Origin of the sequence: Lyngbya sp. PCC 8106 (assembly GCF_000169095.1) — a bacterium.
Classification (GTDB): Bacteria; Cyanobacteriota; Cyanobacteriia; order Cyanobacteriales; family Microcoleaceae; genus Capilliphycus.
On the sequence record NZ_AAVU01000001.1, the window covers coordinates 115,343 to 173,013 of the forward strand.

Annotated in this window: 45 protein-coding genes, 1 tRNA gene and 1 pseudogene (2 of these 47 running past the window's edge); 21 read left to right on the plus strand and 26 right to left on the minus strand. The window is 42.1% G+C overall.

Translation table 11 applies throughout. The features are described from left to right. A protein-coding gene (locus tag L8106_RS00480; protein ID WP_009782178.1) for a glycoside hydrolase family 13 protein crosses the window boundary here: on the minus strand, window positions 1-90 show its beginning. The gene continues 1,365 nt to the left of window position 1, outside the view; 90 of the gene's 1,455 nt are visible here — the first part of the coding sequence; its start codon is at window positions 88-90; the stop codon falls past the left edge of the window. Window positions 91-147: 57 nt separating this feature from the next. Beyond that, window positions 148-1,335 (minus strand): sigma-70 family RNA polymerase sigma factor, encoded by a 1,188-nt coding sequence (locus tag L8106_RS00485; protein ID WP_009782179.1) that lies wholly within the window; start codon window positions 1,333-1,335, stop codon window positions 148-150. A gap of 250 nt (window positions 1,336-1,585) precedes the next feature. On the opposite strand from L8106_RS00485, the gene L8106_RS31865 reads away from it, so the two are divergent. Continuing rightward, window positions 1,586-1,735 (plus strand): hypothetical protein, encoded by a 150-nt coding sequence (locus L8106_RS31865; RefSeq protein ID WP_009782180.1) that lies wholly within the window; start codon window positions 1,586-1,588, stop codon window positions 1,733-1,735. Window positions 1,736-1,836: 101 nt separating this feature from the next. Here the strand turns inward: L8106_RS31865 and L8106_RS00490 are convergent, their stop codons facing one another. Together L8106_RS00490 and L8106_RS00495 are read right to left on the minus strand one after the other, a co-directional pair. Continuing rightward, on the minus strand, window positions 1,837-2,430 hold the full coding sequence (locus L8106_RS00490) for a hypothetical protein (RefSeq protein ID WP_009782181.1): 594 nt from the start codon (window positions 2,428-2,430) through the stop codon (window positions 1,837-1,839). Between the two features lie 290 nt (window positions 2,431-2,720). Continuing rightward, entirely contained in the window at window positions 2,721-4,406 is a 1,686-nt protein-coding gene (locus L8106_RS00495; protein ID WP_009782182.1) for a CHAT domain-containing protein, read from the minus strand. Window positions 4,407-4,464: 58 nt separating this feature from the next. Between L8106_RS00495 and L8106_RS00500 the strand changes: the two genes are divergently transcribed. The 3 genes from L8106_RS00500 (at window position 4,465) to purC (ending at window position 7,974) form a co-directional block, all read left to right on the plus strand. After that, window positions 4,465-4,878: an NUDIX domain-containing protein gene (locus L8106_RS00500; RefSeq protein ID WP_009782183.1), complete on the plus strand. Its 414-nt coding sequence runs from the start codon at window positions 4,465-4,467 to the stop codon at window positions 4,876-4,878. 184 nt (window positions 4,879-5,062) lie between these two features. Next, a complete protein-coding gene (gene glgX / locus L8106_RS00505) occupies window positions 5,063-7,120 on the plus strand; it encodes a glycogen debranching protein GlgX (RefSeq protein ID WP_009782184.1) in 2,058 nt (685 codons plus the stop codon). 119 nt (window positions 7,121-7,239) lie between these two features. Continuing rightward, window positions 7,240-7,974, plus strand: a complete 735-nt coding sequence (gene purC, locus L8106_RS00510) for a phosphoribosylaminoimidazolesuccinocarboxamide synthase (RefSeq protein WP_009782185.1) — start codon at window positions 7,240-7,242, stop codon at window positions 7,972-7,974. A gap of 325 nt (window positions 7,975-8,299) precedes the next feature. Here the strand turns inward: purC and L8106_RS00515 are convergent, their stop codons facing one another. From L8106_RS00515 to L8106_RS31870, 4 genes are all read right to left on the minus strand, one after another. After that, window positions 8,300-9,529 carry a DNA adenine methylase gene (locus tag L8106_RS00515; protein WP_039895167.1) on the minus strand — a complete coding sequence of 410 codons (1,230 nt, stop codon included), beginning with the start codon at window positions 9,527-9,529 and terminating at the stop codon, window positions 8,300-8,302. Window positions 9,530-9,533: 4 nt separating this feature from the next. Further along, the gene (locus tag L8106_RS00520) at window positions 9,534-10,256 is read right to left on the minus strand and encodes a hypothetical protein (protein ID WP_232228407.1); all 723 of its coding nucleotides are present in this window, start codon (window positions 10,254-10,256) and stop codon (window positions 9,534-9,536) included. Between the two features lie 163 nt (window positions 10,257-10,419). Then, on the minus strand, window positions 10,420-12,903 hold the full coding sequence (locus L8106_RS00525; protein ID WP_009782188.1) for a BsuBI/PstI family type II restriction endonuclease: 2,484 nt from the start codon (window positions 12,901-12,903) through the stop codon (window positions 10,420-10,422). 40 nt (window positions 12,904-12,943) lie between these two features. Then, the gene (locus L8106_RS31870; protein WP_156803546.1) at window positions 12,944-13,096 is read right to left on the minus strand and encodes a hypothetical protein; all 153 of its coding nucleotides are present in this window, start codon (window positions 13,094-13,096) and stop codon (window positions 12,944-12,946) included. 405 nt (window positions 13,097-13,501) lie between these two features. Between L8106_RS31870 and L8106_RS31195 the strand changes: the two genes are divergently transcribed. Continuing rightward, window positions 13,502-16,735 carry a cell surface protein gene (locus L8106_RS31195; protein WP_009782189.1) on the plus strand — a complete coding sequence of 1,078 codons (3,234 nt, stop codon included), beginning with the start codon at window positions 13,502-13,504 and terminating at the stop codon, window positions 16,733-16,735. 44 nt (window positions 16,736-16,779) lie between these two features. On the opposite strand, the gene L8106_RS29190 is transcribed toward L8106_RS31195, so the two are convergent. Together L8106_RS29190 and L8106_RS00540 are read right to left on the minus strand one after the other, a co-directional pair. After that, on the minus strand, window positions 16,780-17,988 hold the full coding sequence (locus L8106_RS29190; protein WP_156803547.1) for a hypothetical protein: 1,209 nt from the start codon (window positions 17,986-17,988) through the stop codon (window positions 16,780-16,782). 178 nt (window positions 17,989-18,166) lie between these two features. Further along, complete coding sequence (locus L8106_RS00540; protein WP_009782191.1) at window positions 18,167-19,696, minus strand: YifB family Mg chelatase-like AAA ATPase; 1,530 nt, start codon at window positions 19,694-19,696, stop codon at window positions 18,167-18,169. Between the two features lie 124 nt (window positions 19,697-19,820). Between L8106_RS00540 and L8106_RS00545 the strand changes: the two genes are divergently transcribed. After that, entirely contained in the window at window positions 19,821-20,168 is a 348-nt protein-coding gene (locus L8106_RS00545) for a histidine triad nucleotide-binding protein (RefSeq protein ID WP_009782192.1), read from the plus strand. Window positions 20,169-20,611: 443 nt separating this feature from the next. Further along, window positions 20,612-21,694: a photosystem II q(b) protein gene (gene psbA / locus L8106_RS00550; RefSeq protein ID WP_009782193.1), complete on the plus strand. Its 1,083-nt coding sequence runs from the start codon at window positions 20,612-20,614 to the stop codon at window positions 21,692-21,694. Between the two features lie 129 nt (window positions 21,695-21,823). Here the strand turns inward: psbA and L8106_RS29195 are convergent, their stop codons facing one another. Then, on the minus strand, window positions 21,824-25,213 hold the full coding sequence (locus tag L8106_RS29195; RefSeq protein ID WP_009782194.1) for a G8 domain-containing protein: 3,390 nt from the start codon (window positions 25,211-25,213) through the stop codon (window positions 21,824-21,826). Window positions 25,214-26,623: 1,410 nt separating this feature from the next. Between L8106_RS29195 and L8106_RS00560 the strand changes: the two genes are divergently transcribed. Next, complete coding sequence (locus tag L8106_RS00560; RefSeq protein WP_050779050.1) at window positions 26,624-28,360, plus strand: glycosyl hydrolase family 28-related protein; 1,737 nt, start codon at window positions 26,624-26,626, stop codon at window positions 28,358-28,360. A 78-nt stretch (window positions 28,361-28,438) separates the two neighbouring features. Here L8106_RS00560 and fba read toward each other — a convergent pair whose 3' ends face one another. Then, window positions 28,439-29,518 (minus strand): class II fructose-bisphosphate aldolase, encoded by a 1,080-nt coding sequence (gene fba, locus L8106_RS00565; protein WP_009782197.1) that lies wholly within the window; start codon window positions 29,516-29,518, stop codon window positions 28,439-28,441. Between the two features lie 307 nt (window positions 29,519-29,825). On the opposite strand from fba, the gene L8106_RS29200 reads away from it, so the two are divergent. From L8106_RS29200 to L8106_RS00605, 8 genes are all read left to right on the plus strand, one after another. Next, a complete protein-coding gene (locus L8106_RS29200) occupies window positions 29,826-31,388 on the plus strand; it encodes a HEAT repeat domain-containing protein (protein ID WP_009782198.1) in 1,563 nt (520 codons plus the stop codon). A 127-nt stretch (window positions 31,389-31,515) separates the two neighbouring features. Next, window positions 31,516-31,589: transfer RNA gene (locus tag L8106_RS00575), tRNA-Asp, on the plus strand. 366 nt (window positions 31,590-31,955) lie between these two features. After that, entirely contained in the window at window positions 31,956-33,398 is a 1,443-nt protein-coding gene (gene gltX / locus L8106_RS00580; protein WP_009782199.1) for a glutamate--tRNA ligase, read from the plus strand. 20 nt (window positions 33,399-33,418) lie between these two features. Continuing rightward, window positions 33,419-34,285 (plus strand): CAAD domain-containing protein, encoded by an 867-nt coding sequence (locus tag L8106_RS31205; protein WP_009782200.1) that lies wholly within the window; start codon window positions 33,419-33,421, stop codon window positions 34,283-34,285. A 364-nt stretch (window positions 34,286-34,649) separates the two neighbouring features. Further along, complete coding sequence (locus tag L8106_RS00590; protein WP_009782201.1) at window positions 34,650-35,153, plus strand: hypothetical protein; 504 nt, start codon at window positions 34,650-34,652, stop codon at window positions 35,151-35,153. A gap of 394 nt (window positions 35,154-35,547) precedes the next feature. Further along, window positions 35,548-37,674 (plus strand): choice-of-anchor K domain-containing protein, encoded by a 2,127-nt coding sequence (locus L8106_RS32715; protein WP_009782202.1) that lies wholly within the window; start codon window positions 35,548-35,550, stop codon window positions 37,672-37,674. 34 nt (window positions 37,675-37,708) lie between these two features. Further along, a complete protein-coding gene (locus L8106_RS00600) occupies window positions 37,709-38,575 on the plus strand; it encodes a hypothetical protein (RefSeq protein ID WP_009782203.1) in 867 nt (288 codons plus the stop codon). A gap of 72 nt (window positions 38,576-38,647) precedes the next feature. Next, window positions 38,648-39,673 (plus strand): choice-of-anchor K domain-containing protein, encoded by a 1,026-nt coding sequence (locus L8106_RS00605; RefSeq protein WP_009782204.1) that lies wholly within the window; start codon window positions 38,648-38,650, stop codon window positions 39,671-39,673. A 314-nt stretch (window positions 39,674-39,987) separates the two neighbouring features. Here L8106_RS00605 and L8106_RS00610 read toward each other — a convergent pair whose 3' ends face one another. From L8106_RS00610 to L8106_RS00650, 8 genes are all read right to left on the minus strand, one after another. Then, window positions 39,988-41,259, minus strand: coding sequence for an aspartate aminotransferase family protein (locus L8106_RS00610; protein ID WP_039895171.1), 1,272 nt, complete (start codon window positions 41,257-41,259; stop codon window positions 39,988-39,990). 624 nt (window positions 41,260-41,883) lie between these two features. Then, window positions 41,884-42,411, minus strand: coding sequence for a photosystem II cytochrome PsbV2 (gene psbV2 / locus L8106_RS00620; protein ID WP_009782207.1), 528 nt, complete (start codon window positions 42,409-42,411; stop codon window positions 41,884-41,886). A gap of 164 nt (window positions 42,412-42,575) precedes the next feature. After that, window positions 42,576-43,067, minus strand: a complete 492-nt coding sequence (gene psbV, locus L8106_RS00625; protein WP_009782208.1) for a photosystem II cytochrome c-550 — start codon at window positions 43,065-43,067, stop codon at window positions 42,576-42,578. Window positions 43,068-43,329: 262 nt separating this feature from the next. Then, window positions 43,330-43,527: a hypothetical protein gene (locus tag L8106_RS00630; protein WP_009782210.1), complete on the minus strand. Its 198-nt coding sequence runs from the start codon at window positions 43,525-43,527 to the stop codon at window positions 43,330-43,332. 228 nt (window positions 43,528-43,755) lie between these two features. Continuing rightward, a complete protein-coding gene (gene accD / locus L8106_RS00635; protein WP_009782211.1) occupies window positions 43,756-44,706 on the minus strand; it encodes an acetyl-CoA carboxylase, carboxyltransferase subunit beta in 951 nt (316 codons plus the stop codon). Between the two features lie 134 nt (window positions 44,707-44,840). Further along, entirely contained in the window at window positions 44,841-45,062 is a 222-nt protein-coding gene (locus L8106_RS00640) for a DUF2007 domain-containing protein (protein ID WP_009782212.1), read from the minus strand. Window positions 45,063-45,259: 197 nt separating this feature from the next. Beyond that, entirely contained in the window at window positions 45,260-46,081 is an 822-nt protein-coding gene (locus L8106_RS00645) for an A24 family peptidase (protein WP_009782214.1), read from the minus strand. A gap of 16 nt (window positions 46,082-46,097) precedes the next feature. Further along, window positions 46,098-46,355 (minus strand): hypothetical protein, encoded by a 258-nt coding sequence (locus L8106_RS00650; RefSeq protein ID WP_009782215.1) that lies wholly within the window; start codon window positions 46,353-46,355, stop codon window positions 46,098-46,100. A gap of 173 nt (window positions 46,356-46,528) precedes the next feature. Between L8106_RS00650 and L8106_RS00655 the strand changes: the two genes are divergently transcribed. Then, the gene (locus tag L8106_RS00655) at window positions 46,529-47,107 is read left to right on the plus strand and encodes a DUF3611 family protein (protein ID WP_009782216.1); all 579 of its coding nucleotides are present in this window, start codon (window positions 46,529-46,531) and stop codon (window positions 47,105-47,107) included. Window positions 47,108-47,572: 465 nt separating this feature from the next. Then, window positions 47,573-48,853, plus strand: coding sequence for a RodZ family helix-turn-helix domain-containing protein (locus tag L8106_RS29210; RefSeq protein WP_009782218.1), 1,281 nt, complete (start codon window positions 47,573-47,575; stop codon window positions 48,851-48,853). Window positions 48,854-49,185: 332 nt separating this feature from the next. Here the strand turns inward: L8106_RS29210 and L8106_RS00665 are convergent, their stop codons facing one another. Continuing rightward, window positions 49,186-50,847 (minus strand): methyltransferase domain-containing protein, encoded by a 1,662-nt coding sequence (locus L8106_RS00665; protein WP_009782219.1) that lies wholly within the window; start codon window positions 50,845-50,847, stop codon window positions 49,186-49,188. A gap of 16 nt (window positions 50,848-50,863) precedes the next feature. On the opposite strand from L8106_RS00665, the gene L8106_RS00670 reads away from it, so the two are divergent. Beyond that, window positions 50,864-51,223, plus strand: a complete 360-nt coding sequence (locus L8106_RS00670) for a hypothetical protein (RefSeq protein ID WP_156803548.1) — start codon at window positions 50,864-50,866, stop codon at window positions 51,221-51,223. A gap of 634 nt (window positions 51,224-51,857) precedes the next feature. On the opposite strand, the gene L8106_RS00680 is transcribed toward L8106_RS00670, so the two are convergent. From L8106_RS00680 to tnpA, 3 genes are all read right to left on the minus strand, one after another. Beyond that, window positions 51,858-52,553, minus strand: a complete 696-nt coding sequence (locus L8106_RS00680) for a DUF533 domain-containing protein (RefSeq protein ID WP_009782221.1) — start codon at window positions 52,551-52,553, stop codon at window positions 51,858-51,860. A gap of 142 nt (window positions 52,554-52,695) precedes the next feature. After that, the gene (locus tag L8106_RS00685; RefSeq protein WP_009782222.1) at window positions 52,696-53,997 is read right to left on the minus strand and encodes a pitrilysin family protein; all 1,302 of its coding nucleotides are present in this window, start codon (window positions 53,995-53,997) and stop codon (window positions 52,696-52,698) included. 300 nt (window positions 53,998-54,297) lie between these two features. Continuing rightward, a complete protein-coding gene (tnpA, locus tag L8106_RS00690) occupies window positions 54,298-54,729 on the minus strand; it encodes an IS200/IS605 family transposase (protein ID WP_083798356.1) in 432 nt (143 codons plus the stop codon). Between the two features lie 29 nt (window positions 54,730-54,758). Between tnpA and L8106_RS00695 the strand changes: the two genes are divergently transcribed. Then, on the plus strand, window positions 54,759-56,018 hold the full coding sequence (locus L8106_RS00695; protein WP_039895177.1) for an RNA-guided endonuclease TnpB family protein: 1,260 nt from the start codon (window positions 54,759-54,761) through the stop codon (window positions 56,016-56,018). 19 nt (window positions 56,019-56,037) lie between these two features. On the opposite strand, the pseudogene L8106_RS30170 reads toward L8106_RS00695, so the two are convergent. Next, window positions 56,038-56,223 (minus strand): annotated as a pseudogene (locus tag L8106_RS30170) (RNA-guided endonuclease TnpB family protein); the annotation flags it as partial. A 153-nt stretch (window positions 56,224-56,376) separates the two neighbouring features. After that, complete coding sequence (locus tag L8106_RS00700; RefSeq protein ID WP_009782226.1) at window positions 56,377-57,102, minus strand: Uma2 family endonuclease; 726 nt, start codon at window positions 57,100-57,102, stop codon at window positions 56,377-56,379. 129 nt (window positions 57,103-57,231) lie between these two features. Here L8106_RS00700 and crtD point away from each other — a divergent pair, with 129 nt between their 5' ends. Further along, a protein-coding gene (gene crtD, locus L8106_RS00705) for a C-3',4' desaturase CrtD (protein WP_009782227.1) crosses the window boundary here: on the plus strand, window positions 57,232-57,671 show its start. 1,108 nt of this gene lie beyond the right edge of the window; only the first 440 of its 1,548 coding nucleotides appear in the window; the start codon lies at window positions 57,232-57,234; its stop codon lies off the right edge, out of view.

Consider the following 57,671-nt stretch of genomic DNA (forward strand, 5'->3'; position numbering starts at 1 on the left):
ATAGTGAGATTTTTCACTTTTGGCAAAGCGATCGGGGAAAATTTGGTAGAATACAGCGTGTTTTACCCAGTCTGGAGTTTGAATATCCATCGAATACCCCTGAAAGTTGTCAGTGTCATGTCCGTTTTTATAGTATCGAGTTAGGGGTTATTTCCACGAATAACTGTACAACCATTCTTCTAACAGGGTACTAATTTGGGCGATCGCTTCTGAGGTTAACTCCCCGTCTAAAGCGTTTTGTGTCCACTGGGCGAGGGCTTTAAGTAGAGTTTCTCTAGCTTTGGTCAGACGGCGAGAAACCGTATATTGCTTCATATCGAGTTGTTGGGCGATATCTTGCTGAGTTAGCCCTTGTTCGTAGTACAGTCGCAAAATCTCTAAAACATCGGGCTTGAGGCGTTCGAGGGCTGTCGTTAAAGTGTGCTTGAGTTGAACTTGTTGAGTTTGGCGATCTTGGTTTTCTTCTTCGGCGATCAATTCTGCTAACATCGGTTCATTCGGATCGGCTAAATCTTCAACGATTTCTCGTGTATCACTGTCTGATTTAGCAATATTAAGCGATCCTACCGTCGGATAAAGGTAAAGTCGCGCCCATTTTGCACATTGAGTTAGGGAACGTTCTAGCGTAGCGGGAGAAGCGGGTGTCGTTTTGGGGGAAAGTTGGGTTTCGCGTTCAATGTTGTAGAATTTAGCGATCGCTTCCCAGGTGTCGGGATCTGGTTTATTGAGTTGGCGAGTTCCAGTGGCTTGAGTCGGAACATAGAGCGTTTTAAAGCCAGTCCAAGCCAGGATATACTGTTCGAGTTGTTCTTCGTCATTAATTCCGGCGTTTTGTAGAGATTCTCGGAGTCGCTTTTGACTCAGTTTTCGCAATAACGCCCAGTCGCTACAAATATCAGTTTCTCGGCGTTGACGGAGAAGATCGCGAATGATGGACTTGAAAGCAACGCTAGCATAATCTTTGAGCGTTGAACCCCGATCCGGATTGAACCCTTTGAGAATGCGTTCAGCTTGAGTCAGAGCAATTTGAAACAAATCTGCAATACTCAGATGTAGGCCTGCAAAACCCGCATTCACCGTTTTGTGAGCGCTCCAGTAGCAGGCTTCTTGTAGGTAAGCCAGTAGATGTCCTTGAGCCTCAGAGGATGAAGTTTGCCACTTTTTATGCCAAAAATGCACCCAAAACTTTTCTGAGACGGGTGGTTTCGGTTGAGTTTTTAGACACCGATCCATACTCCGACGCAGTTTGGAATCGCTCATCCAACGGTCAAAATAATCCTCTGTGAATGTCACAAAGGTGGAAAAAGTCTCAATCAAGCCTTGACGAGGACGCATGAATCAATCCATTGGGGGTGAAAAAGGTACAACTGGATTTTTTATCAAGCCAGGAGCCAGATGCACGTGCTGATTAACAGTCTCAATGATCGCGAAGTCCGGGTTAACCTCTGACTTGATCACCATTGTTTCTGCTCTTTACTTATCCTAGCGGTCAACCTCAAAAAAATCTGATTATTAATCTGTATCAGGCTGAACCGGGTTAACTCATGTCTCTAGCTTCAACTCTTGGAGTCAGGTGTCAGGAATTATGGAAACAGATATTTCGACGGAAGAACGGATCAATCTATCGGGTCAAGGGCCAAATCAATCCATTGTTCTATATTTCTATGTGTTTCCCGACGGGAAGTTTTTCTCGAAGGCGTTTCAACATCCCCGAAACTTGAGCGACGGTGAATAAACAAGCGGTGAGTTCGTATCAACAATTATTGAGGAATTTCGGAATGCTTGCTCGGCTTCAAAGATTCTTCTGTTCGCAAATAGAATATTAGAGGGAAGTGCTTAGGACTCTTGAGGATGTTGTTCTAATTCTGACAACGCATAACGGGCGATCGCTAAACCCATTCTCGCTTGTTCGATTTCGGAAAGTTCTTTCCAGGGTTTTGTCGGGGTGCTATTGAGGGTAGAATCTCCGGGTTCGGTTTCTGCTCCCCGCATCGCATAAGCAAAAGGACGGGCTAAAACTTGTAGGTCTTCTTCTTGCCAATGGGGTAATATTTCTTGAGTACACTGTACCAGTTGTTCGGCCAGAGTCGAACGAGCGTCTTGAAGCTGTTGGTTGAGGTGAATTGCTCGTTTGGCGAGTCGTTGTAGGAGATCTTGAGGAACACAGTCAGCAAATTTCAGGGCGAGAGATTTTTGGAGAGTATTGACAGACCATAAATCTTCAACTTGAGTCAGTAGGCTTTGAAGTCGGTGATGTACATCTTCGTCGGTTAAACAATCACAGAGGGCCAGTTGTTCGTCGAGTTCTCTGAGTTCGGTTTCTGAGTCTAGCGCTGAGGTGTTCCAAATATAGGGCTGTTCTTGGTTTAACAGTACATCTAATAAATCTAACTCAGCTTGAATTTTGGGGGAGGCCGATGAGTTGTTCATGAGTCCGTGTCCTTGATGTTTAAGTAAAAGTCTCTAGGTTTTAAGGAATAGATGGGGTTGAAACCGTCTGAATCTCGACTGATTCACTGTCTCAAATTCCCCCGCGTTAGTCAATAGAATATTGAGAGTGTAGCCAGGAAATTGAGCAGATTTTCTCGGTTGATGAAATCGGATTCCATCTATTGATTTAGCGAGTCTCAGATAGGAATAAGTAGCTTTTACGCTCTGACTTCCCTAGCTACAATAGCATTTTCATCCATTCCGTAACTTGACTTGAGTTAGAGTCAAAGTTAAGAGGGATCGATCATAAATTCTAGGGCTTGACCTTGGGAACTGCCAAATTTTAACTGGGTTCCAGATTGTAAGGCAACTTCTTGATGATGAACCCGTTGCCATCCTGTTTCTGCGGAAACGAGAGTGCCGTATCGGGAAAAGTCTCGCAGAAAAAAAGTAGGTTGGGGGTTATCATCGCTACCATTGCGACAAAAGATTTCCGCGTGTTTACTCGATACCCATTGTTCAGAAATGACGATATCATTATCTTCTCCCCGTCCAACTCGCACGCTTCCGGCCTCGATCGGCCATAGTTGAGGGGATAATCCCGAAGAAGGGTCTAAACCACTTGGTAGACGCAGCCACGCCCTCGGCGCAATATATCCCAACCAAGTTTGAGAATTAGCCGGGAGTTCTGTTCTGATTTCCTCCACAGGCTGCATTAATTCCCCGCTAAATTCCGGGTGCATATACAACACCGGAAGTGTCCAAGCGGGTTGATTAAATTTATAAAGGGTTAATAGATGTTGTCTGGCGATCGCTACGGCTTGATCGATGGGTTTCCGGGCGACGAGAGCTTGAGCAAAGGCTTGAATAAAACTCAGGGCTTCTTGATCGGTGATCGAGTCTCGCATTCCTAAGACAGCCGGCACCCCATGATGAATTAGCACTTTCGCTAAACTACTACTGGGAATAGCTTGGAAGACGGCACTTTCGGGGTTGGGGGTGAGATCAATTGCCGGATGAGCGCCCCAACAGGCGTTAAACACCGCCATCACCACTCCACACCGCACGAGGACTTGGGCGAGTTCAGTCCCGTTGAGGGTGACATCCGGTTGCAAAAATAACAGCCCACCATCGGCAGCAGGAATACAATGACCCCCATAAAATAAAACGTTATATTCTCCGGTTTCCAGTTGAGTGATCAGTTCGGAGACACTGGGTTGAATCAGGGTTGTGACGCGACAGGGAGCATTGATCTCCGGGTCAACGTTGACCGACGAACTACTGTTAGTGAAGACTTGGCTTAAGTGTTGGGCTTCTTGTTCAAGTTGGAGTTGTTGAATTTGTCGGGATGTTTGTTGCGGTTGTGAACTCGAGTTGCTCTTGTTTTCAGCCTCCGGTTGTCCTAACACCAGTAAAATATTTAACAACTGAGCGCTTGGAAATTGTGGTAAAGGATTAACATCACTGGTTGTTCGGCTAAACAAGAGTTGTTGACTCAAGGAAATAGCCGGTTGACCCGCTTGGGGCTGCATGATTTCCCAAGGTAAAGGGATGAGATCGGGTTCTCGCACGTCCAACCGGACTCGCAAGGGTTGATCTTGACCAATGGCAATCCCTTGACTGCGATGCAAACTGCTTTGTATTGTGCCTTGGAATAGCCACTGCCACAGATTAATGCCTAAATGCTGCATCAGACGACTGCTATAACTAAGCTGTCGGCTTGAGTCTGTCAGTGATACCGAGGGAATCATTGCTTGAGGGGAAGAAAGAGGCTTGATCTGCGCTAAACTTTGGGGGGAAAACATTTCCAACCAACTTTGCCAGGCTTGGTCAAGGCTCTCAGGCCAGAAACAGTCGTGGTGAACGTAGCCACTGGGATAGGGCGACTGCACGACCCAGGTGGCAAAATGGTTGGCTTCACTTGTGCTTAAGCGAGAAATTGCCAGACTAAGGCAGGGACTGTCAGAACGCGACATTCAGTTTAAACCAATGTTCAGTTGAGAGGAAAGAGTGAATTTCTTTAGTTAGTTTAACATGAAAAAGCCGATTGGTTGTGTAATCATTCTACTCAACGATCATCATCAAGTTCTACTGGTTTTGCGAGATCAAAAGTGTTCAATTCCCGAACCCAATGCCTGGAATTTGTTAGGAGGATTTATGGAGGAGGATGAATCTCCCCGAGAGGCAATTGTTCGAGAAATGTTAGAAGAAATTGAAGTTGATGTGGGAGAAGTCTCTTTCTTTAGAAAATATGAGTGGGATGATTGTGATGAGTACATCTTTTGGAAAAACCTGAATTTAGATCTCAATCAAGTTAAACTGAATGAGGGACAACGTTTAGCTTACTTTAGCCGCTCTCAAATCCAACAAACTCAACTAGCATTCGAGTGTAATAAAATTATAGAAGATTTTTTTAACGAAAGGTTAACCTCATCTCATTCAATCTAAAATTGGGTTGAGTTGCAGAAGAATCCTTCGTGAAACATCAGGGCAAATTGTAACCATTATCAGGAGTTCCGTGGGTCTATATAAAATTGCGTATTACTAATTTGTATTGCTAATTCTAGCATCGCATTATTGACAGGCCAAAGTTAACAACTCTCGATCTATTATTAATCAAGGAGTCTACTACATGAGTATGAATGTTCTAGCGGGTATGAGTTATCCTTTGGGTGCAACAGTTTACCCCAATGGAGTTAATTTTTGTATTTTTTCTAAGACCTGTGAATCTTTAGAATTACTTTTATTTGATACTCCAGATGCGGCTCAACCCTCAAAGGTCATTCCGCTCGATCCTGATGTTAATAGAACATTTTATTATTGGCACATTTTTATTCCGGGGATGAAAGCGGGACAAATTTATGGATATCGAGCCGATGGCTTACATCTTCCTGAAGCTGGGTATCGTTTTGACCCCGATAAAATATTACTTGACCCCTACACAAAAGCGGTTGTTAATGATGAAAATTATAGTCGAGGCGCGGCATCAAAACCCGGAAATAATTGTGCTGAAGCCTTTAAAAGCGTCGTCGTTGATCCAAAAACTTACGACTGGGAAGGAGATTTACCTCTGAGAATTCCCTACTCAGAAACGATTATTTATGAACTTCATGTTGGGGGGTTTACTCGCCATCCGAGTTCGGGTCTTCCTCCCAATAAACGAGGAACTTATGCCGGTTTAGTAGAAAAAATTCCCTATCTTAAAGATTTAGGAATTACTGCGGTTGAACTGATGCCAATTCATCAATTTGATGAACAGGATGCTGTTCTTCCCTTAAAAAACTATTGGGGGTATAGTACCGTTGCTTTTTTTGCTCCCCATCGGGCTTATAGTTCCCGTCGTGATCCACTCGGGCCAGTCGAAGAATTCAAAGATATGGTCAAAGCATTTCATAAAGCCGGATTAGAAGTGATTCTTGATGTTGTATTTAACCATACTGCTGAAGGAAATCATAACGGCCCGACTCTATCTTTTCGAGGGTTAGATAATGCCTTATATTATATTTTAGAGGAAAACGACGAGCAGTATTATAGTAACTATAGTGGTTGCGGAAATACCGTTAAAGCTAACTATGAAATCGCAGGTCAGTTAATTGTAGACTCCTTACGGTATTGGGTTTCAGAAATGCACGTCGATGGCTTTCGATTTGATTTAGCCTCGATTTTCTCTCGGGATAAAAATGGTTATCCGATAGATGATGCACCGATTTTATGGATTATTAAATCTGACCCCGTTTTAGCCGGAACGAAACTGATTGCAGAAGCTTGGGATGCAGGAGGATTATACGAAGTCGGCTCTTTTGCGGGCGATCGCTTTACCGAATGGAATGGAAAATATCGGGATGATATTCGCAGTTTTGTCAAAAGTGATCCGGGCAAAGTTCAACAGCTTGCTGCTCGAATTATGGGAAGTCCAGATATTTATCCAAAAACAGATCGTGAACCCCATTGTAGTATTAATTTTATTACCTGCCATGATGGATTTACGATTAATGATTTAGTGTCTTACAATGACAAACATAATGATGCTAACGGAGAAAAAAATCGGGATGGATGTAACTATAATGTGAGTTGGAATTGTGGAGAAGAAGGATTAACAGATAATCCAGCAATAGAAGCTTTACGCCTCCAGCAAATCAAGAATTGTATGACAATTCTATTTGTTTCTCAAGGCACACCGATGATCTTAATGGGTGATGAAGTTCGACGCACACAGTTTGGAAATAATAACGCCTATTGTCAAGATAATGAACTGAGTTGGTTTGATTGGAGTGATATTGGCAAACAAGCCGATATACTACGTTTTATGAAAGGAATTATTCGTTTTACCCAAGAACGACATATGTTCCGGATCAACACTATTTTGCAAGCAGAAGGTCAACATTTACCCTATATTACTTGGCATGGACTCCATTTAGATCAACCCAACTGGGAAGATGATTCTCGTTATTTAGCCTTTAGTTTACGTCATCCCGATACCGGAGAATATCTTCATATCATGTTGAGTTCTCATTGGGAACCCTTAGTTTTTGAGTTACCTCCCTTGTTATCTGGACAATATTGGCACAGAATTGTTGATACAGGACTAACAGCCCCCCATGATCTTTATGATGTGAAAGTAGCTCCGCCTGTTAAAGCGCTTCGTTATCGAGTTAATCCTCGATCATCGGTTGTTTTAATGGCAAAATAAGGTAGGATTTGTCTGTTATTCTTTAATGGACAAACTCCCACTACAATAGACGATCCAAAAGAACGTCTCTCTGTTTATAATTGCAAGTGTAAACACGTCTCTAGAATTCATTCATTTCTATGTCTGCTCCTCAAAAACTCTACGAAGGGAAAGCGAAGATTGTCTATACCACCGATGATCCCGAAATATTACTCGCCCATTTTAAAGATGACGCGACGGCTTTTAATGCTCAAAAAAGAGGGACAATTCAAGGTAAAGGTGAAATCAATAATACGATCTCAACTCACCTCTTTCAACGCTTAGAAGCTGAAGGGGTTCCCACTCATTTTATTGATACTCCGACTGCTAATGAAATGAGAGTAAAACGAGTTAAAATTGTTCCGATAGAAGTGATTATTCGCAATATTGCAGCCGGAAGTTTATGCAAACAAACTGGAATTGAAGTCGGCACAATCTTAGAACCAACTTTAGTCGAGTATTGCTACAAAAATGATCAATTAGGTGATCCTTTATTAACAATTGATCGCTTATTATTATTAAAGTTAGCCACACCCGAACAACTCGACGAAATTAAAACATTATCGCTGAAAATTAATCAAGTTTTGTCCGAGTTTTTTGAGCAATGTAGGATTACGTTAGTAGACTTTAAACTCGAATTTGGTTACACTTCAGATGGTAAATTGGTACTCGCCGATGAAATTAGCCCCGATACCTGTCGTTTGTGGAATAAAGGCGAAACTGACCCCAATTTAAGGGTCATGGATAAAGATAGATTTCGCCACGATTTAGGAAATGTAGAGTCGGCTTATCAACAAGTTCTAGAACGAGTATTAGCCCAAACAAAAACCAGTTAAAAATTATAATTTGACTGGCTCGGTTAGAAAACAAGGTAATTCTTCTTTGTAAACGCTACGCGATCGCACTCTAGAATAACTAAATTTCTTAAAAGTTTTGACAGAGGCGATCGCAAGATTCATCAAGAACTAAATACTAAGCTAAACTGTATTTTTCACCAATCTAGTTTATCATGGGAGTTGCTTCTGGGTTTAAGTTTAAATTTAGATTAATTTTTAGCCTGCCAACATATCAAGTAAATTTGTTACATTTTGGTATTTATCAACTGAATGAACTTACAGATAATATTATACAATTAATTTGTCTTTAACTCATAACAAAATATTAAGCTTCTTCCCAAGTTGCCGAGACACAATACTCGTATAATTCCTTTTTACAATTTCGTTTTCTAATAATTTCAAAGCTAATTTTTTTATAGCCTAGCATTTTCATGGACTCGGCAAGTAGACTAGCCGTATCAACTCTATTACCAAAGAAGGTTGAATTGCCGACGATGTAATCAATTTTAGCGCCATCTTTTAAAAGATGTCGAAGCGATCTTAAATGTAGGTGCATATCATAAAAGTATTTTAACACATAAATTGATAATATATGGGCATTTTTTCCCTCAGATTTACTAATGTTTTCTACCGCATTATAAACCGCTTCTGGTAGTAAATTAACTTCATCTATCTGCCAAGATTTTAGTCTACTGGTTGCAATTCCCCAAGTTCCACCAATTGCCATCCAATCGATTTCACCCGCTTCTTTTGCTTCATTCAGAAATTTAGTCCAGTACATATAGGGACGGAGTTCACGAATATAACTAATTCGATTAGGATAAGGTGGTGAAGTAATTACCCGATCTACTTTGACTTCATTTAGATTAATGATACAACGAGCATCTGCTTTAATTATCTTGGTGCTACCTCGAATCGGTTTTGAAGTCGATTTCAAGATAAAATCAAGGATGTCAATAAAAAGTTGTTCAATTTTATCAACCTCAAAATGGGTTACTTTATTATTAAATGACATGGAAACGTGATTAAATGCTGCCGAGGAAGTTTCAATAATTAGCCGACAAAATGCAATCCAAACAATTCCAAAATCTGCACTTTCTTTAGGTTCGCCAAATTGTTTAATCAAACTATATCTTAGTGCTGAAAGTATTGTTAATGTCTGGCTAGACCACCAGCGTTCAATATTAAAAATATTCGGTATCCAGTGTTCTTCTCCTAGAGAGGATTGAAATTCTACAAGAGCATTATTAACAGCATGACGAATCTTTATGATTTGCTCTTGGGAATAATTTTTACATTTAATATTTCCCAACCAAACTAGAAAGGGATTGATGTCAAAACTATAAGCTTGATATGCGTTTTCAGCCGCCACCAGTGCAGTTGTCGCTGTTCCGGAAAAAGGATCAAGAATAATTAAGTTTTCCTCCGCACCGATTAATAGTTTTTCAACCAGTTTCACGCTATAAGCGGGAGTCAGGCGCAGCCATCCATGTCGCCCATAACTACGGTTATATTTGAAAGTATAATCTGCTCGTTGGCTGGGAGTAGGTGACATCAATTTACTTTGCACTCAATAATATTTCTAGTGTAGTCAACATTTCTTTCTTTATTAATTCAGAGTTTCTCTGAAAGAAGTCTACCAAATCATAATCTAAAACCTCTTTACAAAAAACGAAAAGAGAGGTCGTACTACTACCGGAGACATTCCCCATAATTACTCCGCCCCGGCTATTTCGATAACGCAATACTAAATCTGCATCAATTTGAGAAGAGAATATTGCAAAAACAGGTAAATACCCATTAGCCCAAGCAACAGCAACATTATCTATATCCGCATTTTGTCTCTTGCTATCTTTGCTTTTGTATCCCTGGCGAACCTCAAAGACTGCTCCATTTGCTGGAACAGGAACATTTAGAAAACGACTATAATCGACTATCCATTGAGTAACTTTTGCTTTAATATCTGAATTTTGAATGACTGCAAGTTCTAATCGACCATCTAATGTTAACACTTTATCTTTATTTGCTTTGGTTTTGGTTGTATAAGACCAGGTAGAATATTTTACATCTTCATAACCTGTAGAGTCTATTAATATTTGCCTAAATAAGTTTTCACATCCTCTACCAATCTGACGATAAATTGAAGTCATACCACCCGCAGCTTTGTGAGCCGCATACATTAAATCGGAGTCAAGACCAATCCATGAGTAAAAGGGATCGGCTCCATAAAGTGATAGAAACTGGGTTAGATTTAATCCTTGCTGTTTATTCCCTTGACCCAATTTGGGTTGATATCGTTTACAGATATTCAGAGGATTAAGAAATTTATTGAGATATAGCTTGTCGTCCGCCACAGTTGCTCATTTATTATTTTAGCTTACTTATTATAATAGATTTTGAAACACAGAAAAATTTAAAATTTGTAAATGTTGATTCTGTAGAACTTTAAGAACAGGTTTCTAGATCTTCATAGGGGCCAAGAAATCTCTCACCATTGAAATGAATCATGTGATCGGGTTGATCGGCTATCCAGACTTCTGTTTCCCAAGAAATCTCCGCCAGATAACGAGTCATTTCTTTACGACTCGGAAAGGCTGTTACAAATACTAATCCTTTATTACTTGACTGAAATAACTGTTTTAATTCGTTGCGTCGTTTTAAATTAACTGGACCTTGACTGGTGACAGCCTCAATCAACACCAACCAATCTTGACGGGTATAATGAACCACAAGATCAGGCATTTTACCCCGACGATTTAGCTCAATTCCTAATTCTTGGAGTTTTTGAAGTTCATTGATAATAAACTTGTCACTAGCATCACCAACATAAAGAATAATACCTCCTGGAGTAAATCGAGGACAGAAACTTTCCAAAATATCTTTAATCAAGTTGTTTTGTCCACCGGATGAAAGCTGAATAGAACGACCATCCGGTAAAGTCACAGGAATCTGAGGTAAATTCCGGCTTTTATCTTGTAATAAATTAGCCACTGAAACGGTATAGTTTTGACGAGCTTCTTCCCACTGTTGAGAGCTATAAGCTTGCAAAAGTAGCAGAGCTTGTTGCTGCAATTGATAACACCATTTTGGGCTATTAATCGGTCGATCTGGTTGATCGGGATTTTCAACAACTAACCCCATTTGAATAAACTGGTGAATCGTTTGTCGTCTAACTGTCTCACGGGTATTCGGAGCATATTGTTTACCGTAATATTCCTGAAACCAATTCATCATTTCAGTTATTCGACGTCTTGGAGCAGTTGCTTGATTCCAAGGAGTTTGAGGTTTAATATCTGCGAGCGCAAGTAAACATAATGCTGAACGTTCATTTTGCTGTTCTTTTGGTGCTGCAATTTCTTTAAGAATCGCTAAAGCTTCTTCAATTCTTTTACTGGCTTGAATTGCGTTGACAGCTTCATTCATAATGGGTAAGTTTTCGTGAATAAGTGTGTCAAGTTTATCCTGATTGAAAATTAAATCACCAACTTTACACCCAAGTTTGATCAGATCATCTTTACAAGGATATCTAATTCTGCGTAAATCTGTAGCATTGACTTGTGTATGTCCACTAAATTGACGAAAGTAGCGATCAAATAAGCTAGAATTTAGGAATGCTGCTAAACCTCGTGCTAGATTTGCATTCATCCCTTTCCCTTTGGCATGATAATAGTTTAGATGATTCTCAATTCCAAAAACGGGTGCATTTATAGGAGTACATACCGCAGCAACAACACGACGCTTCTCTTCCTTGCTAGAAAAACGTTTTGTTAAAACATACCAACCCGATTGAGTTAACCACTTTGAAGTTTCATTATTGTGTAAAATTGCAATTGATTTTCGGGGTTTAACGGGTGGAAAAGAGACTTTTCCTAATTTGATAGATTCGGGATAAATTAATGGAACATTTTGCTGATTTAAGGAACTTCTCAATTCGGATTTTAGCCGAAAGTCTACAACTGGGCCTGTTGAGATTTCTAACCCTAAATCTTCTAATGTGCAAGGTAACTTCTCCATTTGGATTTTCAAGGAATCCTCTAGAGAGTTCGTTACAATATGGATAAAATTATCGGAATTATTTGTATCGACAACTTGATTATAAGGTACAGATCTAATTTCTAAATACTCATCAAATTCATTGACAGTCTGACCACTAATTTGAATAATATCAACACTATTTTTTTTGTTAATACCATGAAATATAATATTTTCTTGTAAAACACTATCGTCAGCAAAAGCCTGTTTACGACTTTCAAAAATATGAATTTTGTTTAACTTTATTTTTTCTAAAAGTGCTTTGCGGAAGGGACGAAAATAAGTACCATTGCAGAAGCTTCGAGGTGTAATTGCTGTGATCTCTCCATTTTCCAAAAGCTGTAACATAGCAAGCCAGATAAAAGCACTGTATAAATTGACAGTTTCAATCCCTAATTTTGTAAGTAACTTTTTTTCAACAGATTGATTATTAATTTTTTTATAAGGTGGATTTGCAATAATATGAGTAAATTGGCGATGAGATTCAGCAAACAGAGGTAAGTTAATTTCGAGATTGGCTTCTAAAAAACTTTTATTATACAAATAGTAATCCGCTTTTATTCCATTTTGATTTAATGCAATACAGCAGTTTTCAAGAGATTCCTTTAAAGGATATAAAAATTGATCTTCGACTTCATAGGCTGTAATCAAGCAACTTTCTATCTTGTGTTTATTAGATAATAGTCTCTCTACAAAAGCAGCAGTTAATGTTCCTATTCCTGCACCTGGATCTAAAAGTTTAATATGACCAGATAGATTATTAAATTGCTGTGCAATAAAATGAGCAATGGGAGCAGGAGTAAAAAATTGACCAAATTTGCTACGCTGATTTGAGTTGATCTGTGAAGACAAGCGAATTCTAGCAAGATCTGTGGCTTCTGTCAGAAATATTGTCATCTTGACTGGGCGGAAATTTTTATTACTTTAAAGCTCTATTTTATAGATAAGATTTACGGTTAGGAAGATGAAAACCTGTAGAGGAGTCGAACAGTACGCCGAGTTGAGTTTGACGCTTCCAAAACCAAAACAGTCCCAAAATGCCAGAGTTCTGGTTTACTGTATCACTTCCGGTTAGCGATCGCGAACTCAACAAAGCGAACTCAACAAACTGTTCGTGAGTAACAGCCAGACTGAGGATAGATGGGATATGAATAGCAATAGGAGGAGATGAGTCAACTCATGTCCTGGCAGCGTCCTCAAACCGTCAGGAGTCGGATAGATTTCACCTCGATCACCCAAAAAGCCTGAAAACAGCGAGAGTTTTGGCTAATTTCCGGGTAACACTCATTCGCTGAACCGACTGTTCTATCAAGGGTTAGAGCGAATTGTTTGTGAATTCCCAATTTTAGGGTACCCACATAATGGTAAAATTTCACAGTTTGTCAGATGTCGGGCGTCAACAGAGTGGAGATTCGTCAATATCCCTGCTCTTGGCCAATGACTGATGACTGATGAGTGATTTTTCGGTGTGTGGATGTCCAAAAGTGTGAACAACATGGGCTTATCTCCTCTTTTCGTTGCAGTTTTTGGGCTGACTGCAACTATGGGACTATCTAATTCTGCAAGTGGTCAAACGTCTCCAGCTTGTTTTGTCAATTCTCAAGACCCACTAAATACATCATATGATTTACATTTAGATTGGCTGTTACCGCAGTCTACAACTCAGGCTAACTTTTCTCCAGTTTTAGATTTAGGTGAAACTGAAGGGGAAATAACTTTTTGTGAGAATAGGTTTTTTAGTTCTATCAATCCTACGCTACAAACTTCTCTAGAGATTGCTTTAAACAAAGCCGAGGTGACTCAACCTAAATCTCTCTTTGTTAGCCAAGAGGTTTCTGAAAATATTGTCTTTAATAAAATTAAGCAAAGTTCTCTGTTTCTTTTTCCGGTTTCTTTTAATGAGTCTAATCTATTAGAGATAAAACAGTTTTCTTTAGATCAAAAAGATTTTAATTGGGTTCCATCGGATTCTGCTTTTATACCTTTAGGAAGTTCTTCAGAGTTGGCTTTTTATAAGTCGAAGTCTGAGGAAGTTTCTGACGAAATCGCGCTGAATAAGTTAGAAGAAGTTAAACCAGAGATAATTGAACCGTCTCAAGAATTGGCTTTATCTAAGTCAAAATCCGAGGAAATTCCTGATGAAATCGCGCTGAATAAGTTAGAAGAAGTTAAACCAGAGATAATTGAACCGTCTCAAGAATTGGCTTTATCTAAGTCAAAATCTGAGGAAGTTTCTGATGAAATCGCGCTGAATAAGTTAGAAGAAGTTAAACCGGAAGTAATTGAACCGTCTCAAGAATTGGCTTTATCTAAGTCAAAATCCGAGGAAGTTTCTGATGAAATCGCGCTGAATAAGTTAGAAGAAGTTAAACCAGAGATAATTGAACCGTCTCAAGAATTGGCTTTATCTAAGTCAAAATCCGAGGAAGTTTCTGATGAAATCGCGCTGAATAAGTTAGAAGAAGTTAAACCGGAAGTAATTGAACCGTCTCAAGAATTGGCTTTATCTAAGTCAAAATCCGAGGAAGTTTCTGATGAAATCGCGCTAAATAAGTTAGAAGAAGTTAAACCGGAGTGGGCTGAATCTACGGAACAATTCGGGTTAAATAAATCAAAATCAGAGCTAGAAATCAACCGAGAAATTACTTTATACAAAATCGAAGAAGATCAAGCTGAACCGATCTTATTCTCATCAGAAATTGGAGATAGTACAAATGTAAATCAAAGTCAATCTATTCAACTTGGAGAACCATTACAACAACAACCCTTTGAACTCGCTCAAGCTTCCCCAGAAGGAGAAGTCGAACCCGAAATTGAACCCGAAAACAACAACATACCCTCACCCCCTCCCCCTGTTCCCCAACCTCAAATTCCTGTTCCACCCCCACCCAGTCCGACACCAAGACCCTCTCAAAACGCCCAACCCGAACCTCAAGTATTAGTCGCAGAAGTTGTGATTGAGGGAACCGATAATGAAGCTTTAATTGAAAGAGTTTATAATGCGATTTCAACCTTACCCGGAAGAACCACAACTCGTTCACAACTCCAACAAGATATTAACGCGATTTTTGCGTTAGGCTTGTTCAGAAACGTTCGGGCGCTTCCACAAGATACACCATTAGGTGTACGAATTACCTTTGAAGTCGAACCCAACCCACCATTAGAAGCAGTTATAATCGAAGGCGATAGTGTACTCCCACCAGAAGTAGTAGAAGAAAGCTTCTCAGGTCAGTTTAACGAAGTAATTAACCTCAATCAGATTGAAGAAGCAATTCAAGAAATTAATAGCTGGTATCAAGAGAATGGTTATGTATTAGCTCAGGTGATCGAAGCACCCGAAGTCAGCCCAGATGGAACCTTAACACTGGTTGTTGCTGAAGGAGAAATTGAAAAGATTCGGGTTCAGTTCTTAAGCAGTGAAGGAGAACTAACAGACGAAGAAGGAAACCCCATCGAAGGTAAAACTCAAGACTACATTATTACTCGTGAAATTGAGTTAGAACCGGGAGATGTTTTCAACCAAAGAACCGCTCAACAAGACTTATCTCGTATCTTTGGTTTAGGGATTTTTGAAGATGTGCGACTTCAGCTTGAACCCGGAGATGAAGATCCCCGAAAAGCAGTGATGGTAGTTAATATCGTTGAACGGAGTACAGGTTCTCTGGTTCTTGGGGGTGGGGTGAGTTCGGCGACAGGCTTGTTTGGTACAGTAAGTTATCAAGAACTCAATATTAACGGTCGAAATCAACGCTTGGGATCAGAAGTTCAGCTTGGTGAACGGATTCTCTTACTCGATATTAGCTTCACTGATCCTTGGATTGATGGAGATCCTTACCGCACCTCCTACACCGCTAATGTTTTCCGACGTCAAGCCATTTCGGTAATTTTTGAACAAGACGACGATGATGAGAATGTTCGACTTCCCAACGGCGATCGCCCTCGGGTGGTTCGTACAGGAGGCGGAATTACATTTACTCGTCCCTTTGCTGAAGATGTCTTTAGCACTCCTAACTGGGTCGCTTCGTTGGGCGTTCAATATCAGCACGTTGAAATTAGAGATGCAGATGGAGACATAACGCCTCGGGATGATGCAGGAAAACTCCTCAGTGAAAGCGATGACGGTGAGGATGATCTGTTTACTGTACAATTTGGAATTGCCAAAGATCGCCGGAATAATCAGCAATTTCCAACTTCAGGGTATGCGTTTCGACTCGGTACCGAACAAGCGATTCCCATTGGTTCAGGGAGCATTTCTTATAATCGCTTGCGGGCGACTTATAGTTACTATCTTCCTGTGAAGTTTATAGAATTGGTTCCCGATAGCCCTCAGGCTATAGCATTCAACTTCCAAGCTGGAACCATGATCGGAGATTTTCCGCCCTATGAAGCCTTTGCTTTGGGGGGTTCTAATACCGTTCGAGGTTGGCGTGAAGGTCATTTAGGTGCCGCTCGCAGCTTTGTTTTAGCCTCTATTGAGTATCGTTTCCCTGTATTTGCAATCAGTAACTTCCTGGTTGGAGGAGCCGTATTTATTGATGGGGCGAGCGCTTTAGGAACTCAAAGTACCGTTCCTGGAAACCCTGGCGGAATTCGAGGTAAACCCGGTAGTGGTTTGGGTGTAGGTGCAGGTTTGAGAGTTCAATCTCCTTTAGGGCCAATTCGGATTGACTACGGGGTAAACGATGAAGGCGAAGGACGAATTCACTTCGGGGTTGGTGAACGGTTCTAATGTTTAATCCGGGATGAGAGAGAAGGGACTTTAGTAACCAACCCCTAACTCCCCACTCTCAACTCCCAATTTCCCATTCCAGAAATAGCAATCACTGTACTTCCCTTCGCGATCGCAGAATTCATATCAGTACCCATTTTAGAGATATAAATTTTCCATTCTGGAGAGATTTCTTCCCAAATCGCTTTGATCACTGAAGCACTCAGTAACGCAGTTCCCAAGGTTGGAAATAAAATGACAACAGTTGTAATCACCGCCGAAGTCAACATTCTTGGCCCAACTGCGGTGATCGCTTGTTCGAGAGTCATTTCATCTTTTAAAACTTTAATTAAAGTCGGAATAACTTCGATCCCAACCGTAAATCCTAAAGCCGCAAAAGCACTCCCATCCATCAGTTTTTGAATAACTTTAATGGCTACACCTCGCAGAAAACCTGTTTTTAAACCCGCTAAAGTCACTTCCAGAATTTTAGTGAGTTCGGCTTGATCAAATTCTTGTTCATCTCGACAATAAGCCCCAATTTTTTTAATAGATCGAAACAGAATATTAATAATCGCGTTAATCGCAGCACCTTCTAAACCTGCGCCGCTCACTTCTCCAACCTTTGCAACTTCATTCATCACATTCGCTGCTAAGTAAGGATTTTCAGCCACCCATTCAGCAAAATCTTGATTAACTGGAAAGCTTTTAACCCCATCAACGTTAATCAGAATAGTGGCTTTTGATAACCTCAAATTTTCAGAATGAGTCATCGGTTCCCCGCCTTGAAAAGATGGGGCTTGCCGATGACCCTTCGGGTTCGCCAGTTCCTTCAAGTCGGGGAACCCGCCCAACGGACTGGACTCACCGCGTGCTGCGGTCGGAAATTCTCCCGAAACATGATTAGATTTAACTGGTTTTTCAGTATATAGTGCTGAACCGGCTTGGGCTTGAATATTAGAAATGATTTCTCCGACTTTTTCAAGATAAATATCTGGGCTATATTTTGTCATTCCATTGTCTGGAATTTGATCAGCACCCGATCGCGATCCTTTCATTTCCGCACTAATATTCAGGCCAATAGCTTGCAAATATTCAAACACAAAACCAGCAGCTTGTGGATGTTGGCTAACTTGACGATAACTTTTGTTACTCAAACCAGAACCAGATTCTAGCATTGATACTGCACCGTATTTAAGGCTTTGGGTGGTAACGGAGAAATTGTCGCTTGCAGAAGGAATGAGTCTGTTCACTGTATCAATTTGACTTTTCATAATTCTGGCTCAGTTGTCAAGCAACTGGAATAGACGGAAGACTTCTTGCACTATCTTAATTTCTTCAGTCTGAATATAAAAGGGTTGAATTACTGAACTTTCCAAAGAATGGATGTGTTGTTCTACTCGTGCATCTCCGTAAATTCACCAGTTGATTGATCTTTTTTGAACCTCAAATCTACTGCATTCGATCCAAAGTACGATATTGAATGGCTTCGGCTAAATGAGTGGCTTGAATATCATCTGATCCGGCTAAGTCCGCTATCGTCCGAGACACTTTTAAAATGCGATCGCTGGCCCTTGCTGATAATCCTAATTTCCGAATAGCCGCTTCTAAAAGCTGACGACTGGTTTCGTCGAGTTTACACCACTTTTGAATATGGCGACTTTGCATTTGTGCATTACACTGAATTTGAGGTTCCTCTTGAAACCGAACTAGAGCATAATTGCGTCCTATTTTGACTCGTTCTCTAACAATTTCTGAGCCTTCTCCGGTTGATTGTTGAGTAATTTCTTCGGGCTTTAAACGGTTAACAGCCACTTGTAAATCAATCCGATCCATTAACGGCCCTGATAGTTTTGCCCAATATTGTTCTCGTTGTCGTGGCGAACAACTACAAGCTTGAATCGGATCACCGTAATACCCACAAGGACAAGGATTTGTACTCGCAATCAAAGTAAATTTAGAAGGAAAAACAACCGATTGACGAGTGCGAGTCACTGTCACAAATCCATCTTCTAAAGGTTGACGTAAATACTCTAAAACATTACGCTTAAATTCGGTGAGTTCATCTAGAAATAATATCCCATTGGTTGCGAGTGAAATTTCACCCGGTTTTGGGAAACTTCCTCCTCCAACTAAAGACGGCCCTGATGCTGAATGATGGGGACTCCGAAAGGGGCGATCGCAGATTAAACGACCCCGATTTTTTAACAGTCCAGCAACAGAATAAATGCGAGTGACTTCTAAAGCTTCATCAAAGATTAAAGCAGGTAAAATCCCCGGTAAACGTCGAGCTAGCATTGTTTTTCCGCTTCCAGGAGGCCCGACAAAAATGAGATTATGTCCCCCTGTTGCCGCAATTTCTAACGCACGTCGGGCGTGAATTTGTCCTTTAACATCTTTTAAATCTAAACCAATTGCTTGAGTTTGAGATAATACTTTAGATCGGTCTAACTTCACAGGTTTATAGGCATCAGGACGTTCTAAAAAGTCAGCAACATCAAAAATGGTTTTAAACCCATAAACCGAAATATCATCAACAATTGCAGCTTCTTGAGCATTATCTTCAGGTACAACTAACCCCGTAATTCCCATTTGAGAAGCCGCTACCGCAATCGGTAAAACGCCCGCAACTGCTCGCAAACTACCATCTAATGAAACTTCACCTAAAAACAAAAAATCCCCTAATAAATTGGGATTAACTTGTTCAGAAGCTGCTAAAATTCCAATACTAATCGGTAAATCAAAACTTGGCCCTTCTTTCCGCAAATCAGCCGGAGTTAGATTAATCACAATACTCCGCATCGGAAAGGCATATCCGGCGTTTTTTAATGTTGCTTTGACTCGTTCACGGGATTCTTGTACAGCAGTATCTGGTAAGCCTAAAACTACGATTTTGGGAAGTCCTCCAGAAATGTCAACTTCGACTCCCACTTTAACTGCATCAATTCCGACAACAGATGCACTCCACACTCTAGCTAACATGATGATTTGAATGGATAATAATAGGGTTAATCTCGTATGATTGATCAGGCAACTGAAGCTACAATAATTAGAGCTTTTCGTTGTCTGTTAGATGCAAGAGTTGAAGTAAGACGAAATCAAACCAATGACTGATCAAGATACAGTATTTAGTAAAATCATCCGTCGTGAAATTTCGGCTGATATTGTTTATGAGGATGAGTTGGTTTTAGCCTTTAAGGATATTGCCCCCCAAGCACCTATCCATATTATTCTGATTCCAAAGAAGCCTATTCCTAAGTTAGCCGATGCGACGCCAGAAGACCATGCTCTCATGGGACATTTGTTGTTAAAAGCCAAACAAGTTGCCGCAGAAGCCGGACTTGATAATGGTTTTCGAGTTGTGATTAATAACGGGCCAGATGGGGGTCAAACCGTTTTTCATCTCCATGTTCATATTATGGGAGGTCGTCAGATGCAGTGGCCACCCGGTTAGAAAGAGTTGGGGAGATGGTGAGTCCACCCCCGTGCGCGGGTTCCCCGCGTTGAGGGGAGTGGCGAACCCGTGCGCGGGAGATGGGGAGATGGTGAGTCCACCCCCGTGCGCGGGTTCCCCGCGTTGAGGGGAGTGGCGAACCCGTGCGCGGGAGGTGGGGAGATGGGGAGACAGGAGTTCAGGAGTTTAGAATTACCTTTTGCCTCTTGCCTCTTGCCTTTTGCCTCTTGCCTCTTGCCTATTCCGGTGTTCCCTTTTGCCTACCTAAAACGCTATACTTTTAATAAGCGGGACTTATGTTAAGCAAAACAAAGTTTTATCAAAAATGCTTTACAAAACACCAATCTCTGTGCTGGTCTGGTAAAATCGGGTTCAAGGTAGCTGATTGGCTATCAAACAGGCCAAACAAGCCTGAAAAACTGAAATTTAGCAATTATTTGAGCATGACCACAACACTACAACAGCGCGAAGGCGCTAACCCGTGGGAAAGGTTCTGCAACTGGATCACTTCTACCGACAACCGCATCTATATCGGTTGGTTCGGTGTTCTGATGATCCCGACCTTGCTGACCGCAACGATTTGCTACGTGATCGCATTTGTCGCTGCACCTCCGGTGGACATTGACGGTATTCGCGAACCTGTGGCGGGTTCTTTGTTATACGGTAACAATATCATCTCTGGTGCTGTTGTTCCATCTTCTAATGCGATTGGTTTGCACTTCTACCCGATTTGGGAAGCTGCATCTCTTGATGAGTGGCTCTATAACGGTGGCCCTTACCAGTTGATTATTTTCCACTTCTTCATCGGTATCTGCTGCTACATGGGTCGTCAATGGGAGCTATCCTACCGTCTGGGAATGCGTCCCTGGATTTGTGTGGCTTATTCAGCCCCTCTGTCTGCTGCAACCGCAGTATTCCTGATTTATCCCATCGGACAAGGTAGCTTCTCTGATGGTATGCCTTTGGGAATTTCTGGAACCTTCAACTTTATGATTGTCTTCCAGGCTGAACACAATATCCTCATGCACCCCTTCCATATGTTAGGTGTTGCAGGGGTATTCGGAGGCGCTTTATTTAGTGCGATGCACGGAAGTTTGGTAACATCTTCTTTGGTTCGCGAAACAACCGAAACTGAGTCTTTGAACTACGGTTATAAATTTGGTCAAGAAGAAGAAACCTACAACATCGTAGCCGCTCATGGTTACTTTGGGAGGCTTATCTTCCAATATGCTTCCTTTAACAATTCTCGCGCACTGCATTTCTTCTTAGGTGCATGGCCTGTCGTTGGCATTTGGTTTACCGCTTTAGGGGTTTCCACTATGGCGTTTAACCTCAACGGTTTCAACTTCAACCAGTCCGTCCTCGACTCTAGCGGTCGTGTGATCAATACTTGGGCTGATGTGATCAACCGTGCCAACCTGGGTATGGAAGTTATGCACGAGCGCAATGCTCATAATTTCCCATTAGACTTAGCCTCTGGTGAGTCTGAGCCGGTTGCACTCGTGGCTCCTTCCATCAATGGCTAATGCCAGTGTTCCATCCGAATAGCTAGTTAATCGGCGCTCTCCCCAGGGAGGGCGTTTTTATTATCGCACAACTTTACATAACTTTGCAAACTGAGAAGTTCACAAATGTAAAGCAAAGGGGTCTGGGAGTTATACAATGGCAAAATCTTGACTATTCAAAGAACTTGCTGATACCCCTTCAAGTGTGGCTAAAAGTTGATCAGTTTGCGCCATTTGAATCAAGGTATTGTCACCCGACTGCACAAACTCCAACTCGTCAAAAGTCAGATTTTCAGCTAACTGAATGATGTCTTGACCATCTACAAAATCTGGCACTAACAAACTATCAGAATTGCGATTGAGAATCAATTCCTCAGAAGCATCGACATCAGATGTCACAGAACTGTTAGTAGCTTCATCAAGAACTTCACCTGTTAACGAATCAGTTGCAACATCAGAAGGAACAAATTCCAGATAATCTACCCGAGCAAATTCTCCGGCTTGTTTTATTCCTGTAATTTCAACAACTTCTCCCTGTTCAATAGATATATCTTCAGCAACCGTGCGCGAGAGAAAGTTGTTCTCACTGATGTAATTACTTCCTAACTTTTGGTCGAGCATCCAACTGTCTAAAGATACGCCATCTAGCTTCACTTCTAGTTGGGCTATACCATCATTTTCATCAAAATAGCCGACTACAACATCATAGTTCCCTGAAGGCCCTTCAAAACGGGTTACGGCTTTACCTGTGTCATTCTGCGAACTTCCTGGTAAACGAATTAGAGAACCATTAGATGCGATGTTGCTAGACTCCAAACGATAAGTATCTAGTTCCATATCTTCTGCTTCTACCCGAATCGGATCTAGGTTGTCTGTTACTCCGTTATCGGGTTCAGAAGTTTCAGAATCATCAGCAGAATCATCTGTGATTTCATCCGTTATTTCATCAGAATCATCAGCAGAATCATCTGTGATTTCATCCGTTATTTCAGACTCATCAGTAGAATCATCTGTGGTTTCATCAGGTTCAGAATCATTAGTAGAATCATCTGTGATTTCATCTGTGGTTTCATCAGAATTATCTGTGATTTCATCCGTTATTTCAGAATCATCTGTGATTTCATCCGTTATTTCAGAATCATCAGTAGAATCATCAGTTTCTTCCTCGTGTTCGTGATCAGAATGGGTATGATCATCATCACTGTGAGGAGAATCAGGATCAGGATCGGAAGTCGTGTCAATATTGCTAACTGTTGAATTCAGAAACTGTTGTAAATCATCGTCAACAAAACCCGGTTCAACATTACCCTCATAAACTCCCAAGAACGGCGAATCTCTTAAAATACCACCCAATGTAGACTCATTCCAACTGTCATCTAGAGTAACAACAAAATTGAGTTTTATGAGTTCGCCTGTGACTCGATCTGCAATCAGTTCTTCAACCGTAATAAACTTCGTACCCAAAGCATCCTCATAATGTCCTTCTAAGAGGCGATTTTTGAGAGATCCAAACTTGAATTTAGCAAAATCATTTCCACTAGGATACTCAATTTCACCAATACTATCTGTTTTTGTCCCCAGAATTACAGCTTCGCGATCGCCAGCATCCGGCTTAAATACAAAGTCAGCTTGAGGAGAGAGTTCAAGTTTGAGAGTTCCAGGTTTGAGGTCAGCTTGAGTCAGAAGTTGATCTTTTTTTGGGTCAAAATTTTCAAAATCCTCATCGTTATTGACTAGCTTTGGATTAATTACCACAAAATTAAAAGGAGCGTTACTGTCAAAAGTGCGGTGTTTGGTGAATGTTATCCCGGTATCAAAACCTTCAACATAGGGATTGTTAATCACCATATCTTCAGCATTATTACCAATGCTAATTCCCTCCCTGGGCTTAGACTCTGTAGCAATAACGGTAAAGTCATTGAGAGTGTATTTACTGGTGTATTCTAGATGAGTTCCTGTATGAACTTCCCAAGCCTTGAACCCGTCTAAAACACTGCGAACATCATGTTGTTGTCGGGGGTTGGCTTTGATCACTTCCAGTCCCATTCCCGAAGCAAAAACCTCCCCATTTTTGAAGCCATTAATTTCAGGTTTGTCTGGGTCAAGGCTGGACTGATAACGAGCAATTTCTGGATGCGTGAGATTGTCAATCAAAACATCTTTTTGATCTTCACCCCGCAGTAGATAAGTCATCCCGCCATGACGCTGACCTGCGGCGATATTATCCTCGTTTTCAACCAACCTTCCCTGAAACCAGAACCCGGTACCATTGCGAGCAATATCATGGTTGCGGGTGCCACTTTTGGAAATACCGAGCTTTCCTTCTGATTTGATGGCAATATTGTTAACCCAAGCACCCGTTTCATTCCCGGTTTCCGTGACAAAAGCCGCACCGAAGACATTATAAGCAGCGTTATCTTCAAGCACGACATGGCTATCGTGGTGAACGTAACCCCAACCCGGAGATCCCCAAACGGCGTTACCGACTGCGATTGCAGGTGGACTGTCGGGTTGATCAACTCCAGTCTGGTGAAAGTGAACCGCATAACGACCCCGAACATTTGTGCGATCGCCATCTTTTGGCTCACCGTTTGCATCTAAAATCCGACTGCCATTATTATCGAGTGCAAAATCATCGAGTAGTTCAGATTTATCAGTACGACCCAATTCGTGAAATTCCGCATAGCGAACATCGACATTATCGGAGTGCATGAACATCACATGACCCCGTTGATTTGCGGGGAGTGACTCGGCGTTTTCCGTTTCGATAACAACGTTGCGGGTGTAGTTAGCAACGGAAGCTTTTAAATCGTCTTGGGGTGTATCATGGTCGTATTTTAAGGCACTATCAAGAATAATCCGATTCCCTTCTATTCCGGCAATTTTAATTTCTTCATCTTGGGTTCCTTGCCAAACCAGTTCTTGACCATTCCATTGATCACGAACGTAGTTTGTACCAGTTAAAACGAGGGTATCTCCGACTTTCCAATTAAGCGGTTGCTCTGCTAAAACCAGTTCTTGATCACCTGTCATCGCATCTTGAGCGAGTTTCAAGTGAGAGTCTTTTTCTTGACCGTGAATTTGAACATTACCGTGAGAAATAATCCCTCGACTTAATTGTTGGGGGTCCCAGTTCGTATCAATAGCACCATTATCAGCAATGATAATCCGAGCCGTTTTATTCGCTTGAATGGGATTTGTTTCTGTTCCAATGGTGAGTGTACCTTCTGATGAAACGACGAAAGTATCAACCTCCATTTTTGTATTTTTATCAGTCGCAAAGTCAAGCTGACCATCTACTCGCAAGGTTTGTAAACTGGCTTCACTTTCTCCATCATAAGTGACTTGAACTCCATCTGTAATCACGACGTTGGCTTGATTATCAGGAATTTGACCATTTTTCCAAGTGTTTGCATCGAACCATGAACCATTATTAACGGCGACATGAGTGGCTTTAGAATCTGGAACTAAATCCAATAAAGCCATGTGTTCTTTCTGCTTACTCGGATCGTTAGGATGAAATTGATGTTGTTCAGTCATTGTGGAACCTCTACTTAATTTCTGTGAGTAATGATTTTCTGTTGTGGTCTCAAAAATTGGTAGAATTTTCCCTGATTTTGGATTACCAAATCTCTCTAAACATTGCGAGTCTACACAAGTTATTAAAAACAGTGTAAAGTTCGGTCAGTTTTTAGAAGATTGGATAATTTTTGTTTACTCAATTTAAAACAATTGAGTCAATTGCAGTGCATCTATTTCAAGATTTGTGACTTGAGGCTCGGGCTTCAAGTGTTTCTTTTGTTGGCAAGGCTATCTTTAGTTAAATCGATCAAGATAAAACCTTGTATTGTCGGAGAATTACCGTTACACTCACTCACTAAAACTTTGTCCATCAATCGATTTCTCCCGTATAGAAAGGATCTTTATCTATCCAATGTTTGAGATCTGAAAAATGCGATTGATTTTTTAAGAACACGCTCATTGTAACCTAATATTTGCAGTTTCTACCACTACTTATTGTGCCACTTGTTCGGTTGTCACATTCTCTTTTTTAGACACAAAAATAGCTGCGACTCCTTGAATAAAGTCACAGGATTTACTGTTAGTATTCCCAAAAGAAATACTTTAAAAAATCAAAAAATTCCTAACGAGTGAGTATTAAAGTTTGTTTTCACTCGTGATATTTTTACATTAATTGTTCATGTTTTTGCAAGCCACAGTGTTTTAGTCATTCTTCTAGCCAGAAAAACAACTGAATCTGATTAATAGATTAGACAAGTCAAAAAATACTGTACTTTTTCAGAACATAGAGAATTAAAACCCCTATAAAGTTTCAGTAGCGAGATAGAAGGCTTTTACAGAATTAATTGATTAAATTCTGATTTTTTCTCGATTCAAAAAACAGTAAAGTATTCCCATACTCCGATTGCAGCTTGACAGTCATTAAATCGATTAATGGTAGATTGAACAATGTTGAAGCCAAATCGCATAAAAAATTGGTTGTTGGTTTTCATCTTTTAAATCACCTTCTGTGATTGTTAACGACAAATTTTCAGCAACCCCCAACAAGAATCAGTCAGATACTGACTCACTCTCCTGTTGAAACGTTTCTTAGACTTTCCAAAGTCAAGTGATAAACCCGACTCTGAAAGTTCTACCTTCCAACACCCAACCCTAACTACAGAAAATTTTATTAACTTCCGGAGAACTAAAATTATCGTGTGACAGTTTGTTATCCGTCACATTCGACAAAAGCCCCGATTTCCCTAGATTCTGCGTCTTCTCGTCTGATGCTTCCAGCGTTGAGGGAACACTTACAAAAGCGTCATAGGAATGGCTACAGAGATAGGGAGATGGGGAAGTTGGGAGATTTTGACTTGACGACGGCTGTGATAAAACCTCATCCGAATCTAAAATATAGTTAGGCTGACTTACAATACCTCAATCTCCATGAATAAACGAAGAACAATTCACTCCCGATGGAAAAAGTTCTGGATAGTTTTTCTAGGAACTGTTGCGATGATTGGATTTGCAGTTTCTAGTTATGCTTTGATTGGAATTTTTACGGTTAAAACTCCTGAATCTACTATTTATTCTACCTCGATTAAATCTTCCGAATCAACCTCTCAAAATCAATCTACACAAAATCAACCCACTCTATTTTCTCAGGCTAATCGTTCATCCGGTTGTAATCCTTCCCAGGGTGAACCTATAGATAATGTGATTGTGTCTTTTTATGGAAAAGAAGCTTATCCTTGGACTAATAAAATTCGATGGGATTGTGTTTATAATATTAATACCTTTTCCGGTTCTAATTTAATCGATAAATTTAATCAAGCCAGAGATGCAGCCGCAGCCAATGGAGGCGGAGTTGTTTACTTTCCGGCTGGAACTTATACATTTACCGATAATATTGAACTCAAAGACGGCGTAATCCTACGCGGTGAAACTCCTTCTGTCAAAGATGCTAAATCGGCTAATTATTCTCCAGCTTCTAAGTTAGTCTTTCCTAAATATGAACCCAAACTCTCGGGAAATGGAACACCTAACGAAACCGCTTTCAAAAAAATTTCAACCGAAAATCCTCTACAAGATAGTAATATTGGGCTAGTTAATTTAGACATTAATCGAGCGTCTATTTCTATTTTAGCAGATATTGATAATCAAAAAAACAAAAATATTGTGGTGTTTGGAGTTCGCAGTAATAATGTCGCCGAACCCGATCCTCAAGTTCCTGATCTTTCCTTTCAAGAACCTTGGCAAAGATACAGTTATCGGTTTGCAGCCAATATTGAACTGACGGCTTCTGAGAATATTTTAGTTGCTAATAATCGCGTTAATGATCAAATTACTGATAATTTTGAACAGCCTGGATATAAACTAAAAACTTCGGATAAAAAATCAGTTTTAACTTATTCAGATGGCAAAAAAGCAGTCTTTCACTATGGGAATCATTATGGTATTGTTGTTAACCGTTTTGGCAAAGATGGCAAAGGATTTCAATTAGCTGGAACTCCCCAAACCGAACCCGGATTATTTCGCCCTGGAGTAGTCATTCGAGATAATTGGGTGTATCATACAATGAGAGTTGCGATTCATGCTTCAGGTCAAGGTTTAATGATTAAAGATAATCAAATTAAAGACCAAGCCAATAAAAAGTGGTGGATATATCCGACAGGAACAAGAGAAGCAACGGGCGCTGTAACCCTTGAAAATCGGGGAATTGATTGGTCAGGATGGGATGTTTTAGTCGAGGGGAATAATTATGAAGTTTATCGTCATATTGTCGGAGAGACAGGGTATTTAAGCGTAGATGGCGAGGGAATTTTAATTCAAGAATGTTGTGGCGGTACAACGGTAAACGGGGCGATCATTCGCAATAATCAGGGGAATGCTTATATTGGCTTTTATAAAGTTCAAGAGATGCAAAATGTCACTATTGAAAATAATCAATTGAGTAACAACGCAGATATCTTAGTTCTCGCCGATACCAATAACAGTCCCTACGCGATGAAAGCCGTGAAAGTTTTGAATAATCAAGTTGATGGTAATATTATTGCCAAAGCCAGTGCAGGGGGAAATGGAAATCTGATTCAAGGAAATGTGGGGAATGGCGGAAACATTGAATATACCTGTTCGGTTGAGGTGAATAATAATCGGGGGTTTGACGTTGAACCTTGTCAATAAAAAGCCCAGTTTCGCAGAGAAACCAGGCTTGATGATGAATCAGCTAAATGGATCAAGCTGACTTAACGAATTCAAGTTCTAGACTGCTACAGCAGACTTAGAAGTAGCACTGAGTTCGCCTTTAGCGTATTTAGCAGCGAAGTCATCAAGAGTAATAACTTTGATTTTGCTTGCATTTCCAGCCGCCCAGAATTGCTGATAACGATCAGCACACACTGCTTTCATTTTCGCAATGGAAGGCTTCAGGAAGTGGCGAGGGTCAAAGTTAGCGGGATCTTTAGCTGCAGCTTCACGGAAAGCAGCCGTAATTGCTAAACGGTTGTCGGTGTCGATATTGACCTTACGAACACCACTCTTGATTCCTTTTTGGATTTCTTCGACGGGTACACCGTAAGTTTCAGGGATCTTACCGCCATATTGGTTGATAATTGCAATCAGATCTTCAGGAACAGAAGAAGAACCGTGCATAACCAAGTGAGTATTGGGTAAGCGGCGGTGAATTTCTTCAATGCGGCTGATAGCTAAAACTTCGCCAGTCGGTTTGCGAGTGAATTTGTAAGCGCCGTGACTGGTTCCAATTGCAACGGCTAAAGCGTCAACTTGAGTTTTCTCAACGAACTCAACCGCTTCATCAGGATCAGTCAATAATTGATCATGGGAAAGCTTTCCTTCGGCACCATGACCATCTTCTGCTTCACCCATTCCAGTTTCGAGAGAACCTAAACAACCGAGTTCTCCTTCAACACTGACACCGATGGAATGAGCGACTTTTACAACTTCACCAGTGACATCAACATTGTACTCAAAGCTGGCGGGAGTCTTTGCATCTGCTTCGAGAGACCCATCCATCATTACGCTAGTGAAGCCATTACGCATGGCAGAGTAGCAAGTAGCCGGAGAGTTACCATGATCTTGGTGCATGGCAATGGGAATGTGGGGATAGGTTTCGATCGCTGCCAAAATTAAGTGGCGCAGGAAATTTTCACCCGCGTACTTGCGAGCGCCGCGAGAAGCTTGTAAGATTACGGGGCTATTGGTTTCATCAGCCGCCTGCATGATCGCAATGATTTGCTCCATGTTGTTGACGTTGTATGCAGGGATGCCGTAATTATTTTCTGCCGCGTGATCGAGCAGTAATCGCATGGGTACGAGCGCCATATATAGTCTCCTCCTAAACTGTGTTGGTCGGTGAGTTTCTTCTTAGACTGTCTTTCTTGAGATAATCTTAAGACAAAATCTTAAGTTATTGTGAATTGTATCAGAGTTTGGGTGCAGAGATGACATAGGAAGTCAGCGATCCTTGAAATTTGAGTTTTTTTCCCTCTAGAAGCCTGTTGCGAGTAATATCCGGGGATCTGTGACTGTTTCCGGTGAGGGTTGGCGATCGCTTGTCTCTCTTTAGCTGATTTATTCAACCTGCGGGTTTTGTATCATAGAGGTGAACCCATGCTCAAAATTCTCAACAATGGTAGATTGGTTAGCTTTGTGGGGAGTGACTCAGGCTGTCGGCTTTGTATTCAAACCCATTTTAGAAGACTTAGCAAAAGATACAGTCAAAGACTACGTTAAAGACTTTTTCAAAAGTTGTCTGTCAAACGTCTTACCCTTACCCAATAGTCAGCAAACAGAAAAACAGCAAGAAACACTAAAGATCGTCACCGGAAAGGCGATTACAGAATTTCTCAAACTGATTCAACAAGAACTCGAAGACGCAGATTTAGAATACATACAAATTCAACAATACAACTTATCGTTAGAAGAATTCATCAAAGATCAGCAGGTTGCAGAAGCATTAGGACAAGTCTTTATTGATCAAAATTCCCTGAATACAAAACTACTCAAAGAACGTTGGCAAAAGTTAGAAGTCGGCAAAAAATTTCTACCGAATGCGTTTAACTGGGAACAAGTCGCCAAGCGATATCAGAAAAAGGTTAAAGCAATTATTCAAGAAACGCCTGAACTGCGAGAAATCCTGAATTCTCAGAACTTAGAAAAATTAGCCGATGCTGTTCCCGTTCAGCCAGAATTTGATCTAATAAAATATCAAGAAGGTATCCGAGAACAATATGGAAACTTCAAGTTAGAAAGCCTCGATACAACAGGCTGTGCTTACAAAATCCTCAAATCTCGCGCCGAAACTGATGAAAATCCGTCCGTGCGACGTGCGACGGTGCTGGAACTCGCCCAAGGCTACAAAGATCACCCCGATACTCTGAGCATCCTCAAATCCCGCGCTATGACTGATGAAAATTGGGCTGTGCGACAAGCGGCGGTGCAGGAACTCGTCCGGGGTTACAAAGATCGCCCCGATACTCTGAGCATCCTCAAATTTCGGCTTGAGAATGACGAACATCTCGATGTGCGGCGGGCGGCGGTGCGGGAAATCGCTCGGGGCTACAAAGATCACCCCGAGACTCTGAGTATCCTCAAATCCCGTGCCGAGAATGATGAAAATTGGACTGTGCGACAAACGGCGGTGCGGGAAATCGCTCGGGGCTACAAAGATCACCCCGAGACTCTGAGTATCCTCAAAACCTGGGCTTACAATCATGATAAAAATCCGTCCGTGCGATGTGCGGCGGTGGAGGAACTCGGCCAAGGTTACACCGATCACCCCGAGACTCTGAACATCCTCAAATCCTGCGCTGAGAATGATGAAAGTTCGTCTGTGCGATATGTGGCGGTGGAGGAACTCGGCCAAGGTTACACCGATCACCCCGAGACTCTGAACATCCTCAAATCTCGCGCTGAGAATGATGAAAGTTCGTCTGTGCGATATGCGGCGGTGCAGGAATTAGCCCAAGGCTGGAAAGATGAACCCTCGATGTTTGAATTTCTACAAGATCGCGCTCTCCATGATCCCTTTAAACATGGACATGGATTCCAAAATAGCCCCAGAGAATTCGCGCTGAAAACTATTGTTAAAAACTATCCCAATCATCCTCAAACGTTGCCGCTGTTGCGCGATAGAGCCGAGAATGACCCCGATGAACAGTTAAGAACATGGGCAAACAAGCAGTTAGAGTAGTTCGAGAATAGATCGAGTCCTCAACCATAGACTGTCTAACTTCAGAGTCGGGCTGCAAAAAAAATCTAATTTAACCTCTTGACATCTTCAGAGATATTGTGCATAATAGAACTTGGTCAAAAAAATTGGGACTGTAGTTCAATTGGTTAGAGCACCGCCCTGTCACGGCGGAAGTTGCGGGTTCGAGCCCCGTCAGTCCCGTAAACAAGAAAGTCTTTATTAAAAAATCAATAACGCCTTCTGTTGTGTAAGCAGAGGTTAGGTTTTGTGTGGCAGAATTGCCCTTCAATTTTCTGCTGTCGTCGAACCCCAAATTAGATCACAGAGTTACAGAGCAGATTCAGGTTAAATCTACCGTTAGACAGGTTTTGTCGAAATTGACCTCAACTCAACAATCTTCAGCCAGAACTCGCCCCCTGAGTTGGTAAAATGAGATGGAGATCGAAGCGATCACTCCAGTCGCACCCAAGCAGGACGGTTGCTCCCCAATCGGCTTAGTCTCCGTCATTTTTGCCGTTTTATCGATTGAATTGCGCCTAAATCTAGAATTTACGTCATTAAATTAGTATGAGTGTCAGAGTTCGTCTTGCCCCCAGTCCAACCGGAAATCTTCATATTGGTACAGCGAGAACGGCTGTCTTTAATTGGCTATTTGCTCGCAACCAGGGCGGTAAGTTTATCTTGCGAATAGAAGACACCGATATCGAGCGATCGCGTCCAGAATACACCCAAAACATCCTCGATGGACTCCAGTGGTTAGGACTAGACTGGGATGAAGGCCCGTTTTTTCAGTCTAAACGTCTGGAACTCTACGCCGAAACGATTCAAACTTTACTCGATAAAGGATTAGCTTATCGCTGCTACTGCACATCAGAAGAACTAGAACAAATGCGAGAGGCTCAAAAAGCCAAAAACCAAGCCCCTCGTTATGATAACCGTCATCGGAACCTCACCCCCGAACAACAAGCTGCATTTGAAGCAGAAGGGCGCCAAGCGGTGATTCGTTTCAAAATAGACGATGAGCGCGAAATTGCTTGGAATGACTTGGTACGAGGTCGAGTGGTCTGGAAAGGGAACGATCTCGGGGGTGATATGGTCGTCGCCAGAGCATCGAGTACGAGTAAAATCGGTCAACCCCTTTATAACTTGGCGGTTGTCGCGGATGATATTGATATGGGAATTACTCATGTGATTCGCGGAGAAGACCACATTGCTAATACAGCTAAACAAATTCTGCTCTATGAAGCGTTTGAGGCTAAAATCCCGGAATTTTCCCATACACCGCTGATTTTAAATCAAGACGGGCGTAAACTCTCAAAACGAGACGGTGTAACTTCTATTTCTGATTTTCAACAGATGGGTTTCACCGCCCCTGCGTTAGCGAACTATATGAGTTTGTTGGGTTGGACTCCACCCGACTCGACTCAAGAAATTTTCTCCCTCAGTGAAGCGGCTCAACAGTTTGGTTTTGAACGGGTGAATAAAGCGGGCGCAAAATTTGACTGGGATAAGTTGGATTGGTTGAATAGCCAATATATCCATCAAATGCCTGTGGGAGAACTCACAGATTTGCTTATTCCTCAATGGCTTGAGGCTGGATATGAGTTTGATCCCGAAACGGATCGCCCTTGGTTAGAGACTCTTACGGCTTTGATTGGCCCGAGTTTAACTCGTCTCAAAGATGCCATTGCAGAAGCAAAATTGTTCTTTTCTCCCACTGTAGAACCAGACGAAGACGCTCAAGCTCAAATCCAACAAGAGGGAGCTTTAACAGTTCTGCAAGCGATTTATGACAAAGTAGATTTTGATCAACCCCTGACGACTGATGGCATCAAAGAAGTGATTAAAGTAGTCACCAAAGAAACCAAGTTGAAGAAAGGGCTAATTATGCGATCGCTAAGAGCTGCTTTAACGGGAGCAGTTCATGGCCCGGATTTAATTGAGTCGTGGATACTTCTTCATCAAAAAGGAGTTGATCGGGTTCGCTTTGAAAACATCTTGAATGGTTAATTTTTTCAGAGGCTAATATTATGACAGATTCTTCCAAATCCAAAAAACCTGATTCAAAAACATCGGGTGTCGGATTCCAAAAATTAGATAATGAGGCTGATTCAAAAACATCTGAGTCCTCTAATTCAGAAAAGTCCGCAGAACCGACGGATGCGAACAAAAAGCCGGAACCTGAAGTTCCCACTGAGTCTATCTCCATCTCTCCCGTCATCTCAGAGGAACCTGTAAAGGCGGAAACAAAGCCGGAAGTGGCACCGACACCCAAGCCGCCTGAACCGGAGCTAGAACCTATTAGTGCAACTCAGCCGAATGTTGAACCTCAGCCGGAACCTGTTAATGTGGTGAAGCCTCCGGCAGAAACCAAAGCTGAACCGATTAGTGCTTCGATGCACCCTCCTGAAGTTAAACCCGAACAAATGAATGCGCCCATGAATCCTCCCGAAGTTAACCCCGAACCGATTAATGTTGTCAAGCCTCCCGCAGAAACCAAAGCCGAACCCCCAACGACAGCACCGACTGTACCTGTGATTTCAGAAGCCCCTGAAACCGTAGAAACTTCTCAACTCGATGTCCAAGTCATTAAAGAGAAAGTTCTCCACTTTATTTCGGATCTACCTGAAATATTCAGTAATTTCTTTGGAGAATATCAACGTCCTCTCTGGACAGTGGTTGGACTTGTTCTGATTATTGTTACGATTAAAGCATTAGTCGGTGTATTGGATTCGATCAATGATGTTCCTTTGGTTGAGTCTACCTTAGAAATTGTCGGAATGGGATACTCAGGATGGTTTGTTTATCGCTATCTATTGCGTTCAGAAAATCGTCAAGAATTGCTGGCTAAGTTTCAATCTTGGAAAGCAGAATTTTTGGGTCAAGAAGATTCTTAAAAGGGTTTTCAGTCTCCAAGAAAATCGGAAAATTTTCAGTTGACGTTTCTAATTTCAATAGAGACAATGGAGACAATTAAAGATGGATCTCCAGATTGCTCTGAGTAAACAGTGAGAACCCATCGACTCGAAGTCATCGGTACACCGCCTTGAAAAGACGGTGCCTGCGATGACTCGATTCCCGAGTCACAGATTACTCCGCCGTAAAACGACGGAGCCTGCTGTGACCGTTGGTCAGAATTGATTCCCCTAGCTTTGGTTAGGGGAGTTTGGATTCTCAGGAATCAGGGTTTAGCTGAAATGAATTTAGGTCAAATTCTACTTCGTTAAAATTCTCCTCAAACTTACCCTTAACGGCTGATCAATGACAAAAGATCAAAAATTTAGTTTACTAGCGTTTGGAGCGATTTTTACGGTAACAGGGTTGTTACTTCATCTTCCCACACAGGCACAACCCTTGCAATATAAAACGACACCGATGTTTGAAAATGTCAAGCTGACTCCTGATTTTGCACCTGATCCGTTAACAGTTAGAGGTTTAAGTGGAGGGCCTATTTCTGCTCAAAATACCGCAGGTCGAGAAGAAACTCCGACTGGGGCTTGTATGGGTTTTGTGGATGAAAAACCGGATCACAAAATTGTGTTAACTGATTTTTTTAAGTATCTCAGTTTGCGAGTTCAAAGTAGTGAAGATACGGTGTTAGTCGTTCGAGGGCCAGGAGGGAGTTGGTGTAATGATGATTATCTAGATATGAACCCCGGAATAGAGGGTCAGTGGCTTTCAGGAACTTATGAAATTTGGGTCGGTTCCTATGAACCTGATAGTTATCATCCTTATGTCCTAGAAATTACACATCAACAACAATAAGGGATCAAGAGTATTGATTTTTGTTATTAGATAAAAACCTGATTATTTGTGAATGAATCCCAAAGGATTTAAAAATCAGTGGACTAAAAAAGGACATTTTGTAGTTCCAAAATTGTTAGATAGTTCTGCGGTTAATGAGCTAAAGTTAATCTGCGATTGCATTCGAGAGCGCTCTTTCATCTAGATATTCCGAGGGACAATTTCTTGGAGTAGGTTAGTCTAAACTCCAGTTATAAATAAATATTACAAAAACAATTTAACACTTGATTATCAGAGTTATACTTGGCGACAAGGAAGTAAACGGCTTTACGCAAAATGTTTCAAATCTTTGTTAGATAAATGAGTCGTTTATTTTAATTGTGTTCGTTTTTATGTAATTGTAGGAGAAAATTTGATGCCTCAATCTCCCAATCCCAATGTACCCCCTGGCGTGAATCCAGACCCAATACCAGTTCGCCCCCTCCCTCCAGTAGGAAACGAAAACCAGCTAACTCCGACTGGTGGACTTCCCCCTGGTGCTATATCCACCGCTATTCCCCTTAATTTAATAAGTGGTTTCCATGATGGGAGCAATCCTCCTGGTACTGTATCTAGCCCTACACGTTCTGTTCCGCCATTCGGTGGTAGTGTAAAAGCCAATACATCAGGGGTTTGGATATCAGTCAAAGATAAGGGTGATAAAGCAAAAAGCAACCTCACTGGAATTAATACCAATCAGGTTAATTGGGGAACGCCTTATAAACCAGATAATCCACAAGAGCGTCAAAGTGCTTACCAATTTGATGGCCTAACTCCAGCAACTTTAACCTTAGATGGAAAAGACTGTTTGTTGGGGACATTCACTCACTTTAACTATACGATTACAGGCGATTACAGCATCTCTCAGGCAATCCTCAAGCTAACTATCCAGATTCAGGGAGTCGGGACAAAAGAGTTTAATGTAACATTCAACCACAATGAAACTCCCAATAAACCTGGACCTGTTCCAGATAAGGTTTCTATTCCAGAAATTTCAGCCACACAAGAAGTCACCATTCAAGGAAAAGCCTACGCACTGACCATCACGGGCTTTTTACAGAATGAGAAAGTCACGAGAAATTTCATAACGGAAGAAAGTAAAGATAATAAAGCCGAAATTTATTGCAAGTTGGTGTTAATTGAGGAACCAGTACAACCAGTTTCCCCTCCAGTTACTCCTACGTGCTATCTCATTGTTCTTCCCTCTTGTCCTTGTCCACCGCCTCAACCCCCAGTATCGCCAATTTTCGTGATTTATCCACCAACAGGTGTGATTCCGGGAGGACAAACTGGACCGACTGTAATTCCGGGAGGACAAATCGGACCGACTGTAATTCCGGGAGGACAAATCGGACCGACTGTAATTCCGGGAGGACAAATCGGACCGACTGTGATTCCGGGAGGACAAACTGGACCGACTGTGATTCCGGGAAGACAAATCGGACCAACTGTGATTCCGGGAGGACAAACTGGACCGACTGTGATTCCGGGAAGACAAATCGGACCGACTATCATTCCAGGACAACAAACTGGCCCGACTGTGATTCCGGGAAGACAAATTGGACCGACTATCATTCCAGGACAACAAACTGGCCCAACTGTGATTCCGGGAAGACAAATCGGACCGACTATCATTCCAGGGCAACAAACTGGACCAACTGTGATTCCGGGAAGACAAATCGGACCGACTATCATTCCAGGACAACAAACTGGACCAACTGTGATTCCGGGAAGACAAATCGGACCGACTATCATTCCAGGACAACAAACTGGACCAACTGTGATTCCGGGAAGACAAATCGGACCGACTATCATTCCAGGGCAACAAACTGGCCCAACTGTGATTCCGGGACAACAAACCGGACCGACTGTGATTCAAGGGGGACAAACCGGAACAACCATAACGCAACAAACATCATTCATCACATTTTCTATCAGCAGTTTCGGAATTTGGTTAAATGTGGTCGAAGAATTGGCGGGTTATGCCTATTTAACTGGAATTGGAACTAATCAAATCAGTTGGGGAATTTCTACTGGTCAAGGCGGTCAAAGTTCCTATTTCTTTCAAGGTATTACAACAACCTCTATTTCCTTAGATGGTTCTTACTTTACATTAGGAACATTTACTCACTATAACTACCCAGTTACGGGTTATAGTATCCGTTCTGCTACCTTGCAGCTAACAGTTAATATTAATGGAGTTGAGGTTAACTTTAGCTTCCAGTTTAACCATAATGAGACTCCCAACGCAGGGAGTAATGGAACCTGTCCTCTAACTCCTGGATTTCCTCCGCCTTGTCCTGATATTGTTTCAATTAGTAATAGTTACTCTCAAGAACTGATAACCATTAACGAAAAACAATACGCTTTATGCGTTGTTGGTTTTATCCAAAACAATCAAATTGAGAGTCAATTCATTACCTTTGAAAATCAAGTGAATGTTGCTGAACTTCTCTGTCAATTTGTAGAAGTTAACAACCCTTCTGCTCCTGCTGCTGCTTAGATAATGACTCTACTCAATTTACTTTGTTACCACTATGTCTGAAACAACTCTTATTTCCGAGAGTAAGCAGGTTTTAACTGCCGGCTTAAAGTTATTTGTTGACCCTAATGGCTCTGATGAAACAGGTCAAGGGACGGAAAATAATCCCTTTGCCACGATTGACTATGCTGTGGTTTGGGCAAATAGTAACTACGACTTTAGCGAAAAATTTGATCTCCTCGTATCAGTTGCACCCGGAACTTACGATGCTGTTCAAATCTATGGTCATAATGCACGACAAGTAGAAATTGTTGGTTCTCCCGATAATCCTGGATCTGTTCAAATCAAACCCATTCGAGTAGAAATTTTTGGTTCTCCCGATAATCCTGGATCTGTTCAAATCAAACCCTTTCGAGAAGATGCGGACTTTGGACTCGCCGTAAGTTTTTATTCTTCTGTAATTGTGAGAGGATTAACTCTTGCATCTGTTAATGTCACAGGTTTCTCAAACCTCGAAATTGAAAACTGTCATCTGTCTCCCTCAACAGCTTCTCCCTCATTGGTCTTTTGCAGTGACCACAGCACAGTTGTCCTGGAATCAGCCTTGGTGAAAGCAGGAAAGATTGGCAATGAACAAAACAGTTCGTGTTATAAATGTGAGCTTCATTCTCACGTTGAAGTAGCCGAAGTTGACTATGAAGCTAATGTCGAGTGTGGAATTTTTTGTGATGCTCGATTTTTTGCTTCTATTAGTCTTGAGGCAGATATGGACACCAAAAATAATGTCAAAGCTATGCGGCTTGCTCGTGCTATTGCTAAAAGTATTATCTGTGATGTGGATTTCTTCCCTGAAAAAGGAACTCAGCCGAACATCGTCAATTTAGGAGGAGAAATTGGCACAATACCAGATGATCAACTCTAGAAACTTCTCTTGCTGAAGTCTCTAAGATACAGTTAACAATTTCAGTCATTAATTCAGGAGAAAGTTATTATTATGGGTTGCCGTAAAAGACGACGCAGTTGTCGAAGAAAATGTCCAAAACCTTGCGGACCTTGTGGCGGTGGAAATGATTGTAAACCACCGGTAAAGCCAACAATAGATCCACCAAAAGAACCGGAAACAGGAGGATCAGGATCTTCTGCAACGTCACAGTCAATCCCTCAAATTATATTCATTAGTTATCCAGGCTGTTGTCATTCAGGTTATACAACAACAGGACAATCTGGGTATGTAATACCAGGACAATCTGGATATGTGATTCCGGGGCAATCTGGATATGTGATTCCGGGGCAATCTGGGTATGTAATACCAGGACAATCTGGTTATGGAATTTCGGGGCAATCTGGGTATGGGATTTCGGGACAATCTGGATACCTCACACAACAGATATCATCCTTTTCAATTAGCACTGTAGGGATTTGGTTAGTGAGCCAAGAGTTCTCTAGTTATGGCTATGTAACAGGAGTGGGAACTAATCAGCTTAGTTGGGGAGTACCAGTCTATCAAGGATATCAAAGTTCTTATTACTTTGAGGGTATTACCACAGCTTCCATTTCTTTAGATGGTTCTGACTTTATATTAGGAACATTGACTCACTATCACTACCCAATTAGTAGTTCTGCTATGAATTCTGTCACATTGCAGCTAACAGTTAACATCAACTCTATTAATGTTAACTTCTGCTTTGAGTTGAGCTACAATAACGTCTGCATTGACCCGGTAATGAACATAGTTCGTCCTCCTCAAATTTCTGAGGTTAGTCAATCTCAACCTTCTGGGGTCAGCCAATCTTCTGTGGCTAGTCAATCTCAAACTCCTGGGGCTAGTCAATCTCTTCCTCCTGATATTGTGTCTATTCGTAATACTCAGTCTCAAGAGACTGTAATAATCGATGGAAAACAATATGCTTTAAGTCTTTCTGGTTTCTTCCAAAATAATCAGATTGAACTTGGATTTAAGACTTGGCCTAATCAAGTGAACGCTGTTCAACTGATCGGAAAATTTGTAGAAGTTCAATAGCATTGCTCCCTCTGCTGCTGCTCTTAGATAATGGCTCTACTCAATTTACTTTGTTACCACTATGTCTGAAACAACTCTTATTTCCGAGAGTAAGCAGGTTTTAACTGCCAGCTTAAAGTTATTTGTTGACCCAAATGGCTTTATAGTCTGATTCATTGAGACAACTTGTTGTTGAGTTATGGTTGACTAGCCAGACTCAGCAAGCATTGTTATATTTCCCGTTAAGAGGGATCATCCCTGTTTTGTAGCACAATGAAATCCAAGAATAGAAAAGGGCGCAAACCACAGCGCCCCTACGATGTTTTTAACTAAAATTACTTAGATTCAAGCAATTTTGACAGGGCTGTTTTTAGCATTTTAACAGCTTGATTAACTTCAGCTTCTGTAACAATTAAAGGGGGAACAAACCGCACCACTTTCGGGCCAGCCGGAACCAACAGTAAACCTTCTTCCATCGCTGCTTTGACGATTTCAATCGAAGTTAATTCGGCTTCTGCATTCAGTTCCAAACCATTAATTAAACCCCAACCTCGGACATCTACAATTAAGTCAGGATGTTGAGTTGCGATCGCCTGAAGTTGACTGCGAAGTTGTTCACCCCGGCGTTGAACATTCTCCAAAAGATTCTGCTGTTCAATCGTTTGACAAACACACAGCGCAACCGCACAAGCAAAGGGATTTCCGCCAAAGGTACTCGCATGATTCCCCGGTTCAAACACATCGCAAAACGACTTACAAAGCATCGCCCCGATAGGAATACCGCCACCAAGTCCTTTCGCAGAAGTGAAAATATCCGGTTCAATTCCCAGATTTTCATATCCCCAGAGTTTACCACTACGACCCATTCCCACCTGCACTTCATCCAGAATTAACAAAATGCCTTTTTCGGTGCAGATTTCCCGAACTCTTTGGAAATAAGCCAAATCTCCCGGACGAACTCCCCCTTCACCTTGCAGTGCTTCGAGCATAATTGCCGAGACTCGACGTTCATGACTATCAAGTTCAGCAATGGTGGTTTCTAGGGCAGTAATATCGTTGTAAGGTACATAAGCAAACCCCGGAACAAGGGGGCTAAAGCCTTTTTGATATTTAGGTTGTCCAGTGGCGGTAATCGTTGCTAAGGTGCGACCATGAAAGCTAGCATGAGCTGTGATGATCACGGGGTCAGCAATATTTAACTTGTCGTGAGCGTACTTACGAGCGAGTTTAATCGCCCCTTCATTCGCTTCGGCACCCGAGTTACAAAAGAAGACTTTATCAGCGCAAGAATGAGCGGTGAGCCAAGTCGCGAGTTCTCCTTGGGGGGGAACATAATACAAGTTGGAGACATGATGCAGCGTCTTTATCTGCCGGGTAACGGTATCAATAAACGCCGGATGAGCGTGTCCAAGCGTGCAAGTTGCAATTCCCGCTACAAAGTCCAAATATTCTCGTCCATCCGTATCCCAAAGGCGACACCCCTCACCTCGTTCTAGGGCAAGGGGAAAACGTCCATAGGTATTCATCACATGAGCGTTAAACTCATCTGGACTGAAGGGCGTTGTGTTGGTCGTTCTAGAGTCTTTAAATAGTGTCTTTAAGATCACAGTGAACTCCTAAACCTTAGCTTTAGTTTCTATCCTGACCTTGATTTTAGGCGAAAAATTTAGATTAGGGGCGTCACAAATGATTTGACATACTCCCCATTTCTAAAGAAAGGGGATTCTCCAAGCCTCACGGCTTTGGATTACTGATTCATTGACAACCCTTACAGCAAGCTAGTTTCCTAACCTACTCCAGAGGGGTTCGTCTCCCCAGTCGTTCATCCCATTTCAGAGATAGTTTCGGTATGCCCTACCGTACTTGAGAAAAAAATGCTTGATTCTCTGTACTTGGTGCTTTAAGGTTTTATATGGCCAAAGCATTCCTGGCAAGAACCCCGTACCTTAAGTTTTCAAGGTTCATTGCATCGATTAGATGCTGGGTTTTTAAACTGGTTGAATACCCTGCCAGTAGAGTTATTATAGCATTAGAAAGAGCCTTATATCCCCATACCTGAAGGTAGGGGCGTGTGCGGCAATTTTTGGTAAAATGCTTAAGATCGTTAACATTCACTGACACGTTTACATTAATGTCGGTGGGTAATCTGTCTGTTTTCTGCCGTTTTTGGGGATCATTTCCGGTCAAGACGAGAACCAGCGACCCAGAGATTAAAAGGCTATATTCCAAATCTACATTCTAAATTCAGGGGGGAGTTCGTTGGCTTCCTGCGTTTTTCCCCAACCGGGTGCCGCTTGCGCCGAACGAATAATATAAGCGGCTAACTTCTCAGCTTGCACTTGAGACATCCAACTTTCTGAAATTTGACGACACCAATAGTTGGTATCGCTGCCATCAAAGCTGAGTGGATATCGAAAATAACTCACGAGATTTTTAATATTATCACGAGCCGGAGTCGCGGCTTTCAAATCTTCGAGAGATAAAGAGACAGTCGGGTAAGGAATGTTAACACCCCCGGCGTGACAGTTGAGACAACTCGCCTCAAACAGCATTTTACCTGTATTAATATCTTCCGGCAAAAATTGCTGAGTATGACCTTGATTATCGGCCGGAATTTCGACAGGTTGACTCGCTAAATAGCGACGGACATAGGGATCAACACCATCTGCTAAAACCGGAGAATGAACGGCAAAAACCCCGAGTCCAATCCCTAAAAAAACGACTAAGAAGTTGAAAAATTTTTGAATTATAAATCGCATTGAGTGTTAATTAAATTTAGTTTTTCCTAAAAAATTATATCGTTCAGACTTCAGACTTTAGACTTTAGATCAGCCAACCTTTCCCCAAAATCATGCAATCCTTTGTAGAAAAGCAAGCTACCTCTAAAACCCAAAATCCGAAGTCCAAAACCCGGTTATGTTATTTAACGCAGGTATTTACCACCGCCCCACTGTTCTCCCCGAATTTTGGGTTCAAGCAGAATATAACCCGCAATAGAGTACAGATCATCCTCAGTGAGATTTCTCATCTTTGGATAAAGATCTGAACTCTTGGTACTCGGATGTAGTTCTGAAATTTCGTAAAACCCATCATAGGTCGTGGGATTTTGCATATAGTCTATCAAAGCCCCAATATTATTGCGAGAAGGAACAGCACCTTCAAGGGATTGGGGACTTAAGTTGACATCAGGATTCGTTTTAGTTACACCTAACGCATGACATTGAGCGCAAGCATAGTTAAACAGTTGTTTACCCTGTTTAATCTCTTTTAAACTCAGAACAGTTGGCTCCCCTTGTTCGTTGAGGGGAAATGTCCGTAGGTCTTCTGTTAGTTCGATAGCGTTGGCACTATTGACAAACATTTGAAACGTGAAAAATACAGTGGCTACAGCCAGCCAAATGTATCTTTTGAGCATAATTCTCCTTAACCTTGTGCTAGTTATGGAACCTTGTAATACAAATCGACTCATTTGAAAGTGTTGGTATTGTCTCAATCGTTTGATCAGAAACACCCAACAATCGAATGTCATGGATCAATCATCCTCTAGGATGTCTCTTTGGTCAAAAGTTTTGATCACAGTTCGTTGATTGGCTCTCGGATGGCCTGTTGATCCGATTTTCTCCCCCCAAGTTACCATCGCTTGTTCTCTCCCCAAAATTTGTGAGTTGAGCTGCGTGTTAATCTGGCGTTGTCGAATCTTGTTGTTGACGAGAGGCGATAATTTTTGACATGATCGCCTTAGCATCCTCCAAAGCCAAACGGGTTTGAGGATGTTTATAAGCAATTCCCAACTGATCACAAAGATTGAGTACCGCTTCTACCGGGAGATTGTAATCTTCGGCAATTTCTGTGATGGACAGGTCTGCAAAACCCATGAGATTTGGTTCCAACAGATTTTAATCAAACTAATTATAGGAAGTCTTGGTAACTCTGAAAACCTACTTGATCGCTTAAACTGAGACTTCACGCCTTTGAGCGTTCAATTTAGCGGTCATTTCCTAGATATATTTACTCAATACCTAGTCCAAATCCTCGGGTAAATTCCTCTTATTGACAACAATCTCATTCAACCTCTATCGACTGTCCCGGCTGAACTGAGTGCTTTAAGCATCGGTACTGATAGAATTGACTTCACGATGGCGGGAACTTACAGGTGTCGTTTCTACATGACTCGCGACAAAATGAGAGGATTTTTGCGGAAGACGGTGAAGACGAATCAATTGAGCTAACGTTTTTTTAAGCTGAGGACGAGGAACAATCTGATCGACAAAGCCATGAGCTAGCAGGTACTCAGAAGTCTGAAAATTATCAGGAAGCTTTTCTCTAAGGGTTTGTTCGATCACCCGTCGTCCCGCAAAACCAATCGTCGCCTTGGGTTCAGCGAGAATAATATCCCCAAGCATCGCAAAACTCGCAGTGACTCCTCCGGTTGTCGGATGGGTTAAAACAGGGATATAGAGTTGTTTGGCGAGTCGGTGATGCTCTAAGGCTCCCGAAATTTTCGCCATCTGCATCAAACTCAACATCCCCTCTTGCATTCTTGCGCCTCCCGAAGCACAAATAATAATTACGGGATATCGCTCTTGGGTGGCGTGTTCGATCAAACGGGTGAGTTTTTCTCCCACCACTGACCCCATACTTCCCCCCATAAACTGGAAGTCCATCACCCCTAGAGCCACAGGTTCACCCTCAACTAAACCCATCCCCGTTTGTACCGCGTCGGTTTGGCCTGTTTTTTCACGATAATCTCGCAGGCGATCGCTATAAGACTTGCGATCATAGAATTTGAGGGCATCAATCGCGTACAATCTAGCATTGAGCGGCATCCAAGTTTGAGGATCAATGATCTGTTGAATGCGTTCGTTGCTGTTAACGGGCATATGATGACCGCATTCTAGACAAACCTGTAGATTTACTTGTAGATCTTTGGTGTAGGTCAATGCACCACAGTGAGAACACTTTACCCAAAGTCCATCCGCTATTTCCCGCTCTTGTCGATCCCGACCAATCGGAACAGATTTTTGTCGATTTGCAAACCAATCAAATAGAGACATTAATTAAAAAAGTATTTTCGGTTAGATGTTTGATCTCAAGCCTGAGGCTTTCTGAATTTGTCAGTTTACCTCATTTTTCTGTCTAAAATATCATCTATAATATAACGATCTGTTTCCTGAAAATGTTTCTTGATTCAATCTGCTGACTCTAATTCCTCCTCAATCGGACTGAGCAGCAAACGAGCCGACCACTGATGTGCTGACTGAACTTGCAGTGCTGCCGGACTCCCCATACCCATATAAGAAGTTAAGCCCAAGTCTACAATCCGAGCCGGAATGTCGTGAGCGGCTAACACTTGTTCCATCAACTCAGCTTCCCATCGCATTGCTGTTGTTCTTAGGGTAATCCAAGACATAAAGAGTTTACTCCCTTACAAGACCCAGGGCTGTTTCAGAAGTCGTGAGGTCAGAAGTTAGAACTGTTTCCCCACCTCCCCATCTCCCGATCTCCCCCAACGGGATAGCCACTCCCCACCTCCCCACCTCCCCACCTCCCCATCTCCCCATCTCCTCACTCATCAAAATTTTAGAGCGAGAATGAAACAGCTTTCCCTTACAAAACCGGGAAAAACAGGTTTAAGTAAGCATCTAGTATTGTCTCACCCCAGAGGGCGGTTAGACCAGCAGCGATCGATAAAAAAGGGCCAAATGGCATCGGTTGTCGCCGATCTAACCAACCCAATGCGATCGCCCCACCGCCTACAAATGCACCAAGCACACAAGCGATAAATCCCGCCAGCAGCAAATATTTCCAGCCGAGCCAAGCGCCCATCAAAGCGGCTAATTTACTATCTCCAGCCCCCATCGCCGTTTGTCCTAAAGCTAGCGATCCGACTAAAGCAATGATATCTAATAACCATAACCCCAAAACCGCTCCGACTATCCCACCCATCAGAGAACGACTCACCGCCGCCGAGTTCCATCCTTGTTCAGCAGCTTGAGCCATTTGAAAACCGAGTCCGACAACTAAGCCGGATTGGGTCAGACCATTGGGTAAAGTCAGGGTATCGAGATCGATCAACGCCAAAGCCACTAACCAACTCAATAATGCCCAGTATCCGACAATTTCCACAGGTGTCGAAGCATTCCACAAGACCCCTAAAAACAGTAAGCCTGTGGCGGCTTCTACAAGGGGATAGCGCGTAGAAATCGGAGCATGACAATGTTTACAGCGCCCTCGTAGCCATAACCAACCCGCTACCGGAACATTTTCAAACGGACTCAGGCGAGTCAAACAATGCGGACAGCGCGAAGGGGGATAAAGCAGGGACAAACCCGCCGGAATTCTATAAATCACAACATTGAGGAAGCTACCAATCGAAGCTCCCAAAACAAATACAATTAAGTTAATCAGCCCCGTCAGTACAATATCCATGTTTGATCAATGCGTTCTAAGACAGTTCAGAGTCAATGTTCTCAACCGCAATAAACTGTTCTCCGGGTAACAAAATCGGTCGGGAGGAGAAAATCAACCAACTCTGATCAGTCAGGGGGTTAACAATCACGCCCGCAGGTCGTCGCATTTGTCTGACGTGAACCTGAAGATAAGCCCGGTAAACTTGTCGAGCAGCTCGTAATAAATCAGGATCGAGCCAGTTTTGATCAGATTGAGGAGTCAGGAGACGCTCAGGTTCTCGCTCTCGAAGCATAGATCACAGAATACTATTCCCAGTGTTAATCTGTTAGACAAGAGTGACAAGTTTTATAATTAGCAATTATCATAGGACTATTTTCAATTATCCTGATAAAGAGTGTTTGACTGCATTGGGGTCTTGATTTTTCCCCAGAGTTCAATTCGTTTATATTCCATTTTTCTAAGCCAATGTCCAATCAATCTGACTCTTCACCGCAATCCCCAGCCGTGCGCCGAGTCGCCTTTTCACTACGTCGAGCGGGTTGGATTAGTTTTTGGATTCAATTAGTGCTAGCTGTTGTTTCTGGCATCATTCTGTTATTTGCAATTTTAGTCGCGAATCAAAGTCCGACTCAAGGTGGAAGTTCAGGAGTAGAAGGAGGATTACTGTTTGCTTTTGCAGGTCTGGGGGTATTGGGGTTTAGTACCTATCGTGCTTTTTATCATACCCGCTTGAGTCAACAACTGCGTGGCCCCCAGCCGGGGCGGCCAAGTCGCGGCGAAACTATGAAGCAAATGCGGGTGAGTTTAATTGCCAATATGGTCGGAATGCTCCTGACTTTATTGGGAGCCGAAGCAATTAATGGGATTTTGTTGGCAAAGGCAGTGTCTCAACCTCGGGGGATTTTAGAAGCTTCTGTAAATGTGCGGGACTTTGTTCAACCCCTGGATATTTTTATTGTTCTGGCCAATACCCATACGATTGTGGCTCATTTTGTCGGAATTCTCAGTGCAATCTGGTTAATTGAACAAATCTACAAAGAGTGATGGAGTGTTCCTCAACCCCGGTTCTAGTCATGGCCGTGCGCGTTGCCCTAAACTTGATTTGTTGGGAGGTCGGGAGGTCGGGAGGTCGGGAGGTCGGGAGGTCGGGAGGTCGGGAGGTCGGGAGGTTGGGAGGTTGGGAGGATGTCAACTTAAAAAAATACCTCTCCCCATCACCCCATCACCCTCGGCAATTTTTAATTGAGAATGAAACAGCCCTGCGGTTCTGGTGGGCAGATTAACCCACAGGGACGATTGTGCAGCACAAATCAGCTCAGGCTGACAAACTTGAATCAGTTTCAAGTCAACGTGAAGAATCCTGAGCCAACCGTCCCTATTTTTTTTGTTCTCTGTCTCCGGGACTCCCTATTTCTTCTATAATGGTGGTGTCCTCATCCGGAATTAAGAGCAAGTAATAGAAGATGTGACTCAGATGGTATTGTACTGAGTAACAACAAACTATTCAATATGGAACTAAACTCCTTAGTTGGCGTCGGCCTCGCAGAGCCGAACATTGTTGAAGTATCACCAGAACGCTTGAGATCGCTTTTAGGTCAAATCGAGACTGAACTGCACCACAGTCAAGTCTACCAGATTGCTCTTGCTAATCTGCAAAAAGTTCTAGGAGATTCAGCCCCAAAGGGCGAGATTCTGATCAAGGCTGTCGGTCGGGAAGCGATTCAACTGGCTCTTAAGCAAATATTAATTCACCAGTCTCAAACTATAGTACAAACTGTTCCAAAAGACAACTCTAGTTCCAATGGTTCTAGTTCCGATGGTTCTAGTTCCGATGGTTCTAGTTCCGATGGTTCTAGTTCCGATGGTTCTAGTTCCGATGGTTCTAGTTCCGATGGTTCTAGTTCCGATGGTTCTAATGGAGTCAATTCTTCCGCTCACGCTGAGGACATCGCCTCCTCAATGCTAGAAGTTGCGGCTGTCTCTCCGAGTAAAGCGGTTAATGATGCGGCTTCTCGAGAAGTACAATCATTGTCTGTAACTGCTCAATTGGATGAAACTTCATCTGAGGCGCAAACCTTTGACTCAGACTCAGTAGAGGATTCATCACCTCAGAAACCGAAAAAACGCCAAAAAAGACTCACAAAAGCAGAGTTAGTCGCCCAATCCATCCAAAAACGCGAAGCCAGTTTGCGTCAGGTGGGTCAAGAATTGCGACAAGCCCGTGAAGCCCTTTCAGTGTCTTTAACTCAGCTTCATCGTCAAACCCTGGTTCCTCTGTCTCACCTGCGGGCGTTGGAAACGGGTGAAATTGACCAACTCCCAGAAGATGTTTACCTGCGGGGATTTATTTGTCGTTTGGGGAATGCTTTGGGACTGAATGGAACAGCAATGGCGGCTTCAATTCCCACCCCTGATCCCTTACAACATCTGGTTCCCACTTGGTCAAAGGCTGAACTTGATTCTAATTTTTATCTCAATTCGGTTCATCTTTATCTAGGTTATGCTGCAATTTTAGCGGGGTCATTAGGAGGAATTGCTTGGCTGTCTCAACAGTCTGCACCGGAAACGAGTATTCCCCCAGAAATGCAAAAACTGCTGCAAGAAAATGGGCCTCAGTCTCGTCAACACCAGTCTGAAACTGATGCTGCATCGACGCCTGGTTTAGAGTCTTCTAGTGAAATGGGTGTGGTTTTGGGAGCCGATATTGCGCCTCCAGAAGCGATGGATACAGACTGGGTACCCCAGGAAATGACCAGTATCGGGTTTGGTAGTTATCAACCTGAAGGATAAGGGGGAGTATGGGGAAGTTTCTTCTCCCCCTATTTTTGGGTACTATTTAAGCGATTAATTAGAGTGTTGAATTATTATTTAAACTATACTGACAGGAGAAAGGACTGTATAGAACCAGAAACTACTGATATCTAACTCAATAATTTCTAAGGCTTTTCCATTGAAGCATTTCTCTCTGTCAATCGGCTACCTAGAACATTCTACTTTTGAGCCGGGGTCAAACTATATACATAATTACTGAATTTTGTCAATAGATAAAAACTGTAGGAGAAAGTTCTCCCACAGAAGTCTAATCTGATCTTCAGTTCAACACTGAGTTGAATTGAGAAAAACTATTTTTTGCGAAAATGCAAAATCCCCCAACTGAGATAGCCCTTCTTTCCAGATTCAATCCAATGATTCAAACCCAGTTTCATCCGTTCAATATAATCCTCACCGCAGCTTTCTAGGGCTTCTTGATAATTTTCATCAACTGCCTTGAGAACCCGAGTGTAATGATTGACTAATTGTTCAGAAAGATCGATCACTTCGATTTCCTCAAGCCCTGTCGCTTTTGCCACTTGACGATAGAATCCAATCGAACCCAAAGAATCCAAATGAATCCGATCATAAACGGGTTGAAGTACGCCTTCAGGACAGTCATCACTTTGCATCGGATCAGTGAAAATAAACTCTCCACCGGACTTGAGAACTCGATAAACTTCTTTAAGAACTAAAGATCGATTTCCACTGTGTAGAATGGCATCCTGTGACCAGACAACATCAAAGCTATGATCATCTAAGGGAATATCTTCAAAACTTGCATCAACAACATCAATTTTTGAACTGATATCCTGTTCCCGATTTAACAGGCGATTGCGTTCGTTTTGAACTTCACTCAGATTCACACAAGTGACATGACAGCCAAACTTTTCGACGAGATAACGAGCGGCACCGCCATAACCTGAACCAATATCTAAAACTCGGCTATTTTCATTGAGTTTGAGACGAGAAGCAATCTGTTCAACTGTGCGGCGACTCGCATCAAAGACAGGTTCATCTTCGCTTTTGTAAATCCCAACATGGATATCTTCTCCCCCCCAAATGCTGGCATAAAAAGCATCTGCACTGTCACTGTTGTAATAGTTGCGAGCCGTATCAACTGTATTTGAATAGGTCGTTTTTCGGATCCCTTGTTCTTCAGTTTCGTATTGCTTCTCCGCAACATGAATAAAGAAGTCTGGGTCATCTTGGTGATGGGTTTCTTGGAAGTCACTATAGGTTTTTATCCGTTGAAAACCCACATCCTGCATCAGCTTACGGGTGTAATCTTTCCGTAAGGGATACATATTCAGATGAAAAACAGATTGGTCGGGAAATTCATAACGAAAACGAGCTAAACCGTCATCGATGTGTTCGGGTTCTGCTTTAACATTTTCTCCACAATAGTAATAAATATGCTTGGAAGAAAAACCGCTATCGAGGATGCCATCATAGTTACGTTGATCTAAAATCAGCAGACCATCATGACGTAAAGCAGCATAAAATTCTGCTAGGGCTTTACGACGATCGCGTTCAGAAAATAGATGAGTAAAAGAGTTTCCCAAACAAATGACCGCATCAAATTTACCATGAATATCACGGTTGAGCCAACGCCAGTCCGCTTGAACAGTGCGTAAAATCAATCCATGATCGCGACCATTTTCAAAAGCCCTTGATAGCATTTCAGGACTTCCATCTGCGCTGACGACTTCAAAGCCAGCTTCCCGTAAACGAATGGAATGAAATCCGGTTCCGGTAGCGACATCTAGGATTTTACGAGCGCCATGTTCTTTGAGAATATCAATAAAGAAGTTTCCTTCACTTTTGGCTCGGGCTTCCCAACTGATCAGTTGATCCCATTTGCCAACAAAATCCTGAATATATTCACGCTGATAGTGAGCAGTGTCCCGAACCGCAATGGGGTCAGAACCGTATTCTTGTTGTTGAGAAGGCGTTTTGTATTCAGTTTGCATTGCTATTTCTGTAATTATGCTTTCTTTCTTTTTCTTTCACGGAAGAAGCCTGACTCGTCAAAATTCTTACTCAAGAAGAATGTTCAAGTTTCCAGTTGTGTGCTACCGCCATCTGATTAATCATGTTGGTTTGAGCTTGGCTTCATTCCAGGTTTTTAGAAGTGAGTTGACAGCAGCAAACCAGAAGACATCTCCCATTCAACCACAGAACTTGAAAACAATCAAAATATACAGTTTTGATCGCTTTGTTAATCTTAAACTGTTTGATGACAAATCTAAAAGAGAACAAAAAAACGTTAAATCTCTCTCCCAGTATAGGGTAAAGGTCTTTTTAGCTTTGCTGTTGATCTTAGAAAAGTTAGCGATTATTAACTGATTACTTTTTAATTTTTTAATAAAAAATTAAGATTTGCTGATCTAAACTTTAAATTCATATAAATAAACTATGATTTAATAAAAAATATTTTTAATTTTTAATCATTCAATTGTGGATTTTGAGTTCAAAAGGCTTGACAAATCGAGGTTCGTCAGAATACGAGTTCTGGCAGATTAAGCAGAGTTATCTACAACTTTAAAAAAATTAATCTTTTTAGGCTACTGATATTTGTTATAGTATAAGTTGTGGCTTGATTAAATATTTCGTTCAATCAAAAAATTCTGCGACTCATCTTTTAACTGGAAAGGGGTTAAGAGTAATTCAAGATTAGATTAAAATTAAGTGTAAAATTCCCCAAAAGTTGCTTTTTTTTGAAGTAATAATTGTAGGGCTAGGGTTGTAGGTTTTATTTGATTTTCAAGAAGAATAAAATTGAGCTAATGATTGCAATAAAAAACAATAATTAGCCCAGAAAATTGAGGCATTCATCTCAACTTTCGAGAGATCACACAGTGACAAAAAATCAAATTCTCTGATCGCTTGAGTAGATCTCAATTGAGAAAATGCCTCAAAATTCCTAAAATTCCAGCTTGTTAACATTCTCGGACATCAATACAGAAGCTTGATTTTGCTTCTAAATATACTTCGAGATATCTTCCTCGCAATCATCAGCTAAATAGGAAAGCGCCCGAAAACGCAAACCGACAAGCTGTTCATAGAGAGGGTTAACTTTGCACATGGGCGGAATATGAACAATCTTGCGACCAAACAAAGTCACATCCCGTTCAAAGGGACATTGAGGAGGAATCATCTTGCAGATAAAACGAGCCACCTTGGGATCGTGAACCTTCCAGTCATCCAACCAATGTTTAACCGGATGCAAAACATCAAGCTGCTGATGTCCTTCTCCCCCCGGCTTCAGAGTCTCCCCTTGGCTCGTTTGAGCTTGTTGAGCCTCAAGATCCTCTAAAGTATGGCGTAGAGATTTCAAAACCTGATCATCGAGATCTAGAGCCTGACAAAACTGGTGCATGAGGTCATCTTCACACACGGAATAAATCCCGTCGGCTAAAGCAACCATTACGGCAGTTCTGAGGAAGTTTTCTGCCATTTCAGTTCCTTTTCCTAAGTGAGTGGCTAACTCCTGGGGTGAAATGGGTTCGAGGGTCGATACATCTGTATCTGTCCCCAACTGTTCATGGGTGAGAGAAACAATCAGCTCTTGTTCTTCTGCATCAAATTGTCCATCTGCCAAAGCCAGAGTTAATAATCCACGTAACCATGCAGTGGTTTGTTCGTTGGTGTAGGGTGATTGAGCAGTCCTAGTCATGAGTTGCGATCTCTTATCAGGAGATTAAATTAAGGTCTGGAGAAAAGCTATTCTCCAATTTTTACAATAACTGGGCTACGATGTCTCGATCAACTTTAGTTCTCTCGACAACGGAAGTCAATTCTGACTCCAATTTGGATAATCAGGCTGTGATCGGTTTAAGATACGTGACACCATAAGCTTTTGCTGACAAGTATTTTTGAGCAGCAGAGCGTAGATCTTCAGCATTGATCGCTTGAATACGAGCCGGATAGTTAAAGGCAACGGTTAAATCTCCAACAACAGATTGATAATAACCATATAATCCAGCGCGATCGCTAGGTGTCTCATTCCCAAAGATATAACGATTTGCGACTTGAGTGCGAATGCGAGCAATTTCCGCCTCTGAGATCAACTCAGTTTGTATCCGTTCCATGTGTTGAATAATAGCAGCTTCAACCTCAGCCAAATTTTCCACCGGAAGCCGAGCGGAGATATAAAATACTCCTTGTAGGCGTTGAGTCATGTGACTGACGGAAATCGACGAAACCAAGCCTCGGTTTTCCCGCAAATCTTGAACAAAACGAGCGGTTCGTCCTTGACCTAAAATGGTTGCCAGGATATCAAGCGCATAGGTTTCATCAAGTTGATTCAACCCCGGAGTTCGCCAAATCATCACCAGCCTTGCTTGTTGTAAGCTTTCATCAACCATCTCCTGTCGAACAATAGTATCAAAACAGGTTTCTGGAGTTAAGTTAGTGCTATGGGGTTCAACGGTTGTTTCCCAGGGTTGAGGATTGATCTCATTAATCGAATTTTCAACAATTTCGATCAACGTCTGGGCTGGTAAATTTCCCACAACGGCGACTGTTGTTGAACTAGGTTGGTAGTGAGTGCGATGAAAATCTCGCATCTGTTGAGAGGTGACTTGTTCAATTACCTCAGATGGCCCTAATACTGGACGTCGGTAGGGAAGCCGTTCAAACGCCATTTCCATCGAATGTCGAAAAGAACGACGACTAGGATTATCCTCAGAACGACGAATTTCTTCAAGTACGACAAACCGTTCCCGTTCAAAGGCATCATGGGGAATACTCGCATTAAACACAACATCGAGTTGTAGCGGGGCTAACTCGGCAAAGTCGTGAGGTGCGGTTGTAATGTAATAGTGAGTATAATCTTGGCTGGTGGCGGCGTTGGTGACAGCCCCCCGTTCTTCGATCAGTCGCTCAAACTCTCCCATTTCGAGTTGGGGTGTGCCTTTAAACACCATATGTTCTAGAAAGTGAGCCATGCCGTTAATATTATCCGGTTCATTCGCCGAACCGACATTCAACCACACATTTAGGTTCACCGCCTCGACGGGTAACTGTTCTGCTACAATCGTGAGACCGTTGGGGAGCCGATGTACCGTTGGTGCATTGATCGGACGACTAGAAGAGGGTTTTATTAAAATTGAGGTCATTGGCTGCCATCCCACGTTGTTTTTTCACTTTCCATCTTAAGATGCTTGCCTTTAATCTTCAGCACAGTTTGAGACATTATTCACAATTAACCGAATAATCGGATTCAATCATCCTTGTACTCTGCGATCGCGATTACTGCTTTCGGCTAGATTAACTTACTCTCAGTTTGACATCCTCCCCGCCGTAAACGACGGGGATTCCAAATCTCACGATTTGGATTTCCTCTTTCTACGAGTTGACTTACTTAATTGGGTTTCCCCAACTAACAGGGCAAGGGGTCTCCCGTTATAATCTCCGATTTAGCGGGAGGGGAATTGCCCGACGGGGTATGCGTGATCTTGAACATAACTTTTCAATTGTTCTATTGTTACACCGCCACAAGATGCAATAAAGTAAGAACCTGTCCAGAAAACTTTTTTGTCGCCATAAAACTTTTCCAGGTGTCCTGCAAACTCTTGACGTATCAGACGACTGGTAACGGTTTTGAGATTTGCTATCAGTTTAACCGGAGCCACTTTAGGGTTAAGGTCAATTAAAAGGTGGATATGATCATGTTCACCGTTGAACTCAATCAGACTGCACTCCCATTTGATGCAGGTATCAGCACAGATTTGATTCAGTCTGGTTAATATTTCGTCTGTAATGGTTTTTCGCCTGTATTTGGTCACGAATACAATATGTACAGTAAGACGATAAACTGACCTATTGCTTTTAGTATAGTTGCCTTTCACCATGTCACGACAAGTGTTACAATCAAATGATGATACTCACTTACGTCTACCGAATCAAGCCGAACACCGAGCAAGTCGCCACCATGGAAAGGTGGCTAGAATTGTTGCGTCGTCACTGGAACTATGCTCTAGGACAAAGGCTTGATTGCTTGAATCGGACTCGTTGTCAGATTGATAGGTGCAGTATCGTTAGTGAGCCGATTGGTGAAATTCCTCAAACTGTTAACTATTATAGCCAACAGGCGGCTCTCAAGGAAACTAAGCGGTTGTTCCCTGAGTATGTGCAAATCTACGCCGAAACTCAACAAGTTAACCTACAACGACTAAACAAAGCTTGGGATAAATGGCGCAAACCTGACAAAACTGGAAAACGTGGCGGTCGCCCCAGATTTAAGAAACAAGGTCAATTACGGTCATTTGTATTCCCACGGGTCAATAAATCCAGAGCAGGAGCGCATATAAAAGATGGGGTGCTTAAGCTGAGTCGAATTGGTGAAATATCTGTGGTGATGCACCGCCCGATACCGGACGGCTTCACCCTGAAACAATGCACCATCATCAAAAAAGCAGACGGCTGGTATTGTTGCAGATCAATGCTTGATGACAGCGTTCCGGAGTTGTTACCTGTAGATGAGCTTAAATCTGCTGTCGGTATTGATGTGGGGTTAGAGAAATTCTTGACCACATCAGATGGTGAGGCTGTTGCAATTCCTCAGTTCTACCGGAAAGCGGCTGATAGGTTAGCTCAAACTCAACGAGCAATGTCACGCCGTGTGAAAGGTTCTAAAAACTGGGAGAAAGCTAAACAGAAGGTAGCTTTATTGCACCTTCATTTAACTCGTTGTAGAAAGGAATTCCACTATCAAGTAGCTCACTGGTTATGTAGTAAGTATGATTTGATTGCACATGAAGATCTCAACATCAAAGGACTCGCCAGAACAAAACTAGCAAAATCAATACATGATGCAGCGTGGGGGTCATTTCTGGAAATCTTACAGGCAGTGGCGGTCAAACGCGGTTTGTTAATCGAGAAAGTTAATCCACGGGGTACAAGTATTGAGTGCTTCAATTGTGGTTCTAGGGTTGAAAAGAGTCTGAGTGATAGAGTTCATCACTGTTCCAGTTGTGGAGTCGCGATTGACCGCGATTGGAATAGCGGAATCAATATTTTGAATCGTGCATTACTAGCGGTTGGACTGCCGCTCAATGGCTGTGATCAATCAATTATTGATATTGAGGATCAGCAAGTCTCATTCGTGAGTTTGGGAAGCCCACATCATAATCTCTGATTTGATGTGGGAGTAGTCACGGAAACTCCGGGTTGTCTGACAGCAGTTTGCAGTAGGCATAAGCATCGTTACGACTTTTAACTTGGCCGTCTATCCACGCTTTGATGATGCTATTCCGGACGAATCGACCAGTGCGGATGGCTTGATCCAACCGACTGTACTGAGATTCAGTTCCTTGTTGCAACTTCATTTCGTAGACGAGCATAGCTTATCATCGTCATTGACGATAAACTATCGTAGCACAAAAATAATCCGTCGTTTACGACGGGGCTTTAAACCTGCTTCTCTTGGTAATATTTTTGAATCAAGAGTTGTCAAACCGATTGGCTAATATTCAGTATACTTCTGACTGCGATATCTATAAAGTTTGAGGATCAATCCCTAACTCTCGCAATTTTGCGGCTAATTTGTCATTTTTTTGTCGTTCCATTTCCAATTGTTGTCGTTCCATTTCCAATTGTTCTTGATTAGCTTTTGCCGTTTCTTCTGGCGTTAAAATCAATTCCCCTTCTGGCGTAAAAAACCGCAACTGTTCTTGATAAACCCCCAAACAAAGTTGAAGTTGTTGACTCCAAAGCAAACCTTTTTCATTCGGTTGTAAGTCTTGATATTCTCCATCGAGCAAATGAAACCCTCTAAACTCCAAGGTATGGGGATCAAACCAAAAATAGTCCGGTGTGCGGAAAGTATTCTGATAAATCAGCTTTTTCTCTCCTCTATCTGTCTTGGCGGTTGAGTCGGAAAGCAATTCAATAATAATATTCGGATACTTCCCCTCTTCTGCCCAAACCACCCAACTTTTACGGGGTTTGCGTTCAGTTCCTAATACTACAAAAAAATCAGGCCCTCTAAAATCTTGAGTTTTAATCTGACGGGGACTATAATAAATTGTCAGATTTCCGGCTGCAAAAAAATCATCTCTATCTTGCCAGAACCATTCCAAACCCGATAACAACAATAAAATTTGTTTGAGATGTAGATAACTTTCCAAAGGCGGTTCCTCGCTGTATAAATCACTCGGAGGAATTTCAATTTCCTCGAAGTTTTGAGTTTGCCAAGCTTCTAAATCTTTCGCTACAGACATAAAAAATAGGAGTTATAAAAACACCGAATAACGATTAGTTTAACATTCGAGTCCCCTCGTTCGGGAATTTCTGCGCGATCGCAAAACTTGAATTATGATCAAAAACGTTAATAAATATTAAGCTTATTCATGTCAACGGTTCACAAAAATCACTCACAACCTCGAGTTATCGTTGTAGGTGCGGGAATTGGGGGACTCACCGCAGGCGCATTACTCGCCCATCGAGGGTATGAAGTTCTCATTTTCGATCAAGCCATTGTTCCCGGAGGATGTGCTTCTACCTTCAAACGACGGGGGTTTACCTTTGATGTCGGTGCAACCCAGGTCGCCGGACTCGAACCGGGAGGAATTCATCATCGGATTTTTTCTGAACTAAATATCGAACTCCCTTTATCGACGCCTTGCGATCCCGCTTGTGCGGTATTTCTTCCCCATGAAACCGAACCGATTAATATTTGGAGAAATTCACAAAAATGGCAAAACGAACGTCAAAAACAGTTTCCCGGTAGCGAACCGTTTTGGTTATTAATGAACCGATTATTTCAAGCCAGTTGGCGATTTCAAGGGCG

Excerpts from the sequence above, each read along its gene's own strand:
- L8106_RS31865 (WP_009782180.1), top strand. The coding sequence starts at position 1,586 with ATGGAAACAGATATTTCGACGGAAGAACGGATCAATCTATCGGGTCAA.
- L8106_RS00670 (WP_156803548.1), top strand. The coding sequence starts at position 50,864 with ATGCTTTCTTTCTTTTTCTTTCACGGAAGAAGCCTGACTCGTCAAAAT.
- L8106_RS00485 (WP_009782179.1), bottom strand. The coding sequence starts at position 1,335 with ATGCGTCCTCGTCAAGGCTTGATTGAGACTTTTTCCACCTTTGTGACA.
- L8106_RS29210 (WP_009782218.1), top strand. The coding sequence starts at position 47,573 with ATGGAACTAAACTCCTTAGTTGGCGTCGGCCTCGCAGAGCCGAACATT.
- L8106_RS00515 (WP_039895167.1), bottom strand. The coding sequence starts at position 9,529 with ATGTCACCTACTCCCAGCCAACGAGCAGATTATACTTTCAAATATAAC.
- L8106_RS00630 (WP_009782210.1), bottom strand. The coding sequence starts at position 43,527 with ATGGGTTTTGCAGACCTGTCCATCACAGAAATTGCCGAAGATTACAAT.
- L8106_RS00540 (WP_009782191.1), bottom strand. The coding sequence starts at position 19,696 with ATGTTAGCTAGAGTGTGGAGTGCATCTGTTGTCGGAATTGATGCAGTT.
- L8106_RS31205 (WP_009782200.1), top strand. The coding sequence starts at position 33,419 with ATGACAGATTCTTCCAAATCCAAAAAACCTGATTCAAAAACATCGGGT.
- psbA (WP_009782193.1), top strand. The coding sequence starts at position 20,612 with ATGACCACAACACTACAACAGCGCGAAGGCGCTAACCCGTGGGAAAGG.
- L8106_RS00560 (WP_050779050.1), top strand. The coding sequence starts at position 26,624 with ATGAATAAACGAAGAACAATTCACTCCCGATGGAAAAAGTTCTGGATA.
- purC (WP_009782185.1), top strand. The coding sequence starts at position 7,240 with ATGTCTGCTCCTCAAAAACTCTACGAAGGGAAAGCGAAGATTGTCTAT.
- glgX (WP_009782184.1), top strand. The coding sequence starts at position 5,063 with ATGAGTATGAATGTTCTAGCGGGTATGAGTTATCCTTTGGGTGCAACA.
- L8106_RS00600 (WP_009782203.1), top strand. The coding sequence starts at position 37,709 with ATGTCTGAAACAACTCTTATTTCCGAGAGTAAGCAGGTTTTAACTGCC.
- L8106_RS00640 (WP_009782212.1), bottom strand. The coding sequence starts at position 45,062 with ATGTCTTGGATTACCCTAAGAACAACAGCAATGCGATGGGAAGCTGAG.
- L8106_RS00545 (WP_009782192.1), top strand. The coding sequence starts at position 19,821 with ATGACTGATCAAGATACAGTATTTAGTAAAATCATCCGTCGTGAAATT.
- psbV2 (WP_009782207.1), bottom strand. The coding sequence starts at position 42,411 with ATGCGATTTATAATTCAAAAATTTTTCAACTTCTTAGTCGTTTTTTTA.
- L8106_RS00605 (WP_009782204.1), top strand. The coding sequence starts at position 38,648 with ATGGGTTGCCGTAAAAGACGACGCAGTTGTCGAAGAAAATGTCCAAAA.
- L8106_RS00700 (WP_009782226.1), bottom strand. The coding sequence starts at position 57,102 with ATGTCTGTAGCGAAAGATTTAGAAGCTTGGCAAACTCAAAACTTCGAG.
- gltX (WP_009782199.1), top strand. The coding sequence starts at position 31,956 with ATGAGTGTCAGAGTTCGTCTTGCCCCCAGTCCAACCGGAAATCTTCAT.
- L8106_RS00650 (WP_009782215.1), bottom strand. The coding sequence starts at position 46,355 with ATGCTTCGAGAGCGAGAACCTGAGCGTCTCCTGACTCCTCAATCTGAT.
- L8106_RS00525 (WP_009782188.1), bottom strand. The coding sequence starts at position 12,903 with ATGACAATATTTCTGACAGAAGCCACAGATCTTGCTAGAATTCGCTTG.
- L8106_RS29195 (WP_009782194.1), bottom strand. The coding sequence starts at position 25,213 with ATGACTGAACAACATCAATTTCATCCTAACGATCCGAGTAAGCAGAAA.
- L8106_RS00645 (WP_009782214.1), bottom strand. The coding sequence starts at position 46,081 with ATGGATATTGTACTGACGGGGCTGATTAACTTAATTGTATTTGTTTTG.
- L8106_RS00490 (WP_009782181.1), bottom strand. The coding sequence starts at position 2,430 with ATGAACAACTCATCGGCCTCCCCCAAAATTCAAGCTGAGTTAGATTTA.
- L8106_RS32715 (WP_009782202.1), top strand. The coding sequence starts at position 35,548 with ATGCCTCAATCTCCCAATCCCAATGTACCCCCTGGCGTGAATCCAGAC.
- L8106_RS29190 (WP_156803547.1), bottom strand. The coding sequence starts at position 17,988 with ATGAAAAGTCAAATTGATACAGTGAACAGACTCATTCCTTCTGCAAGC.
- L8106_RS00500 (WP_009782183.1), top strand. The coding sequence starts at position 4,465 with ATGAAAAAGCCGATTGGTTGTGTAATCATTCTACTCAACGATCATCAT.
- accD (WP_009782211.1), bottom strand. The coding sequence starts at position 44,706 with ATGTCTCTATTTGATTGGTTTGCAAATCGACAAAAATCTGTTCCGATT.
- L8106_RS00590 (WP_009782201.1), top strand. The coding sequence starts at position 34,650 with ATGACAAAAGATCAAAAATTTAGTTTACTAGCGTTTGGAGCGATTTTT.
- L8106_RS31195 (WP_009782189.1), top strand. The coding sequence starts at position 13,502 with ATGGGCTTATCTCCTCTTTTCGTTGCAGTTTTTGGGCTGACTGCAACT.
- psbV (WP_009782208.1), bottom strand. The coding sequence starts at position 43,067 with ATGCTCAAAAGATACATTTGGCTGGCTGTAGCCACTGTATTTTTCACG.
- L8106_RS00680 (WP_009782221.1), bottom strand. The coding sequence starts at position 52,553 with ATGACTAGGACTGCTCAATCACCCTACACCAACGAACAAACCACTGCA.
- L8106_RS00655 (WP_009782216.1), top strand. The coding sequence starts at position 46,529 with ATGTCCAATCAATCTGACTCTTCACCGCAATCCCCAGCCGTGCGCCGA.
- L8106_RS29200 (WP_009782198.1), top strand. The coding sequence starts at position 29,826 with ATGGTAGATTGGTTAGCTTTGTGGGGAGTGACTCAGGCTGTCGGCTTT.
- L8106_RS00495 (WP_009782182.1), bottom strand. The coding sequence starts at position 4,406 with ATGTCGCGTTCTGACAGTCCCTGCCTTAGTCTGGCAATTTCTCGCTTA.
- L8106_RS00685 (WP_009782222.1), bottom strand. The coding sequence starts at position 53,997 with ATGACCTCAATTTTAATAAAACCCTCTTCTAGTCGTCCGATCAATGCA.
- L8106_RS00665 (WP_009782219.1), bottom strand. The coding sequence starts at position 50,847 with ATGCAAACTGAATACAAAACGCCTTCTCAACAACAAGAATACGGTTCT.
- fba (WP_009782197.1), bottom strand. The coding sequence starts at position 29,518 with ATGGCGCTCGTACCCATGCGATTACTGCTCGATCACGCGGCAGAAAAT.
- L8106_RS00695 (WP_039895177.1), top strand. The coding sequence starts at position 54,759 with ATGATACTCACTTACGTCTACCGAATCAAGCCGAACACCGAGCAAGTC.